The organism is Schaalia sp. Marseille-Q2122, assembly GCF_903645355.1.
In the GTDB taxonomy this organism is placed as follows: domain Bacteria; phylum Actinomycetota; class Actinomycetes; order Actinomycetales; family Actinomycetaceae; genus Pauljensenia.
Genome location: NZ_CAHJXR010000005.1, coordinates 230,687 through 288,357, shown reverse-complemented (window position 1 = coordinate 288,357; position 57,671 = coordinate 230,687). Strand labels below are relative to the sequence as shown.

The window sequence follows — 57,671 nt, the reverse complement described above, 5'->3', positions numbered from 1 at the left end:
CCCCCTCTTGCTCTTGATGTGGGCGTTAGCGTTGCTCATCTCTGCGCGCACGAACTATGTCATTGGTGGAGCAGTGGTGGGCATTGTCGTCATCCATCAGGGCATAACCACCTACGAGCTTGTTGGTACAGAACCCCAGTACTGGGGTGCGCGGATGGTCTCAACCGTTATCGCAACGACTTTTACCGTGGCGCTGAGCGTGTGGAGCTGTCAGTGGACACTCTCCGTCACCCGAGCGGTGGACACTCACGCCAAAGTTGACGCGGTGAAAGCAGATCTTGCTGCGGCGGAGGAACGCCTGCGTATTGCCCGCGATCTGCACGACGTCTTTGGGCGAACCTTAACGGCGGTAGCCGTAAAGTCTGAGTTAGCGGCAGTCCTGGCAGAAGCCGAGGGCGCTGAGCGTGCAGCTGAAGAATCCCGGCGTGTACGCGCCCTGGCTGACGATGCCCTGCGTGAAGTGCGTTCGGTATTGGCCGAGTATCGACGCCCTGAACTCTCCACCGAGCTGAGCGGCGCCCACTCGCTTCTGACAGCAGCAGGCGTGCAGGTACGCATCATTGGCGAGGATGAAGCCTTGCCTCCCCAAGTCGCTGAAGGCTTGGCGCTTGTGGTGCGAGAGACGGCAACAAATATTGTTCGCCATTCTGAGGCGACGCGCGCCACCTTCCGCCTGTCCTACGAGGAATCCGGCGTGACCCTCACAGTGACGAACAATAGAGCGCGCCCGATGACAAGCCAACACGAAGAAACGCCCGGATCAGGACTGGAAAGCCTGGCCGCGCGACTTTCCGTGATGGGGGGAGCCCTCACCTGGGAACGCAAGGATGATACCTTCACTGTGGTGGCACATATGGAGGGCGCGCAGGACATGCCTTCTGGGACGCGCAGTGGGACGCACGGTGGGATGCGCAGTGGGACGCAGGAAAGAAGGACACAGTCATGATTCGAGTCATTATTGCTGACGATGAGACCCTTCTTCGGGAAGCCCTCGAATCAATACTGGCGCTTCAAACTGATATTGAGGTGGTCACTGTGGCCGCTTCTGGCACCGAAGCGATCGCCCACATCAACCACCACCAGCCTGATGTGGCACTCCTTGACCTGCAAATGCCAGGGGCTGACGGCATTGAAGTGATTGAGAGTGTTCGTGCATCCAGCCCCGCGACGCGCAGTATTATCCTCACCTCTCACGCCCGCCCCGGCCACCTCAAACGCGCCCTGGAAGCCGGAGCGCGCGGCTTTGTCCCCAAGACCACCTCGGCAAAAGTGCTGACCGACGTGATCCGCAAGGTTCACGAAGGCGGCCGCTATGTCGACCCTGAGATCTCAGCCGAAGCAATCGCCGCGGGGGATTCACCCCTGACCCCACGCGAGGCTGACGTCCTCGAACTTGCTGCCGGAGGCGCGCCTGTGGAAGAGATTGCCGAACGGGCGCACCTGAGCGTGGGGACGGTACGCAACTACCTTTCCAGTGCTGCTCATAAGCTGGGCGCTCCTAATCGCCATGTGGCGGTGGAGGTGGCGCGCTCGCGGGGGTGGATCTAGGCGACACCCTGTGGCGGGTGCGTATTGTATATGTCCTGTTTGATATTGTCCGGAGTCTTTCCTCGAGCTGGGAAAATGTGCAAAAGCGGCTTAGGTTTACCTAAGAAATTGGGACTCTTGGGCCTTGGGGAGGGAAAAGAACCGCCATAGGCTGGCACTGTCAGCGCACACATCGTGCCCATCCCCCTCCCACAGAACTGAGGTATTCGAACAATGACGTATCGGATGATTTTCAACCAGACCGGCTACTTCGGACGCGGCGCCATCGCCAACATCCCCCAAGAAATCAGCAAGCGCGGCCTGCGCAAGGCCTTCATCGTGACCGACCCCGCACTGGTCGGCAATGGCACTGTCACCCGCATTACCGACCTGCTTGACGAGGCCGACATCGCCTGGGATGTCTTCTCTGACGTCGTGCCCAACCCGCCCGTCGAAAAGGTCCAGGCGGGCCTTGCCGCCTTCCGTGACTCCGGAGCTGAGATCCTCATCGGCCTGGGCGGCGGCAGCCCGCAAGACACCTGCAAGGCCATCTCCGTCATTGCCACCAACCCTGAGTTTGAAGACGTTCTCTCCCTTGAGGGCCTCTCGCCCACAACCAAGCCTGGTGTGCCCATTATTGGCGTGCCCACCACCGCGGGAACAGCCTCGGAAACCACCATCAACTACGTCATCACCGACACCGCCAACCACCGCAAGTTTGTCTGCGTCGACCCCCATGACATTCCCGTCGTCGCCGTCGTCGACCCAGACCTCATGGATGGCATGCCGCGCAGCCTCAAGGTCGCAACCGGCCTCGACGCCCTCACTCACGCCATCGAGGGCTACATCACGCCCGGTGCCTGGGCTCTGTCGGATGCCCTGTGCTTGAAGTCGATCCAGATGATCGCCAAGAACCTACGCGCCGCAGCTGAGGGTGACCTCGACGCCGTCGAACAGATGGGGCTCGCCGCCTACATCAACGGCATGGCCTACTCCAATGTGGGGCTTGGCCTCGTGCACGGCATGGCTCACCCCCTGGGTGGCCGCTACGACGCCCCACACGGCCTGGCTAACGGCATTTTGCTGGCCAAGGTCATGGCCTTCAACGCTGAATACACCGGCGAGAAATACCGCGACATTGCCGCCGCTTTCGGTGTTGAGGGCGCCCACACCATGCCCCTGGAGGAAGCGCGCCAAGCCGCCGTTGATGCCGTCGCTCAGCTGACCGTCGACCTGGGTAACCCCACGACCATCTCTGAAATTGGCGTGACAGAAGACGGCATCGCTGGCCTGACAGATGACGCTTTTGCTGACGTGTGTACGCCGGGCAACCCCCGCCCTGTGACCCGCGACGACATTGAGGCGATCTACCGCTCGCTCATGTGAGGCCTTCCCTCGTTCACGAGGAAAGTAAGACGCTAGAAAGGGTGTGGCCTGGCTGCAAGGGCAGGCCACACCCTTTCATGTGCGCAAGTCCTCTCTTTGCTCGTCCACCCCAGTGTGCTCGAAGTAGCGCTCCTAGCCGCGGGCCCGCTCCTCGTTTAAAAACTCGCTGCGATACTCAAGGGTGTGGCAGTCCACGGTCATCCGTTTGAAGGTCGTCGGCCCATTCGAGGGGCTGCGGTATTCGCTCAGCCCGACATACAGCGTGGCTGTTTCTCCCTTCCACGCAAGGTGCATTTCCTGCTCGAGACCTTCACTCGTGTCACTGATGATCCAATCATCGACGTGGTGAAGGCTGAGGCTCCACGGTTGTCGGACGTAGATGTCGCCGGTGTACCAGTCATCGAAGTAAGGATCAGCACTCGTCCATAATTCGCAGCCCTGTTCGGATACCGGCGTTAAGCGCGAGTAAGAGGACGAGAAAGCAAACACAAACAGGCTCATGACAGCAAGAAAAAAGATGAGCGCTCCGCCTGCCAGGAAGACGCCCGCCCGCCACAGGATCGACCACCATGAGTGCGCGGCGTTGCGTAGGGCGTGGGCAGCAGAAGCGGAGGAGTCTGGTGTACTCAGCGGGGGAGTAGCTGTGCCCGAGTCCATGATGAGATAGGTGCTCACGCAGATTGATACTGCGAGGGATCCTAGCCAAACAAGTATGAGGCTAAACCCGTCGACGACGAATATCCCCAGTATGAGAGGCTGTAGCTCGAAGCTGAGAGAATCCCACCAAGGGCCAAGCTTGGCTGTCAGGAGCCCAAGGCCAGGGATTATGCCTCTGAGCATAAACATCAGGAGGGGCGAGGCAAGCATCGCCGTCACGATCAGCCATCGCGCCAGGCGTGTCCGTTCTTTCCACGAGGTGTGCGCTTGCCTGGTTGACGCGCCTGTCTCGACGGACATCTAGCTCCTCCCCTTGAGGCTCTCAAGTACAGCATTATAAGAACCCTCCGCTTGAGCCAGCTTTCCGGCATCAACAATCAGGCCGTGGAAGACTGCGAGTTCTTCGACGCTAAAAGCTGCCGCCTCAACATGCTCGCTCAGTGCGCGTCGGGCTGCCTCGTAGGTGGAGGGCACCTCAAACCCCAGGTGGGTGAGCAGACGGCGGGCGTACAGGTCCCAGATGAACGCGGGGCGCCTATAGACGTAGAGAAGAATGTCATCAGCCGTTTCTGGCCCCACACCCTTGACCGCTAAGAGGCTGGCACGCAGGGCCTCGTCCCCTAATGACGAGGCTAACGCGTGGTTGGCCTGAAACCAGGAGGTGACATTGTGCAGATATCGGGCCTTGACATTCATGTAGCCCGCCGGACGAATAAGCTCCGCTAGATGCGCGTGCTCAAGAGCGAGGATGCCCTCGGGGTGAAGATGCCCGCCCTCGCGCAGGGCAGTGATGGCGTACTCAACATTGCGCCAGGCGACGTTTTGCGTGAGCACTGCGCCAATGACAATCTCAAACTCACTCTCGGCCGGCCACCACTTCGCCTGCGGAGAGGAAACGGCGAGAGCCTCGTAAATCGTGCGAAAGGAAGGCAAAGGGGAAGTCAGCGTCATAGGGACAGACTAAGCCCCCGGCGCCAGTGCGAATAGCCCAAACGCCATCGACAGCCCAGCAAGAAGATTCGCCCCAGCGTGAATCAGCCAGCTCGGCACAATGGAACCACCCGCCAGGCGCTCATTGACCATCCCCAGACTCCATCCAATCACACCCGTAAAGACAATGACCAGCAGGGTGGACACGAAAGGAAGGAGGGAAAAGAACATGATGCCGTGGAGTACACCAAAAAGCGCTCCCTGAGCAGTATTGGCCGCCTGGAAACTCATTGCCGAGTTGAAACGTTTGAGCAGGAACCCGCGGAAGAAAATCTCCTCCCCTAAAGCGGTGCCCACAAAGGCAAAGACGAGGATCGCCGGAAGTGCGCCAACACCCAGGCCTGCAAATTTAGACGCAGCCACCGGAGTGCCCGCCAGCAGCCACTGAATACCCACTCCCAGAACAAAAGTGGCGACAAGAATCAGAACACTCCACCCCACAAGCGCACCGCCAAAGCGCTCCGGGGCGCGCAGGCCAATCCAGGAGAAAAAGCCCGCCCGTGTGCGTGCTGTGACAAGCCACCAAATGAGGGGAACGACTGACAGAAGAAGTAATTGAACAAGGGCTCCAATGAGCTCACTGATGAACAATCCCACGACAGCCTCCTTGCTGGCAGCGGCATCTCATACGGAAAAGGCGAACAGCGATCCGCGTTGACCGCAGGCCCACACTCATCCTAAAACTGGCGGTGAGCTCCGTCTATACGAAGCACAAGAGTGGTAGAGGAAGAAAAATGCAGGAGAGGGAAAGCAAGGAGAAAGGCGCCAGTGCCCCCGAACAGATAGTGCCCCGAACAGGATTCGAACCTGCGACCTTTCGCTCCGGAGGCGAACGCTCTATCCACTGAGCTATCGGGGCCAACGGAGCAACACTTTAGCAGGATTTAGCCGCGCAAGGTATTACGCCGCACTGCAGTATCGGACACGTCGATGCGCATATTGCCTTAGCCTGGCTACTTGTGGCGACTCTGAGCGCACGGATGTCGGATATTCCCGAGCAAAGGTGCACCACACGCGGGGCTATAGTCCAGGGGCTTCGCACTCTCACCTTTGGCATACTTATCACCGTTACTGACAACACCTCGACCCGAAGGAGGGTCCCTATGCGCGTCCATATCGCCACCGACCACGCAGGCTTCGAACTCAAGACCTACCTGGTTGAACACCTCAACGCCGCAGGCCACGAAGTCATTGACCACGGTGCCCACGAATACGACGCCCTTGATGACTACCCCCCCATGTGCATCGAATGTGGCGAGGCAGTCGTCGCTGATCCCGGTTCGTTGGGCGTCGTCATTGGCGGTTCAGGCAATGGCGAACAGATCGCCGCCAACAAGGTCAAGGGCGTGCGCGCAGCACTGGCATGGAATGACGCCACCGCCCGCCTGGCTCGCGAGCACAATGACGCCAATGTCATCTCCGTGGGTGCCCGCCAGCACAGCCCTGAAGAGTGCGCCGCCCTCGTCGATGCCTTCCTTGAAACCCCCTTCTCTGGCGATGAGCGCCACCAGCGTCGCATCGACCTGCTCTCTGACTACGAGGCCGACCGCTGACCCCCCTCCCTTCAGCGGTCAAGCAGCCCCGTGCTCTCGAAATCTCATGCAACCCCCTATGATTTCGATGACACGGGGCTGTTTTTACGTCAAGGAATGGAAACTCACCACCTGAGGAGACTAACCTTTGGGTGTGACTCCTGAAGAACTTGCTGTACTCATCCGCTCCGCCCTCGAAAGCGCGGTCAACGCCGGCACTCTTGCCCTTGACCCCGCCGACATCCCCGACCCCGTCAAGGTCGAGCGCCCCCGCAACCGCGACCACGGCGACTGGGCCACCAACATCGCCATGCAACTGGCCAAGAAGGTCGGCATGAAACCGCGTGACTTCGCTACCGTTCTTGCTGACCTGCTTGGCGCGCACGAGGGGATCGACGCCGTTGAGATCGCTGGCCCGGGCTTCATCAACATCCGCCTGGCCGCCGCCTCCGCAGGCGAACTCGCCCGCACCATCGTCGACAGTGGCGCCACCTACGGCACCAACCCCTCCATGGCGGGCACCCACATCAACCTCGAATACGTGTCGGCCAACCCCACCGGCCCCGTCCACCTGGGCGGCGCACGCTGGGCAGCGGTCGGCGACTCCCTGGCACGCCTCATGCGTGCCTGCGGCGCCGAGGTCACCCGCGAGTACTACTTCAACGATCACGGTTCCCAGATTGACCGCTTCGCCCGCTCCCTCTACGCCCGCGCTCTGGGCCAGGAAGCCCCCGAAGACGGCTACGGCGGCCAGTACATCGCCGACATCGCCGACCGCGTGCGCACTGACGCTGCAGCGGCCGGAGAACCTGACCCCATCACCTTGCCCGAAGACGAGGCCATTGAAGCCTTCCGCGCTCGCGGCGTGGAGCTCATGTTCGGGGAGATCAAGGAACGCCTGAGCTCCTTCCGCTCCGAATTCGACGTCTTCTTCCACGAGGACTCCCTGCACGAGTCGGGCGCCGTTGAGCGCGCTATCGCGACCCTGCGCGAACGTGGTGAGGTCTTTGACGAGGACGGCGCCATCTGGCTGCGCACCACCACCTACGGTGACGACAAGGACCGCGTCCTCATCAAGTCCGACGGTCAGGCCGCCTACTTCGCTGGCGACGTCGCCTACTACCTGGACAAGCGCCAGCGCGGCGCCGACAGCGCCATCTACCTGCTGGGCGCCGACCACCACGGCTACATTGGCCGCATGATGGCCATGTGTGAAGCCTTCGGTGACACCCCCCAGGTCAATATGCAGATCCTCATCGGGCAGATGGTCAACCTCGTCAAGGACGGCGAGCCTGTGCGCATGTCCAAGCGTGCTGGCACCATCGTCACCCTCGATGACCTCGTGGATGCTGTAGGTGTGGACGCTGCGCGTTACGCCCTGGTACGCGTATCCATGGACTCCAACCTTGACATTGACCTGGACCTGCTGAGCTCACGCACGAATGACAACCCCGTCTACTACGTGCAATACGCTCACGCGCGCACCTGCAATGTTGCCCGCAACGCTGGCGAACACGGTGTCCACCGCGAGGCCGGCTTCAACCCTGCCGCCCTGGATGCACCAGCCGACGCCGACCTGCTGGGCAAGCTCGCTCAGTTCCCCGCGCAGGTCGCCCAGGCTGCCGGGCTGCGTGAGCCCCACCGCGTGGCCCGCTACCTCGAATCTCTCGCCGGCGCCTACCACGCATGGTATGGCCAGTGCCGCGTAACCCCGCGCGCCGACGAGGCTGTCAACGAGGCGCATGTGGCTCGCCTGTGGCTCAATGACGCCACCACTCAGGTTTTGCGGACAGGCCTTGACCTGCTGGGTGTGTCCGCTCCCGAAAGGATGTGACAGGTGAGCGCGCCCTCCGCCTCTGACGCAGCATCCAGCGCCGACGCCCTGCCCGTGGGCGCCCTCGTGTGCCCCGAGCCCGACCAGCGGCCCGACCTGTGGCCATGGACGGCAACGCGCGACGAGGATGGTGCGTTGGAGTTGGGAGGGTGCGCCCTTCCTGAACTTGCCGACACCTATGGCACGCCGCTGTTTGTCATGGACCGCGCGGACCTTCGCGGACGGGCCAATGTGTGGGCCACCGCCATGGCCGAAGAATTCTGGGATGGCTACGGCATGGCCGGAGGTGACGCCTTCTACGCGGGCAAAGCCTTCCTCTGCGCGGACGTGGTCCGAACCGTCACTGAATGTGGCATGGGCGTCGATACTGCGTCCTTAGGTGAACTGACCCTGGCCCTGAGGGCTGGCGCTGATCCACGCATGGTTGGTCTGCATGGCAATAACAAGACCGAGGCCGAGCTTGAGGTGGCGCTGCGCGCCGAGAACGCCGCAGGTGAGCGCGCCGGCATTGCCCGGATCTTCCTGGATTCCCCGTGGGAAGTAGGCCAGGTTGAGGCCATCGCCGCCCGCCTGGGCGTTGTTGTCCCCGTCATGGTGCGCGTCAAGACCGGCATCCATGCTGGCGGGAACGACTACATTGCCACCTCACATGAGGATCAGAAGTTTGGCGTGTCCGTCGCAGGTGGCGAGGCCATTGCCGTGGCTGAGGCGGTGCTGGCCAGTGAGCATTTGGAGTTGCGCGGTTTCCACAACCATATTGGGTCGCAGATTATCGGCACGGAGGCTTTTGAAGCTGCAGCCCGCATTGTCATGGCCCTGCGTGCCGAACTGGCTGAGCGCACGGGCGTGTGCGTGCCCGAGATTGATCTGGGTGGGGGAGTGGGCATCGCCTATACCGGGCGAGATCCCGAGCCGACCTCGCCGGTCGTGGTTGCTCGCGCACTGGCCAGCATCGTCCGCGAGGAATCGGCGGCTGCTGGCGTGCCCGTCCCGCATGTTTCTGTCGAGCCAGGCCGCTCCGTTGTCGGGCCGACCATGGTCACCCTCTACCGTGTGGGGGCCATTAAGGACGTCACGATTGACGAGGACGGCCGCCAGCGCCGATACGTGAGTATCGACGGCGGCATGTCGGATAATATTCGCCCTGCCCTCTATGGCGCGCACTACACGGCGCCCCGGGCTAACCGCCGCTGTGATGGTCCTGTGATGCGTTGTCGCGTGGTGGGTAAGCACTGCGAAAGTGGCGATATTGTCGTCCACGAGGTTGACTTGCCTGCGGATCTGCGTGCCGGCGACCTGCTGGTAGTGCCCGCAACGGGTGCCTATGGACGATCAATGGCGTCAAATTACAATCTGCTGACCCGACCGGGTGTGCTGGCTGTCGAAGGGGGCCGTGCGCAGTGGGCGCTGCGGCCAGAAACCCTGGAAGATCTCTACGCGACGGATCCTGCGCTTGCCTGATGGAGCGATGATCGCCGTGTGCGAGCATCACAGCAATGGGGGATGGGTGGCGGGTGCCTCGCTGCCCCGGTGATGGGAGAAGTGCGTCTTTTGCTGCCCAAGGTGTTCCCGCCCTGCTTGTTCCTGCCCGAGGTGTAACCTTGCCCACCATGTGGATGGTGATGCTGTTATTTCTGTCATTTTACTTACCGTGTGGTTAAGCGACATTTGCGCAGATCACAGAAAGGTTCAGAGTATGACACTTGTGAAACAGAATCGCAAAAAACATTCACGTGGTTGGATAACGCCCATGATTGTTGGAGCTTCTGCCGTCAGTCTCGGCCTTCTTCCCAACGTTGCCGCAGCGCAGCCTCTGGAAGAAAACCCCCTTCCCTCTCCCGCCACCACCGTGACGAATCAGGACAACCGACAGATCTGGCTCAGACACAACGACGCCTGCGCGACCTCGTCGGAGGTCCGGATCAACACCGACCGCACCCTGCACCCTGAGCACCCGCCACCCCGGCGAGCCGACCCAGCCTCCTACGCCCGGTGAACAGCCCGCACCGCCCCAGGGGCAGGACAACACCTCCGCACCCGCAGCGCCGACAACACCGAAAATACGGGGAACACGGCGACTCCGGCAAGCAACGCGATTATCTCTCCGGCACGTGCAGCCGATGGCGAGGTCATGAACTACGCCGTAAACCTCAGCCCCGAAGCCACCCCCGAACAGCTCACCCAGCTGGCGGAAGCGGCAAAGGCCCTCGGGGCAGTCCCACTTTCCCAGTACCCCGCCCTGGACGCCTTCTTCGTTCAGTCCGCGAAGGCCACCTTCGCCGCCGACCTGGGCAGCGCAGCACAAGCAGCCACTATTCCTGTGCACTCCATTGGCCCCACCCGCTTCGCGCAAGTCAGCGGAGACGAGGTCCTCGTCCAGGCGACCTCGGCAGGAAACTCCGCAGCAAATGGCGGCGGGGGTAACTCTCAGCTCGATGAGTTCACTCCCGACCCTGAAAGCAACCTCGCCTGGGGTCTGAGCGCCATCGGCGCCCTCGACGCCCAAAAGGTTGACGTTCCCCGCGCCAAAGTCACCGTCGCCATCCTCGACACCGGTGTAGACGGCACCCAGGTCGACCTTGACGATCAAATTGACGTCGAAAACTCCGTCGGCTGCCATGTCAATGGCATCCCCAATAACGCCCGCGAAGCATGGCAGGATGATCACCACCACGGCACCCACGTGGCGGGCACTGTCGCCGCAGAGCACAATGGCCTCGGCGTTGACGGTGTCGCACCCACTGCCCGCATCATGGCCGTCAAGACCTCGAATGCTGGAGGTTTCTTCTACCCTGAATACGTCACCTGTGGCCTCATGTGGGCACTCGACAAGGGCGCTGACGTGACGAACAACTCCTACTACGTCGACCCCTGGGCCTTCTGGATTCCCACCGAACCCTCCCAGGCAGCCGGCTACGAGGTCGTCCGCCGCGCCTTCACCTACACCGAAGACCAGGGTCTGCTTCACATTGCCGCAGCCGGTAACGACGAATATGACCTCGACAATCCGACAACCGACAGCGACAGCCCCAACGACGTTGACGGCGCTGCCATCCTCAACCGCGACGTGACAGCAGGCGTCGACATTCCAGCCATGCTTGACTCGGTCGTCACTGTCTCCTCCGTACAGCGCCCTCGCCGCAACGCCGACCCGACCAAGTTCACGCGCTCACGCTTCTCCAACTACGGCGCCAAGCACATTGAGATTGCAGCACCTGGCTCGGTCATCCGCTCAACCCTGCCCGCCTCAAAGGGCGGAGGCTGGGGCTACCTCAGTGGTACCTCCATGGCGTCCCCGCACGTCGCTGGCGTTGCCGCACTCCTCAAGAGCATCCACCCCACCGCCACCCCGGCTCAGCTGCGTGAACTGCTCTACAAGCAGGCCGGCGACAAGCTTGACGTCCTCACCGACGACCCGGCTAAGGCCTATCGTGGCCGCGGCATGGTCAATGCCCTAGATGCCGTCCTCAAGGATCAGCCCAAGCCTGTTGTGGGCGCCCTGGAATACTCCATTGATGGCAACACCTGGCAGCCTCTAGGGGCCGAGTACAACGTCAACGTTGCCCCCAAGGCTCGCCTGCGCGTGACCGTGACCGGCCCGGCCACCGCAGCATCTCTGCAGGTCTTTGACTTCCCTGCCGTGACAGCCACGAGCGAGAATCCCTTCGGTGAGGATCTAACGCTCACCACCGAGGAACTGCCCCTGGCAGATACCCTCCTGTCCTACGACGGAGAGTTCCTCTCGCTGCCCGTGACGATCAACGCCGAAGGCCGCAATAAGGACCCGCGCGCCGATGATGACGTTGTAGCAGAAAGCAAGCTGGCGCTGGTCAAGGCCGAGGTTGTTCCACACCCTGAAGACCTCAGCGTGGCCCCCTCATTGACGACCCCCAAGCAGGGACAGACAATGACCTTCATGGCTGCAGGTTTCGCCATTGGTGAGAAGGTGACCTTCACGGTGCACTCCGACCCTGTTGTCGTGGGCACAGTCCCCGCCGACAATGATGGCCGCGCCTCCATTGAATGGACTATTCCGGCGGACTTTGGCAAGGGAGAACACACGGTGAAGGCCGTGGGTGAATCCGGACGTGAAGCCTCACAGACTTTCACGGTTCAGGCTCCTTCCCAGCCTTCAACCAACCCAGGTACACCATCCCCCGGCGCCCCCCAACCCAATACGCCTGGCTCCACGGACTCCCCCAAGGACCAGGGGGCACATAAGGCTCAGGGGGCGGGCACAGCGAAGAAGTCCTCCTCGCTTGCCTCCACCGGCACTCAGGCAGGCATGCTTGCCGCGCTGGCTGCTCTCACAACCATGGCCGGCGTTGCAGGTCTGATTGCCCGTAAGCGCAGCTAAGAGCTCTCAGCGAGCTCACACTCAACGGGTGGCCCCACGCCAATGGCGTGGGGCCACCCGTTTTTGTGCGTATCCTCGGACGAGGTCCACGTTTCCAGGATCCCTCGTCGACACACGCTCCCGCACGCAACGATGGGTCACGGGGAACAAATTCGCCCACGAGGCGAAGCGTCGACGGGAAGGAGCGTGCGCCAGGACCTCTCAGGCGCTTGTGTACAAGGAGAGCAGGCGGGCAACCTCGTCAGTGACATGAGCGCGACCAGGGCCAACATACTTACGGGGATCAACCATCTTCTCGTCAGCGGCAAGGATCTCGCGCACAACGCCGGTGAATCCAACATTGAGGTGGGTGGAGACATTAATCTTCGTCATGCCTGCCTTAATGGCCGCCACCATGCCCTCGTCGGATACGCCCGACGAGCCGTGGAGGACCAGTGGTACGGGGACAGCATCACGAATGGCGCTGATGAGCTCCGTATCAAGCACCGCGCCGCGGGTTGTCATCGCGTGAGAGGATCCCACGGCCACTGCCAGCAGGTCCACGCCGGTGTCGGCGACGAAAGCGGCAGCATCCTGTGGGTTTGTGCGTGCGGAGGGATCATGCACACCGTTCTTTCCGCCAACCTCACCCAGCTCAGCCTCCACTGCCACGCCAGCGGCGTGGCAGAACTCCACGACAGTAGCCGTCGTGTCGCGGTTCGTCGCATCATCCAGGTGCGAGCCGTCATACATGACGGAGTTAAAGCCCAAATCAACGGCGGCCTTACACAGGTCAGCACTTTCTGCGTGATCGAGGTGGACGGCCACCGGCACGCTTGCCTCATGGGCCAAGGCGAGCAGGGCCGCGCCCAAGGGGGCGATCTTGCCACCGTGATACTTAATGGCATTCTCCGACAGCTGCAAGACAATCGGAACGCCAACGCGTTCAGCGGCCTCAACCTCGGCGTGGGCAAACTCAAGCAGCACCACGTTGAATGCGCCTAAACCAACCTTCGCGGCCGCCGCGTCAGCAGCCATCTGGCGAATATCGACAAGAGGCATCAGTAGGACTCAACTTTCACTAGGGGGAGCATTTCTTCATACAGATCACGATCGACCTCGCCAGCCACCGGGCAGGCCACGGCCGCACCTGAGAGAGCAACCGCTTGAGGAAGGGCGCCAGCCAAAGCCTGCGCGCTGAGCGGGCCGTCATAGGAGGCGAGGAAGGCACACCACGCCGCCACTGAGGCATCCCCCGCACCCGTCGGGTTGCCTTCAATGGAACGAGCAGGCAGGGCGCGGAAGGCTCCGTCAGGGCCGTGGACGCTCATACCGCGCGCCCCTTCAGAGACAATAACCACGCCCACTCCTTGAGTCAGGAGGGCGCGGGCACCTTCTGCGACGTCCTCCACGCCAGTTGTCTGGCGTAACTCAATGTCATTGGGCTTGACCACATCGGCTCCAGCCTCGCAGGCAGCCCTCAAGAGTGCGCCGCTGGCATCGACGAGGATGCGCGCCCCGGCCTCGTGGACGGTACGTACCACGGCGCTCATCCAGGTGGCGGAGGAGTCTCCGGGAAAGGACCCGCAGCAGGCGACGATGTCACCAGGGCGGACCTCGGTAGCTAGGAGCGTGCACAGGCGCCCCCAATCCTCCTCCTGGGGGGCGCTCCCGGCCTCGTTAAATACCGTCGCGTCAGAGTCGACAACGGCAATACTCATGCGCGTCTGGGCTGTCGTGTCAATAAAACAGGGCCGTACCAGGTCAGCGGGGGTGCACTGGGAGAGCAGCTCACGGAAGAAAGTACCGTTGCTGCCGCCGAGGAAGCCGGTGATGGAGGAGGTGTATCCAAGCTGAGCAAGAACCCGGGCCACATTAATGCCCTTACCGCCGGGGCGGATCTCCACATCGTCCACACGGTGGCTATGCCCGTAGTTCAGGGCAGGCACCTTGTAGGTGAAATCAAGGGCGGGGTTGGGGGTGATGGTCCAGATCGTCCTCATGCAGGTGTCTCCTGTGGTGCTCCGGCGGGGCTGTTGGTGTCGGGGAGCTATTGCCGTGAAAGGTCATGACGTTGGAAGGCGCTGAGGGCAGCCCCCAGGACCTGTGAGCGTGAGCCGAGCGTGGCGGTCATGACCGACGGGGGTGGGATGATGCCCAGTGCCAAGCTGAGTTCCATTTCGAGGTGATCGCACAGGGGCGCTCCCTCATTTGCCAGGCCGCCTCCGAGGACGACGGGGATGGGGCCGCAGGCAGCCAGAGCTGGGGCGATGCCGTGGGCGAGGGTGGAGATCGCATCGTCGATGATCTCTTGAGCGTCCTTATTGCCAGCGCCTGCGAGGAGGTAGACCTCGGCTGCTCCCGCGTCTTCACCGACGAGGTCGGCCTCGATGGCGCGTTTGGCGATGGCTGAGGCGCTGCTGACCTGCTCCAGGGGGAGTAGGCAGCCTTGGCGCTGTGGGTCGGGGACGGGAACCTGCCCGATTTCGCCAGCCCAGCCGTGGGGTGCGACGGGCGTGCCATTGAGGACGAGGACGGAGGCGATGCCTGTGCCGATGGCGATGTAGAGGAAGTCGGGCAGGGTGATGCCCCAGTGGGATTCGGCCTTGGCTCCATTCCGGACGTCGTGTCCGAAGGCGACCGGGCAGTTGAGGGCTGCTTCAAATTCGGCGTGGGCAGACCAATTCTCCCAGCCGAGATTGGCGGAGAATTCCGCGATTCCGCGGGCTTCGTCAACGATGCCGGGCACGTCAATGCCGATGGTGGTGATGATTTCGTCGCTGCGAATAGGGCCTTGTGGGCCGTCGATCTGGCCTGCATGGACGCATTCACGCAGGGTGGTTAACAGGGTGGCGCAGGCGGCGGTGATGGCTGAGGTGGACCGAGGGGTGTCCATGCTCTCCGAGGCGTAGATTCGAGCGTTCTCGCCGATGAGAGCGGCTTTGATGGTGGTGCCGCCGACGTCAATGCCAATCGCGTAACGCATGGTGAGACTCCTCAGGAGGGGGTGGGATGGGATGTGAGGAAGATGAACGCCTTCGCGGCATGCACAGTGAGTGTGTCACGCCGCGAAGGCTATGTAAATTAGGCGTCGAGAATCACCGAGCGGGTCAGGTGACGTGGGGTGTCGGGGTTGAGGCCGCGTGCTTCGGCGCGGGCGACAGCTAGACGCTGGGCGATGATGAGGTCTGCCATGGGGTCAAGGTCGGAGTGGACGAATTCAGCGCCGGTGGCTGCTACCTGCGCCTCCAGGCCCTCGGGGACCTCGCCAAATGCCCACACGAGGCGGCCGGGTTCAGCGATGGAGATGGGGCCGTGCCGGTATTCCATGGCGGAGTAGGCCTCGGTCCAGGACTGGCTGGCTTCACGCAGTTTCAGGCCGGCCTCGTTGGACAGGCCGATGGTCCAGTTGTAGCCGAGGAAGGAGATCTGCGTGGCATCAATCCACCGTTGGGGGATCTCTACCTCGAGGGCCGTGCGGGCATCGGCAATGGTGTGGGTGAGGTCCTGGCCGAGGCTCACGCGGAAGTAGGCCAGCGCGGAGGTGGCGAAGCGGGTTTGGACGACGGATTCTTCGTCGGCGAAGTCGAGGACGACCTCGGCATGAGCGTAGGGCGAGGCAGGGCCGGGGGAGACTGCGGTGATGAGGGTGGCGGGTCGACCGTCCTCGTGGAGCTGACGCATGACGTCAATGATTTCGGTGGTGGTGCCAGAGCGGGATAGGCAGATGACGTGGTCGTAGGCGCGTTCAACGGGGAACTCGGTGGCGGTGAAGGCATCGGAAACGCCCTTGCCCATGGTTTCACGCAGGCGCGTGTAGGCCTGCGCGATGAACCATGAGGTTCCGCAGCCGATGACGGCAACGGAGTCACCGTCTGCGACGAGGGGTGCGGCGTCGGTGGCGAGTTCGACGACACGGGTCCAGACCTCGGGCTGGGAGGCAATCTCGGCGCTGGTAATGCTCATGAGGGGCACCTTCCTTGTGTGCGATGTGGTCAATAATGAGAGCATCTATTGACTAAACATGATTACAGAGTGAGTATATCAATCAGTATTGATCGTTAGTGTAGTCTGTGCAGTGACACTTTCACCACCAATGACGCACCACTGTTTCCACATTCTCCCCTCACGTCCACTCCTGACGCACAATAGGGAAGAAAACGGGCAGAAAACATGGGAAAGGAGAGCTGCCGTGAACCGCCAAGACCGACTCTCGGCACTAGCCCATCTGGTGATGGAACGTGGCACCCTGCGCGTCGAAGACGCCGTCGAAGAACTCGGCGTATCGCCAGCAACTGTACGCCGTGACCTCGACACCTTGGCCAACCAACAGCTCATCATGCGCACCCGCGGCGGCGCCAGCGCTAACCCCTCCAGCGGAGAATTGCCGCTCAGATACCGCTCAGGTGCCCAATCGGAGGCCAAGCTCGCCATCGCCCGAAGTGCTGCAGCGCTCGTGAACCCAGGCGATGTGATCGGTTTTAATGGCGGCACCACCACCACACTTACTGCCCACGAAGTTGGCCTACGCGTCAGTGCAGAAGAAGACTTCGAAAATGACGGCATCACCCTGGTCACTAACGCCATCAACATCGCCAACGACCTTGCCATTCGCCCCGGAGTGCGCGTCGTCGTCACAGGTGGTGTCGTGCGGGCACGCAGCTATGAACTGACCGGACCGCTCTCTTCCCTCATCCTGCCGCACATCTCCGTTGACACTCTTTTTCTGGGAATCAATGCTCTTGATCTGACGCACGGCCTCTACACCGACCACGAGGGTGAAGCTCAGGTAAACGCCGCGCTCGCCAGTGCAGCCCGGCGCGTCGTCGTCGTTGCCGACTCAGGAAAAATCGGACAGAGCGCCTTTGCCAAGATTGCTCCACTGACAGCAGTATCCGCCGTCGTCACCGACACCGGCATCTGCGATGAACACGCCCACGCCCTACGAGAACACGGGATTGAGGTCGTCATCGCCCCCACCCCATAGCCCCTATCAGCCCGCTAGTATCCCCAACACCGAGGTCGACCTTGCCCTGTACTGGCAGGTGATCGACCGCTCTGCGGGGCGCACCCGCACGCGCGAGGAATAGGAACTCGTTGATGACACCCATGTGCGCATCCTCGCCCCCGCCATGGTGACGATCTTCCTGTTCATCTTCGTGGCAACCTGGAATAACTTCCTCCTGCCCCTGATCGTCCTCTTCCTGGGCCTGCAAAAGTACTGGCAGTCTGGCCTGGCTGCTGGCTCGGTGAAGGGTTAGGTCGCATAGCTCGACGCATTGCTCTGATGGGGCGTGTGAGTTCAGCAGATACTGCCGGATCCACACGCCCCATTGGCAAATGGGCAGTCTTATGTCTGACGAGGCTTTGCCCGCGAGGTCGGCGCCTCGCTGAAAGGATCCTCTGGCCAGGGGTGCTTCGGGTATCGGCCTCGTAGTTGGGCGCGTACCTGCTGGTAGGGGCCAACCCAGAAGGAAGCCAAATCCGAGGTGACAGCAACCGGGCGACCCGCAGGATCAAGCAGGTGAATAAGAATCTCTCCACGCCCGTCGGCCCATGTGGGTGTGGCTGTCCACCCGAAAGCCTGTTGGACCCGCAAAGAGAGAGTCGGCTGTCCGGTGCTCCACTCCACCTCACGGGTCCCACCGGCAGGAATCGGCAGACGCACAGGGGCAAGCTCCTCTAAACGTGCTGCCTCCGGCCAGGGCAGGAGGTTGCGCAAGGCGGCCTCACAATCGACGCTGGCCAGGGGAGCTCCTGCTGCCAGGCGATCACACTCTGCTCCCAACCACTCCTCGTAACTGTTGGCGAGGGCCTCGTCGCTGACATCCGGCCAAGGCTCTCCTAACACCTCGTGAAGGGCGGCCATGCGGGCACGCAGCTGGCGGGCGGCGGCGGACCACTCGAGGAAGCTGACGCCCTCTCGCGCAAAGGATTGAGCAATAGCGTCCCGTGCAGCCTCCGGTGGGCATTCGGGCAGAGGACGTTGGCGCAGTTCAATGGCGCCCAGGAGTTCGCGCTCGCGGGCACGAAGGCGGCCATTGTCCCACTGGGTGAGTACCTCGCGGCGCAGTAGGGCAGAGGCCGCCTGCCGGGCGAGGGCCTCGTCGGCGGGGATAGCTGCCCGAATCAGCGCATCACGCGACCCCGGCGCCCTTGCGAGGTCGGTGACGACCAGCCACTCGCAGCCCTCCAAGGGGCTGGCAGCCGACGAGGAGACAGTCGTGGCGGAGTGAGCGGGCGCGCTTGCGCCGCTGGCGCCGGGCAGGCCCGCCCCCAGCCCGCAGGCGAGCAGATAATGCTGGCTGCCGGGGCGCTTGCGGGCAATCCATCCCGGCCAGGCGTAGGCGCCCAGAAGGGCGAGGTCCGCGTCAAGGGCTTTACCTTGCCCGCCTTCAACGCGGCCCTGAGGAGCAGCGTCCGTCCCACTCTGTGCCGCCGGGGCGGGGGCTATCGAGCCCTGACGACGCATCATCGCCGCCAGGCGCCGCTCACTGTCAGCCACTGCCGAGGCACTACGCCCCTGCGCGCCACCGCGCCGCCCTGAAGAAGATGCGCCGCGCCCACGATCCGCCAGGAGGGCTCGTGCAGCCGAAGAAAGATCCGCGCCCTCGGGCCGCAACTCTTCGGAGAGGATCGCCACGGCCCGGGCTGTGCGCTCCACACCAATGAGAACCCTGCCATGCTCGCAAGCATTGGCCCAGGCGGGTTCCACAGGGTAGGCGACAAGGCGCCGCCCATGATCAGTAACACGCCCGTCCGCATCGCAAGCCCCCAGGGCTTGGAGGCGTTGCGTCGCAGCCGCCGTCGTACCGTCTGAAGGCCGATCAAGGAGGGCCAGATCCTCCCAGGAGGCAGCTCCCCAGGCCTTCGCCTGCAGCAGCGCATCCGTTATGTCGGCACACACAATCTCCGGTTGAGAGTGGGCTGGCCGTTTCGCCCACTCCACGGCGTCCGCGCAGCGCACTACGACACCTGGCCCCAGGCGCGCGGCACGGCCAGCCCGCTGAGCGCCCCGACCTCGTGAAACGGGTACTGTCACCAGCGATCCCACGCCCGTCACGGGCTCCACCCTCGGCTCACGAGACAGGCCAGCATCAACGACCGTCCGCACGCCGGGGATCGTCAGGGAGGACTCAGCAACGGCGGTGGCAATAATGATCCGGCGCCGCCCCTGCTCGCGTGGGGTGAGTGCGCGATCCTGCTCAGCGGGAGAGAGCCCACCGTGGACGCTGAGAATCTCCACCTCACCGGCAGCGATCGACGAGGCCAATGCGGTGGCGAGGGGTGCGCTGACCTCGTGAATCTCACGCACACCAGGGACAAATACCAGCACGTCACCGGCATCTGTGCGCCCGCGCCCATCGTCAAAGGCGCGGACGGTAGTTGAGGCAATATGCTGAAGAAAATCGCGGGCAACGACGAGCTCACCGCGAGCTGTCGTCGTCATCGTGGAGACTCCGCGTGGGGGCGGCGCCCAGCGTTCCTCCAGCGGATAGAGGGGGACGGGCACATCGACATGCCGGGTCTCACCCACCCACTCGGCCAGGAGGGCGAGCGTGCGCTCCACATCCAGGGTGGCCGAGGTGACGGCAAGGAAAAGGTCCTCACGCACGGTAGCGCGCACGTCCACACTGAACGCGCAGGCCAGATCCGAATCAAGATGGCGCTCGTGGAACTCATCAAAAAGAATCCCGGCCACCCCGGGCAACTCCGGATCGGCATGAAGGCGCCGCAGGAGCAAACCAGGAGTGAGGAACTCAATGCGGGTGGTGGCACTGAGCGCACTGTCGCCGCGCACCGAATAGCCCACGCTCTGGCCGACTTTTTCACCAATAAGGTGGGCGAGGCGTCGCGCAGCGGCGCGCGCAGCAATCCTGCGCGGCTGGGTGACGAGGATCCGGCACGGAGCGCCGGTCGTAGTGCCAGAAGCGGTGCCAGAAGCAGTGCCAGAGTGAGCGTTGCTACTGGTGGCGCTACCGGTTGCGTTCGCGGCAAGGAGGCAGGCAAAGAGGGGCGGCAGGAGCGTGGTCTTTCCCGACCCTGGCTCTGCCGTCACCACCAGGGCACCCCCTGGAATGCACAGGGGCGCGATCTCATGCAGCGCGGCTGCAACCGGCAAGGCAGCGACCTCGGGGCGCGCAGTATTGCCAGGAGGCTTGGCCACCGCCGTCGCCTCGGCGCCAAGAAAAGGCGCGCACAGGGCGGCAAAAGGGTCATTCACTACAGGAATCACAGGCGCGTACGGGAAAGAACTCAGCGAGGCATCACAGGCCGCTGGCGCTCAGCCGGTAGCTGAAACGATGCGTCGCACCAGGAGCCAAAGCAATGACATCCTGGCCGGTATTGAAGGCATCGGGCGGGCAGGTCATCGGCTCCACGGCAATACCCAGACGCCCGAAAGCATCCCCCGTGTAGGCCTGAACCCACGGGGCACCACTATGCAGGTGCGTGGTGAGGCCAGTGTCAGGATTACGCAGGTCAACACGCCACGCCCGGTGCGTCGGCAGATCCGTAAAGCAGTGGTCAACCGTTACGCCACGCAAGGAACGAGGCTCACGGAAGTCCCGATCCAAGGCGGTGACCGCGAGTTTCTCGGTGGGGATGAGCTGCTCGTCAGCATCCATCACTGAAGCGGCCGGGAGCGTCAGTTCCCAATCATCCACGGCGCCCTCGCCAGCCGTCAGATAGGGGTGGTGGGAGGCGCCATAGGGGGCAGCGGTGTCGCTGAGATTGCGTGTCGTGATCGCAACCTTCAAACCCTCATCTGCATTGAGGGCGTACTCCACGCGGGACTGCACGGTCCAGGGGTAGCCGTAGGTGGCCGGGCTGATGGCCTCGAAGATGCAGTGATCCTCGGCGTACTCGTGCAACTGCCAGTGCGTCCACGACAGCAGGCCATGCAGGGCGGTGCGAGTGGCAATATCCGTGCAGGGAAGCTCGTAGTCCTTACCCATCCACGAGTAACGGCCGTCGCGAATACGATTCGGCCAGGGCACCAGGGTCTTACCCATGTAGCCCGGCGGGCACTGGTCGGCAGTGTGGGCCAGGATCAGGTCATGGCCCTTGTAGGTGAGGGAGGCAAGGCCTGCCCCCGCGTTGACGAAGGTTGCCCGATAGGGGCCAGCGGCACATTCAAAGGCGTGCGTGCTCGGGCTGGAGGGGGAGTCAGTGGTGACGAGGGTCATGGCTCCAGCCTAATAGCTTGGACGCTCTTCGGGTGCTTGCACGGGCACATCAGATGCGGGTGTCGCACAATAGCGATCCGCCAGCGCTTCACTCCCGCGTGCCAGTAGCGCCACATCCGCACCCACGAGGATGAAATCCATCCCCTCCTCCAAGTAGCGCTGGGCTAAACGCGGATCGAAGGCGTTAATGCCCACAGGTTTGCCAGCGGCGCGGCCTGCCTCAATAGCGCGGTGGACAGCAGCAATGACCTCGGGGTGATCCTGCTGGCCGATGACCCCCATTGAAGCAGCCAAATCCGAAGGCCCGATAAAGATCGCATCCACACCATCCACGGCGGCAATCTCGGCGGCATTCTCCACAGCCTGAGCGGTCTCGATCTGCACAATGACCGACACAAACTCCTCATTGGCCCGCTTGAGGTAGTTCTCCACCCGATTCCATCGAGCCCCGCGCGCCAGGGCAGAGCCCACCCCGCGCACGCCCTCGGGCGGATAACGGGTGGCCTTCACCGCAGCGGCGGCATCCTCGGCGGTATTGACCATGGGGATGAGGAGGTTTTGTGCCCCCAGATCCAGGTACTGCTTAATGAGCACCCAGTCGTTGATCGGCACGCGCACCACCGGCGTCACCGGGTAGGCGGCGATGGCTTGGAGCTGACGCTGAATGCTCTCCAGGCTCAAGGGTGCGTGCTCGCCATCAATGAGCAGCCAATCCAGACCCGACCCGGCGCAGATCTCCGCAACCGTGGGGCTACCGGAACACACCCACATGCCCACGCGGCCACGCTCGGCCTCGCGGAGTTCCTGACCGAAGGTGGGGGGAAGATTTAGACGAATCGACATGAGATGGTTCCCATCTGCCCGTAGTCACACACCACAGAGTCCCCTCGGCTCACCCACATGGGGCGGGTGAAGGATCCTGCGAGGATAATCTCACCAGCCTCCAGGCGGGCGCCGTGCTGGGCGAACTTATTGGCCAGCCAAGCAACGCCAGTGGCCGGATGGTTAAGAACGCCAGCCGATACGCCGGTCTCCTCAATGCTCTCATTGCGATAGAGCAAGGCCGACACCCAGCGCAGGTCAAGATCGTGGGGGCGCATGGGACGTCCGCCAATCACCATCGCCCCGTAGGCGGCATTGTCAGAGATCGTGTCGACAATGGTGCGGCCCTCCAACTCAATGTGGGAGTTGAGGATTTCGAGGGCGGGGGTGACGTATTCGGTGGCGCGCAGCACGTCAAAGATCGTGCAATGGGGGCCCTCCAGGGCGTCCTTGAGGACGAAGGCGAGTTCGACCTCAATACGGACATTGAGGAAACGATCAAACTCAATGACGGCGCCATTCTCATAGACCGTGTCATCGAACATGACGCCATAGTCAGGTTCAGTAATGCCGGTCGCCGCCTGCATCGCCTTCGAGGTCAGGCCGATCTTGCGACCCACCAGGCGACGCCCGGCGGCGATCTGCTGGTCGCGCCAGACGCCTTGGATTGCGTAGGAGTCCTCGACGGTGGCCTCGGGGTAGCGGGCTGTAATACGAGGGATGGGGACGCGGGTCTGGTCGGCATGGGCTAGCTCAGCCGCGATAGCGTCAATCTGTGAGGGTTCCAGCATGATCCAATTCTCCTGTGGTGAATCCATCAAAGTGTAGTGCGTGGCGCGTGTTGCCCGCGAAAAGTGCCAGTGTTCGCGAGGCAGTGCGGGGGTGGGCTGACGTAACGCCGAGATCTCAGCCGTAGTATCCCCGCACCGCCTCGCGAGCCTATGGGTGGCCCAGCGGGCCCATCTCTTAGCTCAGGTCAAAGACCCCAGCGAAGAAGCGCGCTAGAGAATCGTGATCCTCCAGGCCAGCAATGTGGGCGACGTACATGTCGGGGCGAACCACGACCACCGCGCCCGAGCGAGCAATTCCGCGCTCCTCGAAAATGTCCTCTCCCTCAAGGGTGGCGTAGACCTGGTTCCAGTCCTCCACCTGGAAGGGGCCATTCTTCGGGCGGAATGCAGCCGGAGCATCCGTGATCTCAAAGTCGTGGACGCCCTGCTGGTAGATCACCTTCATCTCAAAGAGAGTGTTCGGATCGGCACCGGCAGGCGTGTGGCGCAGCAGCGGCGACTTATGGTCGCTCGTCCACCACTGCGCGAAGTCGTCGACTGCGGACTGGGTTGCGGGGTGCGCCTCGTCGGCGAAGACGTAGATGCGCCAACGGCCGTCCGCCTGATGCTCGTGGCCAATATGCTTGACGGTCGCGTCGCAGCGGCGCATTGCGCGGGCGGACTTGAAGCGCTTGCCCAGCGGGTAGCCGGTGGCGAGATCCTGGCGGGCTTCAGCGGAAATGACCTGCGAGGGCGGGTACTGGGTCATGAAGCCAGCGGGGAATTCGGCGGTGCGCACGTAGAAGTCCTCAATGCTCTCGCCATCTCCGCTGCCAGCCATACGCCCCGACCACTCCAGGTCGAAGTCGATGAGGTCCTGAGCGATCTGCTGGCGCTCAGCATTGTAGGTACGCAGCAGCTTCTCAGACGACAGGCCCCGCAGCACCTGGGCCAGCTTCCAGCCCAGGTTGAAGGTGTCCTGCATGGACACGTTCATGCCCTGGCCGGCCTTGGCCGAGTGGGTGTGGCAGGCGTCGCCAGCAATGAACACGCGAGGCATCCGCTCGGGCGCGGCATCGGAGGGCACGTCGTCGAAACGTTGGGTGACGCGGTGGCCGACCTCGTACACCGACCACCAGGCCACGTTCTTCACATCGAAAGAGTAGGGCGCCATGATCTCATTCGCGCGGCGGATAATCTCTTCCAGCGGGGTCTGGCGGACCTTGTGGTTGTCGTCCTCAGCGAGGTCACCCAGGTCCACGTAGGTGCGGAAGAGGTAGCCGCCCTCGCGAGGAATGTGCAGGATCGAGCCCTTGGAGGAGTTAATAATGCACTTGGTGCGAATGTCAGGGAAGTTCGTGTCGACAATGACGTCGGCAACACCCCAGGCGTGCATGGAGATCACCTTGGAGTAGGTTGCTCCAATACAGTCGCGGACCTTCGAACGCGCGCCGTCGCCACCGATCACATACTTGGCGTGGACGACGATCTCCTCACCGGCACGCTCGCCCTCGACGTAACGCAGCGTCACCTTGACGGGGTAGTCGCCCTCGTCCAGGACCTCCAGGCCCACGAACTCGTAGCCGTAGTGGGGGCGCATGCGTGAAGGCGAGTTCGCCATGAAGTCGCAGAAGTAGTCGATGACACGCGCCTGATTGACGATGAGGTGGGGGAATTCAGAGATTCCATGCGGGTCATCGGGGGTGATCTTCGTGCGGACAATATTCTCTGGCGCTTCCGGGTCGGCCTTCCAGAATGCTGTCTCAGTGATCTGGTAGGCCTCGTCAATGATTTCATTGGCGAATCCGAAAGCCTGGAAGGTTTCAACGGAGCGGGCTTGAATGCCGTCGGCGTGGCCGAGCTCCAGTCGGTGGGGACGCTGCTCCACGAGGACAGCGTGAATGTCGGGGAAGGCTGCGAGCTGAGCAGCGGCGACGATACCGGCAGGGCCGGAGCCGACGATCATCACGTCAACGGTGTCGGGCATCTCCGGGCTGCGGTCGATGCCAACGCCTGCTGCGCTCTTCACACGAGGGTTCGTGGAGACGTAGCCATGATGGTGGAATTGCATGATTGAGTCCCTTCACATCATTGTGGGGAGGCCTTCAACAGCCCGGCAGCTCCAAGTGGGGCGAGCGGGGGAGTGAGGCAAATGGATATGCGGATAGGTGCGCGGTGGACGCGCTCAGGGGAAGGAAATATTCAGTATGAAAATACTGCCCTGGGGAGGTGTGTGTCTGGCAAACGCGGGCTGAAAACCGGGGCGAACCTCGGTTCAGAGGGCACGCGCCGGTGCCGAGACCTTGGAGTGCAGCGAAGCCAGCTTGTGCTGACGGGCAAAGTGTTCAATCTCTGCCGGGTCAGCGCCCCTGCGAATCATCTCCAGGAGGCGATCGTGCTGGGCAATCGAGTCAGCAGACTGGGCGCTCTCGAACTTCAAAGAAGAGCGTCGAATGATGGTGACTCTTTCGGCTTCGCTGTTCACGAGTGACACGATGCGAGAGTTCGGGCAGGGGGCGCAGAGCACCGAGTGGAAACGTCCATTGAGCCTGCGGTACGCGTCGGAGTCGAAGTAGGAGGAACGAGTGAGGGCTTCCATATCACGGTTGAGAGAATGAGCGATCTGCAGATCCTCTTCCGTGAGGTGCGGGGCCGCCAGGGCCGTCGCCATGCCCTCTAAGAGAGCCAGGGAAACCATCGCCTCGTAGTAGTCCTCAAGATTGACCTCGGAGACCCGAGCACCAATATTGAGGGTGTATTCCACCAGTCCTTCAGCTTCGAGGGAACGAATCGCTTCGCGTACCGGAACAGTGGAGACCCCGAACTCGTCTGCCAGTGCAGAGAAGGTCAGCCGGAAACCGGGGGTGTACTGGCCATCAACGATGCGCGAACGCACCTGCTGATAGACAGCGTCCGATTTCGAGGTGGGGGCTGACATTCGGTGGTGTCCTTTCTGTTCCTTCTCCTCTGGTGAGGGATGAAAATGCAGGTGAGGAATGCTTGGGGGTGCTCGAAGGAGTCACCAACACCCCCAAGCATAGGGGACGGATCACGCGAGGTGGAGCAGCGCTCACTAGGTGGTGGTCAGTAGCCCGCGCCTCGTTCGAAGTTCACCGGCGTGGCGTGGACTTCGGCGGCGACCTCGTCAATGCGCCTATTCGCTTCAGCGTCCGCCGAGGCCGTCAGCGGTGCGCCCGTACGGTCCTTCGTCGAGAGCATGGCGATGGTGCCGATGAGGGTCACTACGAAGATGTAGCCGGCAACCGCCAGGGAGGTCTGGAACTGAGCCTGCAGGTAGGTGGCGATCAGCGGGGCGAAGGCGCCACCGACGATTGCACCGAACGCGTTGGCTAGGCCAGCACCCGAGTAGCGGATGCGTGCGGGGAACATTTCCGAGAAGAGCGCTGCCTGGGGTCCGTAGGTGAAGCCCAAGGGAATGGTCAACACCAGCATGCCCAGGGCGATCATGCCCAGGCTTTGCGTATCGATGAGTGTGAAGAGGACAAAGATCCACACCAGCTGAATAGCAAAACCAATAAGGTAGACCGCCTTGCGTCCGATCTTGTCCGACAGCCACGCTGCCGTCAGCGTCGTGACAATCCACGAGGCCGCCGCCAGGGTGATGAGGTGGAGGATCGGCTCACGTTCCATCCCCAGGTCCTTCGTGGTGTAGGACAGGATGTAGCCGCCGGTAATCATGTACCCGGCCACACCGTTACCCGCGAAGATGAGGGTGCCCTGAAGGAGGGGCTTCCAGGAGGTGCGGAACATGTCGAGCAGCGGCAGACGGACCTGCTCCTCGCTGGCCGAGATTTCCTTCATCACCGGGGATTCGGACACGCCCATGCGGATGGCCATGCCGATGACGATGAGGAGGAAGGACAGGAGGAAGGGCACACGCCAGCCCCAGCTCATGAATTGCTCTTCAGTGGTAAGAGCGTCGGTGACAGCTAGCGCGAGGGTTGCCATGAGCATACCCAGGGGCACGCCGATCTGCGGGAAGCCACCGAAGAGGCCTCGCTTGTTCGCCGGAGCGTGCTCCACAGCCATCAGTGCTGCACCGCCCCATTCGCCACCTGCGGCAAAACCTTGGGTGACGCGCAGGACGATCAGCAGGATGGGGGCCCAGACGCCGATGGTGTCAAAGGTGGGCAGCAGACCAATGAGGAAGGTTGCCACGCCCATGAGAACCAGGGTCAGGACCAGCATGCCCTTACGGCCGATCTTGTCACCGTAGTGGCCTGCCACCGCCGCACCCAGGGGGCGGAAGAAGAAGGAGATACCGACGGTGGCGAAGGAGATGAGTCGGCCAGCGAGTTCGCCGCCACTTTGAACGAAGGGGTCAAAGTAGAGGGGGGCCAGGACGATGGCTGCCGCGTTGGCGTAGATGAAGAAGTCGTACCATTCGACGGCGGTGCCGATCAGGGTGCCGAGTGCGACCCTGCGGTCCTCGGGTTTCTTGGCGTCAAGGACGATATTTGCTGCGCTCATACTTGGCCTCCCAGCTTGAAGCCCGCTTCGGTATCGCCCTTGCGGGTGTAGGAGAAGCCGTCAGCGCCGATGGTGACGTCGATTTCCTTTGCCTCGGTGCGCTCAACGACGGGCTGGACATTACCGTCAAGGTCGAGGACGAGGGAGGCCTCGCGGTACCAGGAGGGGACAACCTGGTGGCCCCAGAAGTCGCGGCGTTGGTTGTCGTGGACGTCCCAGACGACCTCGGGGTTGTCGGGGTCACCGGTGTAGTAGTCCTGGGTGTAGATCTCGACGCGGTGGCCGTCGGGGTCACGCAGGTAGAGGTAGAAGGCGTTGGAGACGCCGTGGCGTCCGGGGCCGCGTTCGATCATGTCGGAGCGGCGCAGGCCGCCGAGCTTGTCGCAGATGTAGAGGATGTTGTGCTTTTCGTGGGTGGCGAAGGCAACGTGGTGCATGCGGGGGCCGTCGCCGCCGGTCATGGCGGTGTCGTGCACGGTGTGCTTGCGGGTCATCCACGCGGCGTAGGTGACGCCAGCGTCATCCTTGATGGATTCGGTGGTCTTGAAGCCCAGGTCGTTGAGGTAGGCGGTGCCCTTGACGACGTCTGGGTAGACCTGGTTGAAGTGGTCGAGGCGCACCAGTGCGCCAGCGCCTTGGAGCTGGTAGGCCCAGGCGAGGCGCTCGACGTGCTCGACCTCGTAGAAGAATTCGTAGGGGAAGCCCAGGGGGTCGACGACGCGCACGGCGTCGGGGATGCCCTTGGTGAAGGAGCCGCGGCGGGTGTCGCAGCCCAGTTCCTTGTAGTATGCCTCGGCCTTGTCGACGTCTTCGGGGGTGCGCACGCGGAAGGAGAAGGCGGCAACGGCGGCGACGTCGCCCTTACGCAGGACGAGGTTGTGGTGGATGAATTCTTCGAAGGAACGAAGGTAGATGGTGTTTTCGTCCTCTTCGGTGACAACCAGGCCGAGGATGTCGACGTAGAATTCACGCGACTTGGCCAGGTCAGTGACCACCAGCTCCATGTAGGCGCAGCGCAGGATATCGGGTGCGGGTGCGGTGGGGGTGGGAACAAAATCCGACATGTCAGTCTCCTTTGGCTGAATTTACGGGGGTGTGGAGTGCCGCCGGTGCGGCGTGTGGGCTGCCTGATCGTGGGGATCAGGCAGAGGGGCCGCCCAGGCCGAGGTCGTTCTCGGCGTATCCGGTGGCTCCAAAGCGGGTGGTGTGCACGTCACCGAGGGTGACGTGGATGGATTGTTGGACGGAGTAGAAGTCCAGGGAGCGGTATCCGCCTTCGTGGCCCAGGCCCGAGCCTTTCACGCCGCCGAAGGGGGTGCGAAGGTCGCGGACATTGTGGGAGTTGATCCACACCATGCCCGATTCGATGGCGTGGGCGACGTTGTGGGCACGGGCGACATTGCTTGTCCACACGTAGGCGGCCAGGCCGTATTCGACGTTGTTGGCCAGTTCGATGGCTTCTTCGTCAGTGTCGAAGGGGGTGATGGCCACGACGGGGCCGAAGATTTCTTCTTGGAAGATGCGTGCGTCGGGGGCGACGTCGGCGAAGACGGTGGCTTCGACGTAGTTGCCTTCGGGCAGGTCTGCGGGGCGTCGGCCGCCAGCGACGAGGCGGGCCTCGCTCTTGCCGATTTCAATGTATTCGCACACCTTGGCGTAGTGCTCGGGGTGGACGAGGGCGCCGATTTCGGTGTCGGGGTGGGAGGGGTCGCCGACGACGACGCGCTTGGCACGTTCGGCGTAGGCCTCGACGAAGCGGTCGTAGATGGGGCGCTCAACGAGGATGCGCGATGAGGCCGTGCAGCGTTCGCCGTTGAGGGAGAACACGCCAAAGAGGGTCGAGTCCAGGGCTGCTTCGAAGTCAGCGTCGGCGAAGATGACGGCGGGGGACTTCCCGCCGAGTTCCATCGACATGTGCTTCATATTGCGGGCGCAGTTGCCGTAGATGATCTTGCCGGTGCCGAGTTCGCCGGTGAAGGAGATGAGCTGCACGTCGGGGTGCTTGACGAGGGCGTCGCCGGCGCTTTCACCAAAGCCGTGAACGACGTTGAAGACGCCTTCGGGCACACCGGCGCGTTCCATGATTCCTGCCCAGAGTTGGGCGGAGACGGGGGTGAACTCGGCGGGCTTGAGGACGATGGTGCAGCCCGAGGCGAGCGCGGGGGCGAGCTTCCAGGATTCCTGCATGAAGGGGGTGTTCCAGGGGGTGATGAGGCCGGCCACGCCCTTGGGCTTTCGGTTGACGTAGTTGATCTGGCGGCCGGGCATCTTGAAGGCGTCGTCGACCTGGGCGACGATGAGGTCGGCGAAGAAGCGGAAGTTTTCTGCCGCGCGGTTGGCCTGGCCCTTGGCCTGGCGGATGGGCAGGCCCGAGTCGTAGGACTCGATGGCGGCGAGTTCGTCGTTGATGGCGGCGACCTCGTCGGCGATGCGGTAGAGGATCTGGGCGCGCTGTCGGGGCAGCATGCGGGGCCAGGGGCCTTCGTCGAAGGCTTTCTTGGCGGCGGCGACGGCTGCGTCGACGTCGGCCTGCTGGCCGGAGGCGCAGGTGATGTAGGGGGCGTTGGTGGTGGGTTCAATCACCTCGAAGGTTTCTCCGCCGAGGGAGTCGGCGAAGGAGCCTCCGATGTAGTGCTGAATCCGGTCGGGCAGGCCCGAGGGCTTCGTTGCCATCGTGTTTCTCCTGAAGGGTAGGGGATGGGGAGGGGAGGAGGGGTGCCACATGCCGAGCTGCGGCTGAGCGGTTTAGCGATTCGCGCACCACTCGTTGTAGCGTTCGCGCCAGGCGGCGTTCATGGGGTAGAGGCCATCAACGCTGTGGCCTTCTTCGACCATCTGTGCGATGAAGGTTTCTTCCTTTTCCTGGGTTTCGGAGGCTTCGAGGACCTCGACGACCAAGTGCGGGGGGATGACGACGGCGCCGTCATCGTCGCCGACGATAATGTCGCCGACCTGCACGGTGGCGCCGCCGCAGGTGATGGTGATGTCGGTGTCCCAGGGGACGTGGACGCGTCCGAGCACTGAGGGGTGGGGGCCTTGGGCCATGACGGGCAGGCCGACTTCGGCCACGGCAGCCCAGTCGCGTACGGCGCCGTCGGTGATGATCCCGGCGGCTCCGCGCACGCGGGCGCGTAGGGCGAGGATGTCGCCGAGGGTGCCGGCAAACTCGAAGGAGCGGGCTTCCATGACGAGGACTTCGCCTTCGTTGACGGTGTCAATGGCGCGTTTTTGTGCGTTGAAGCCGCCGCCTTTGGCTTTGAAAAGGTCGGGGCGGTGGGCGACATAGCGTAGGGTGCGGGCCGGGCCGATGATCTTCGTGCCGGGGATCATGGGGCGCACCCCGTCGATGGAGGCGTTGGCGTAGCCGCGCGAGCGCAGCTGGGAGGACAGGGTGGCAACGGCGACTGCGCTCAGGCGTTCGCGCAGGTCGTCGGTGAGGACAAATTCGGGTTCGAGTCCTGCTGCTTCACGCGAGCCCCAGGCGTCGATGCGCTGCTGCTCGCTGGCGACGGGTGCTGATCCGATGGGGGCGAGGGCGGGGGCCTCGACAACCTTGGTGGTGAGCGGGCCGGAGGTGAGTGTGGGGTCGTCCTCGGAGTAGACCTCAACGGTGACGCTCTGGCCGGGCTGGAGGACGGAGGAGCCGGCGGGGGTGCCGGTGAGGATGATATCGCCCGCTTCGAGGGTCATGACGCGGGAGAGGTCGGCGATGAAGTGGGCGAAGGAGAAGAGCAGGGTGGAGGAGGAGTCGTCTTGGACGACTTCTCCGTCGACGGTGGCGCGCACGTGGAGGGCCTCAGGGCGGATGGTGCGAGCATTGATGAGGGTGGGGCCCAGGGGGGTCATGCCGTCACCGGACTTGGAGCGGACGTTGGAGCCCTTGTCTGCGGCGCGCAGGTCAAGGATGCCCATGTCGTTGGCGGCGGTGACCCAGCCGACGTGGTTCCATGCGTCCTCGGGGGTGACATTGCGGGCGGCGGTGCCGATGACAAGGGCGATCTCGGCTTCAAAGACGAGGAGTTCGGCGTTGGAGGGGCGTTCGACGGTGCCGCCTGCGCTGAGTGAGGAGGGTGCCTTGAAGAAGTACGAGGCTTCTGTGGGGATACGTCCGCGTTGTGCGGCGCGTGAGGGGTAGGACAGGTGGACGGCGATGATCTTGCCGACCGGGAGTCCGAGGGTGTCGGTGATGATGTTGGTGTGCAATGCCTGCTCCTTAGCGGGGGCCTTGCTCCGTTGCTTGGCCCGGGTCCTTATGCGGGAACGAGTGAGGTAATGCTGCGGATCGTGAACAACATATCTGAGATCGTATCTGATCTGTGATACGATCATGCTGCATTGATGGAGTATTGTCAACAGGTAGCCTGAAATTAGTTGGCAACCCCCTCTCAAAGCCTTTTCACAATGCTGAGCTTCAAAGGAGAACTCACATGACCGACCCGCGAATCACCGACCTCCTCACCCGAATCCCCACCGACCTCTTCATCAACGGAGAATTCCGCCCGGCATCCTCTGGAGAACGCTTCGAGGTCCTCAACCCCGCCACCGGCGAACTCCTCACCACCGTCGCCTCCGCAACCCCAGAGGATGCCGCCCAGGCCCTCGAGGCAGCCGTCGCCGCGCAAGACGCCTGGCAATTCACGCCACCCCGCCAACGCGGAGAAATCCTGCGCCGCGCCTTCGAACTCATGACCACCACCTACCGCGAAGACCTCGCCCTCGTCATGACCCTCGAAATGGGCAAGCCCCTCGACCAAGCCGACGGCGAAGTCACCTACGGCGCAGAATTTCTCCGCTGGTTCGCTGAAGAAGCCGTCCGCATCCGCGGCGACTACTTCCGCGTCCCCGAAGGGCACCTCCAGGCCATCGTCGTGCGTCGCCCCGTCGGCCCCTGCCTCTTCATCACCCCCTGGAACTTCCCCCTGGCCATGGCTACCCGCAAGGCAGGCCCCGCCTTTGCCGCAGGCAATGTCGCCATCCTCAAGCCATCAAAGGAAACCCCCCTGACGGCACTGTTCTTTGCCAAGATTATGGCCGAGGCAGGTCTGCCCGCAGGCGTTCTCTCAGTCATTCCCTCCGAACAAACCCGCGCCATCACCGGCCCCCTCATCCAAGACCGCCGCCTACGCAAACTCTCCTTCACCGGATCGACAGCCGTCGGCCGCGCCCTCCTCAAAGAAGCCGCAGATCAAGTCCTGCGCACCTCCATGGAACTTGGCGGCAACGCGCCCTTCATCGTCTTCGAGGATGCCGACGTCGACTACGCCGTCGAATGCGCACTCATGACCAAGCTGCGCAATATGGGAGAAGCCTGCAACGCCGCCGACCACTTCTTCGTTCACGACTCCGTCTACGAGGCCTTCACCAAGCGTTTCGCCGAGCGCCTCAGTGAACAACGCGTGGGGGATGGCACCGAGCATGGCACCACTGTCGGCCCCCTCGTCTCCGAGCAGCAACTGTCGACCATTGCCCGACTGGTGGATAATGCCGTCGCAGGAGGCGGCAAAGTCCTCACCGGTGGGACCCGCCTGGACCGCCCCGGCTTCTTCTTCCCACCCACCCTCATCACCGACATTGGCGTTGACGCCGAAATCATGACCGAAGAAATCTTCGGCCCCATCGCCCCCGTCGTGCGCTTCAACGACGAAGAAGAACTCATCCGCGTCATCAACGCTGACTCCGTGGGCCTAGCCGGATACTTCCACACCGCCGATATCGGCCGCGTCATCCGCCTGGCAGAACGCCTTGAAATCGGCATGCTCGGCGTCAACTCGGCCACCATCTCTAACGCTGGTGCACCTTTTGGCGGCATGAAGCAATCCGGCATGGGACGCGAAGGCGGCAAGGAAGGCATCGAGGACTACCTTGAAACCGTGTACGTCGGTATTCCGGTGCCGGACTTCCTCAACGGGCGCTGAGCTCGATTGCAGGCGCTGAGCCTGTCGGCGGGCGGGCGGGTGGGGCGCGTGTCATGAGCCTGCGCTGCGCTACGGCTCATATGCCCATCCGCGCCGAACGCACCCCACCCTGCCCGCCTGCGCCCTCTCCGATGCTTCGCCCGTCTAACCTGATGAGGGATGACCCGCCCGCCTAGCTGCGCTACGGCTCATATGCCCATCCGCGCCGAACGCACCCCACCCTGCCCGCTTTGTTGTGCCTTGGGGTGAAAGCGCTACGTCTGTGTGACAGTTGTTGCACAGTGTGCGCATTGTTGTGCTGGGTGATGGTTGCGACTTTATGTGACAGGTAGAGGTGTCACACAATGCAACAAGTGTCCCGTAAACCGTCTAGGCGCTGCCCTGCATGCTCAGGAGTACCCTGCGGTCAACGGGCCGAGTATCGCCATCAGGCGTCGCGTCAAGGGCCCAGTAGTGTTTTCAACGCCCTGTCATCCTCATTAGCGCCCTGCTTCAGGAAGAACAACGACTGAGGGGGAATCCCATAATGGGATTCCCCCTCAGTCGCCGTCATAGCAGGGGCCTTCACCCGGTAGGCCTATGCGCGAATACACATGGCCTGCGCGGATCAGGAATGGCTCCTTACATGCCCAGCTTCTCGCGGATCACGATGTCCATAATGCGCAGGTTCGTGACGGCGAACTTCACCAGTTGGATGGGAACGCAACGACGAGCACGCAAAGTACCCTTCGTCGGTAGGGGAGCGCGCGCAATGCGTTCGGCCTGTTCAGGATCGAGTTCTTCGATGGTAGGTGCCTTGTCAGACATGAGAATCTCCTTTTCGCCCGTCACTCAGGAATGAAGGTCCAGCCCGGGCGAGCCTTGGCCTTGTGGATAAACATGTAGTGCAACAGGACCTTGATCCAGTGGCCGAAGAGCCCGATCTCACCGCGCGTATGATGCGTGTGGCGGCCGGTCTCGGGGTACTTCTTCCAGTCCGGAACCACCGGGTACATCACCATCGCAGCCGCAGAACCACGCAGGAAGCTCGAACCGGTCGAGGCCACGCACGCAGCACCCATATGGGTCATCGGAGCTTCACGAGCAGCCTTATCGCGACCCTTAATGCGGTCAATGATGGTGTCAGCAACCGTGCGGCCAATGGTGCCCGAAGGCTGGCCGGTACGAGGCGGAGCCGGAGCAATCAGGGTGCCGTTGACGCTCTTACGCGGGCGGGAGATTGCGTGCGGAGGCGCGAAGGCAATGCCCGCAGCAAACATATTGGGATAGGTGGGGTTCTGGTAGGTGCGTGGCCAGTCCTCAGCGCTCCAGTCCTCATAGTTGGTCTTGGAGTAGTCGGCATCAACCTTCATGAAACCGCTCGGAGCAAAGACAACATCGCTAATGTCCTCGCCAGCCTTGTTGAAGGCCTTAATGGGATGGCCAGAGAAAGGCGGAAGCAGCATAGCGAAGTCAAAGCTCAAGTCATGCTCGACACCGTCAAGAGTCTCGTAGGTCAAGCCCCCCTCGACGACCTTCTTCACGGCTGCGCCACTGATGGCCTTCACGCCGCGCTCGCGGAAGATGGATTCGGTCCACAGCTGCGAGGTGGTCATGAAGCCGTTTTGACGGAAGCGCATGCCGCCCACGCCGAAGTCTCCAAGCTCAGTCTCATTGGTCAGGTACACCAGCTCGCAGTTGTCACGAACGCCCGCTTCACGCAGCTCGAACTCGACATTGAAGGTGTATTCGAAGGCCGCGCCCTGGCAGGTGCAGGTGCCATTTCCCATGCCGACGATTAGGCGCTGCTTCTTGCCAGAGCGGGCGGCCTCGATAATCTTGGCCAGTTCCTTGGAGGCATGCTCAGCGTGTGCGGCGGTGCAGACCGACACGGAGTAGCCATTGTCAGGGCCAAGGCCGGGGGTGGCCTCGAACTTCAGCTTCGGGCCGGTGGCGTTGATGAGGTAGTCGTAGGGAATACGCTCAACCTCGCCGGCGCGCTCAGGCGACGTGTATTCGATTTCCACCATGGGGCTCTCGCTCTCGGCGGTGCCTTCAGGGTGAATGGCGATGGCGCGAGCCTGGTGGTAGATGACGCCCTTCTTGGCGTAGAGGGGAGCGAGGGGGAAGAGGACCTGTTCCTTCTTCATCTTGCCGGTGCCGACCCAGATGTTTGACGGGATCCAGTTCCACTGGGAGTTAGGGGTGACAACGACGACTTCATGGGCCTTAGAAAGTTTGCGGCGCAAATGCATGACAGCAGTGTGCCCCGCCACGCCAGCCCCGAGTACGACAACTCGTGCCATAGGAAAACCACCTCTTGTGAGTCACGGATAACAGCGCATCCTTGCGGTCTGTTCGCACACCACTATAGGCCAAAAGGGCCAAATCCAAGAATCTTTAATACGACACTTTGTAATAATGGCACGGAGTCTTGCGACAGATCAGGTGGCCTTCAAGGCCTGTCATCGTTGCACTCGCAGGTAGCGGGAAACAGGACGAAAGGCCTATTTCCAGCTAGAACACTGTCAGTCCGTGGGCACGGAAGCGTTCACGAACAGCTTCCGTATCCTCCACAGAGGGCGGGCGCGTCTCCTTGAGCTGGTAGTCCAAACCCAAGGATTCCCACTTGTCCATGCCCATCTGGTGGAATGGCAGCACCTCCACGCGGGACACGGACGACCAAGGCTTCACGATCTGGGCGACGGCCTCGAGATTCTCCACCGAATCCGTCCACCCGGGCACGAGGACGAAGCGTACCCAGATCTCTTTGCCCAATGCAGACAGGCGATCACCAAAGTCGATAGTGGGTTGCAGCTGGCGGCCAGTGAGTTCCTCATAGATGTGCGGGATACCCGCTTTCACGTCCAAAAGGACAAGGTCGATATCCTCAAGCATCTCATCGGAGCAGGCCGCGCCCAAGTATCCCGAGGTATCAATGGCCGTATGAATCCCCATCTCCTTCGCTCCACGCAAAACCTTCGCAGCGAAGGCCGGCTGCATGAGGATCTCCCCGCCCGAGAGGGTAATCCCACCGCCAGTGGCCTTAAAGACCCTACGGTAGCGTTTAATGCGTTTGAGTAGCTCAGCAGTCTCGATCGGCTGGCCGTCTTTCATTGCCATCGTGTCAGGGTTATGGCAGTACAGGCAGCGCAGGGGGCAGCCAGAGACGAACACTGTCATGCGGGTGCCTGGGCCGTCAACGGCGGTGACGAGCTCCCAGGAGTGAATGGAGCCAAGGTCCCCCTCCCGCATTTGGGTGAGACGATCACTGCGTTCAACGTCAGTCAACTCCTCGAGGCCCGCCGTGCCGGCGCCAGAGACGCGTGCAGTGGGGGCTTGGAAATCTTGGACGCCCATCACGGTGGGGGCATCCAGATGCACGAGGGACATGACCGCTCCTAAAAGGTTGGGGAGTAGAGGTGCAAATGCGGGTGGCAGGCCCTATCAGAGCCCGTCACCCGCAGCTGCACAGTGTGGTCTGATAAGGCTCAGGCCGAGTGGTGGAAGGTGCGCGAGAGAACGTCAAGCTGCTGCTCGCGGGTGAGCTTGACGAAGTTCACGGCGTAGCCCGACACGCGGACGGTGAGGTTGGGGTACTTCTCAGGGTGATCGATCGCGTCCTCAAGGGTGGCGCGGTCGAGGACGTTGATGTTGGCGTGGTAGAGGCCTGCGTTGCCGCCATTGGCCTCGCGTGCTGCCTTCATATCTGCCAGACGCTCTGCGTAGGTCTTGGTTGCCATTGTGCTCATCTCCTTGTTCGATGGGGCTGGGTGAGGAATATCAGGTGAGTGGGGCAGAAGTGGGGCAGGCCGCAGGGCATACCCCATCTCGCCCTCAGTCTTCTTCGGGAATGAAGCCAGCGTCGAGGATGCCGACCAGGTTGGACACCTGCTCTTCCTTGGTGCGGCCCAGGCCCTGGGGGGTGATGGTATTGGTCAGCGAGATGCCGTCCAATGCGTCGTTGTAGTCGAGCTTAGCGACCGAGAGCATGGATGCAACCATGCCGTGCGTATCCACGCCATTTTCAGGGTTGGCGCCGGGCGCGAAGGGGGTGCCTGCGCGGTGACCGGAGGGGAAGTTACCCGTTGCCTTGCCGTAGACGACATTGGAGGTGATGGTCAGCACCGACTGGGTCGGGATGGCATCACGGTAGAGGGGGATCGACTTGATCTTGCTCATCACCGTGTGAACGACGGTGGCGGCGATATCGTCGGCACGGTCATCGTCATTGCCGTAGGTGGGGAAGTCCCCTTCGGTGATGTAGTCGACGATCAGGCCAGTCTCGTCGCGGACCGGGGTGACCTTGGCGTACTTGATAGCGGCCAAGGAGTCGGCCACGATCGACAGGCCCGCGATACCGCAGCCCATGGTGCGGATGATGTCGGAGTCGTGCAGTGCCATTTCCATGGACTCGTAGGCGTAACGGTCGTGGCAGTAGTGGATGATATTGAGGGCTTCAACGTAGGTGCCGACCACCCAGTCGAGCATTTCTTCGTACTTGACCCACACTTCATCGAAGTCGAGGGGGCCATCGCCGGTGATCGGCTCGTAGCCTTCGACGATCTTCTTGCCCGACATTTCGTCGCGGCCACCGTTGATGGCGTAGAGCAGGGTCTTGGCGGCGTTGACTCGAGCGCCGAAGAACTGCATCTGCTTGCCGATCTTCATCGGGGACACGCAGCAGGCGATGGCTGCGTCATCGCCCCAGTGGCAGCGGATCTGATCGTCAGATTCGTACTGGATGGAGGAGGTCTCAATGGAGATAGCGGCGCAGAAGTCCTTGTAGCCTGCGGGCAGTTCCTCGTCCCAGAAGATGGTGATGTTGGGCTCAGGAGCCGGACCCAGGTTACGCAGCGTCTGGAGCAGGCGGAATGAGGTCTTAGTGACAAGGGTACGACCGTCATCACCGAAACCGGCGTCAGACCAGGTTGCCCAGTAGGGGTCGCCGGAGAAGATTTGATCGTAGTCAATGGTGCGTAGGAAACGCACGATACGCAGCTTAATGACTAGGGCGTCAATGATTTCCTGAGCGTCGCGCTCGGTGATGGTGCCATTGGCCAGGTCGCGCTCGAAGTAGATGTCGAAGAAGCCCGACAGGCGGCCAATCGACATGGCGGCGCCATCTTGGGACTTCACCGATGCGAGGTAGGCGAAGTAGGTCCACTGGACGGCTTCCTTGGCAGTCTTTGCGGGACCAGAGATGTCGTAGCCGTAGTCGGCGGCCATCTTCTTGAGCTTCTTGAGGGCCTTGATCTGTTCGGAGTGTTCTTCGCGGTAGCGGGCCCAGTGCTCGGAGAAGGGCTGGTCAGCAACGGCGTCCTTGTCGGCTTCCTTCTGGGCGATGAGGATGTCAACGCCGTAGAGGGCGACGCGGCGGTAGTCGCCAATGATGCGGCCGCGTCCGTAGGCGTCGGGCAGGCCGGTGATGATGTGCGAGGAGCGGGCGGCGCGGATGCGGGGGGTGTAGATGTCGAAGACCGCGTCATTGTGGGTCTTGCGGTACTGGGTGAAGATCTTCTTGACCTCGGGGTCGATCTCCTTGCCCGCTTCCTTGATGGCGGTTTCGACCATACGCCAGCCGCCGTTGGGCATCATGGCGCGCTTGAGGGGGGAGTCGGTCTGTAGGCCCACGCAGACGTCATCGTCTTCGGAGATGAAGCCGGGTGCGAAGGCGTCAATGTCGGCGGGGGTGTGGGTGTCGACGTCAAGGATGCGGACCTTGCGTTCTTCACGCAGGTAGTTCTCCTCGAGGGTTTGCCAGACACGCAGGGTCTTGTCGGTGGGGCCCTCTAGGAAGGCGGCGTCGCCCTCGTAGGGGGTGTAGTTGAGCTGGATGAAGTCACGGACGTCGATGGTTTCCGACCAATTTCCGGGCGTGAAACCAGCCCATGCTTCGGTAGTGTCGATCGTTGCGCTCATCTGTGTCGTCATGATCCCTCGTTTCAGCTGTTCCGGGTCCCGTGGGTGGGGCCGCCGGGGTGAGAGGCGGGTGGCCTCCGAGTGTCGCCGGTTGGGCGTATCTCTATTGTCCGCTTTTCGAGATGGCGGGCATATCTCAACAGTGGAAATGGACCTATGGCCTACCTCTCAAAGCATGGGAATTGCTAGGCCGGTCACATCCATTTTGGGTCAAAAGTCCCTACTTCTGTGGCGGTGTTCATCGATCGCTGAGAGGGGAGTTTTTTCTCCTACGATAGGCCCTTATGGAATTGCTCTCCCTGCCTCTTTTTATCCTGCTCTGCGCGGGTCTTGACGCTGCACACGATCCTCGGAAACTCCGCATCGGAGTGGCCCTGCTGAGCGTGCTTCTCATGCTCGGCGCGGGGGTTTTTGGCGGGCTGATGGGTTCCATCGCCTCCATCCCTGGCTGGGAGGATTCGGAGCTGGCTGCGTGGGTGCTCCTTTTCTTCCTCGCAATGACTCTCCTGGGCATCATTGTCCTGTCGATCATGCTCATTGCCAATGGCATCACCATGATCCGCAATGAAGGTCGAGCACTCGCCCACATGCTCTCCCTTTTCTTGGGTGTGGGCATTTTGGGTTACATCATCACCGGTTTTGGCGCGGCTGTGTTAAATCTTTTTGATGTCGTGGCTGTGCTGCTCTTCCTCACCTTCCCATTGGGGTGGGTGGGCTATGGGCTGCTGGCCTACCTGCTGTACTCCGTTGTGTACGGTGCGTGCGTGCGCTATTTCGGAGGGCCGGTGTACGCCGTCATCGTGCTGGGTGCTGGCGTACCCGAGGGCAAGGTTCGCCCGCTGCTAGCCTCGCGTATTCAGCGCGGTATGGAGTGGGTCGAGCGGGAGGATTTACGAGGCCGACGCCCCCTCTTGCTCATGTCGGGAGGGCAGGGTCCTGACGAACCTCTTTCCGAGGCCGAAGCCATGGCGAAGTGGGCGCAGGAGCGAGGAGCTGACTCGGGGCGTCTTTTCCAAGAACGCATGTCGACAACGACGGAAGAAAACCTGGCGTACTCGGCGAAGCTTTTATCCGCTTACGGACCGTTGGGTCGATGCGCGGTGGTCACCAGTTCCTATCACGCCTTCCGGGCAGCACTGCTCATGCGCACAGTGGGCGTGCGCGGCTACGCCCTGGGAGCACCAACCGCCCGCTACTACATGCCCAGCGCGCTATTGCGCGAATATGTCGCGATTTTACGCGATCATAAGTGGCTGAACATCAGCGTTTTGGGGCTGATGCTGATGCCGCTGATTATGCTGCTCCTGAATGCACTGTCACTGTGAACGTGCCGAGTCTATGCGCGCGATCTTGACTGTCCTTCAGAGGGGTGAAGCGTGCTGTGCCTCGGCGCTGGGGTGTAGGGGAGTGGGCATGAAGATCGCTGCCACGTTGTGGACGCAAAGGGCGTGCTCGGGCGAAGGTTGCATAGACTCCCTGCTATTGGCCGGGATACTCCCAGATCGAGTCCGCGTTCCGTTATGGTCAAGGCTGCAGCGACCTGGGAGACGTTTTCATCATGGACAGGAGAATCTATGTCCGAGCATTTGCCGCTCGTTTCAGTTGGCGTCCTTGGCGCTGGCACCGTGGGCTCGCAGGTCATTCGGCTCATTGGTGAGCATGCCAGTGACCTCAGCGCCCGCTCAGGAGCCCGCATTCAGGTCACCTCCGTCCTCGTGCGTTCCCTTGACGCTCAGCGTGACGTGGAGATTGACCCGTCGCTGCTGACAACCGATCCCAATGAGGCGATTAACGGCAAAGACCTGGTCATTGAACTCATTGGCGGCATTGAACCCGCCCGCACCTTCGTCATGCAGGCCTTGACCCAGGGTGTGACCGTCGTCACCGGCAATAAGGCCCTCCTCGCCGCCCACGGTCCCGAGTTGTACGAGGCTGCCGCTGCCAATGGTGCAGACCTCTACTACGAGGCCGCCGTCGCCGGCGCAGTCCCGGTAGTCTATGGCCTGCGTGAATCCCTCATTGGTGACAAGATGATGCGCGTTCAGGGCATTGTCAACGGCACGACGAACTTCATTCTTGACTCTATGGCCTCAAAGGGGATGTCCTATGCGGATGCCCTCGCCCAGGCGCAGGCGCTGGGATTTGCTGAAGCCGATCCGACTGCCGATGTTGAGGGTCTGGATGCCGCCGCAAAGTGTGCCATCCTGGCTTCCCTGGCCTTCCACACCCGTGTAAGCATTGATGACGTCAAGGTTGAAGGCATTACCTCCCTCTCTGCCGAGGACATGGCTGAGGCCGCCGAGTCAGGCCACACCATTAAGCTCCTGGCTATTGCTGAGCGCCGCGTGGATGATGAGGGCGCCGAGGGTGTCTCCGTGCGTGTCCACCCCGCCCTCGTCCCCAATTCTCACCCCCTGGCCGCTGTTGATGGTGCCTTCAATGCCATCGTCATTGAAGGCCAGTCCGCCGGCCGGCTGATGTTCTACGGGCAGGGTGCAGGCGGTGCCCCGACGGCCTCAGCGGTCCTGTCCGACGTTGTCGCTGCCGCTCATCACCGTGCCTACGGCGGGCATGCACCTCGTGAATCGGTCTACGCCGACTTGCCGATCCTCGATCATGGCACGGTCTGCACCCGTTACCGCGTACGCTTGCATGTGGCTGATACTCTGGGCGTCCTTGCTGAGGTTGCTGGAATCTTCGCAGCCCACGGCGTGTCTTTGGATTCGGTGAATCAGCGTCCAAGCGCTGGGGAGGGCGAAGCCGTCCTCACCGTCACCACCCACGAAGCCTCCGAGGCAGATATGGCTGCCGTCATTGAGGCTTTGACCCAGGCTTCGGCCGTCCGTGAAATCGCTTCAACCATCCGCATGGAAGGGGAATGAAATGGCCCATCAATGGCGTGGCCTCCTCAACGAATACGCTGACCGTCTTCCCCTTGTCGAGGGAGACCCCGTTGTCACCCTGCGTGAAGGTGGTACCCCGCTGGTGTACGCTCGCGCCGTCTCCGAGCGTGTCGGCGCAGAGGTGTGGATCAAGGTCGAGGGCGCAAACCCCACCGGCTCCTTTAAGGATCGCGGCATGACGATGGCCGTATCCAAGATTGCGGCCACCGACACCGAAATGATCGCCTGCGCCTCCACCGGTAACACTTCAGCCTCAGCCGCCGCCTACGCTGTTGCTGCTGGCCTGCGTTCGGTGGTGGTCTTGCCTGCGGGCAAGATCGCCGCTGGCAAGATCGCTCAGGCGGTCATGCATGGCGCTCAGCTTATCCAGGTGGATGGCAACTTTGATGATTCTTTGCGTATTGTGCGCGCCCTGACCGAGGCCTACCCCGTGGCCCTGGTGAACTCCGTGAACCCCTACCGCCTGCAGGGCCAGAAGACTGCTGCCTTCGAGATCGTGGATGCCCTGGGTGACGCCCCCGATATTCACGTCCTGCCCGTGGGGAACGCGGGCAATATCTCGGCCTACTGGATGGGCTTTAACGAGTACGCCGGGCGTGCTGTTGCCTCGACAATGGAGGACTCCTTCCAGCGCCTTGAGCCTGTCGCGACGAAGGTGCCAAAGATGTGGGGCGTGCAGGCTGCAGGCGCTGCGCCTTTCGTGGCCGGTGCTCCCATTACCAACCCCGAGACGCTGGCCACCGCTATCCGCATTGGCGCGCCTGCCTCGTGGGACTACGCTGTGGCGGCCCGCGATGACTCTGCAGGTCAGATCACTTCGGTCACCGACGAACAGATTCTCCAGGCCCAGCAGATTCTCGCTGCGGAGGTGGGGATCTTTGTCGAGCCCGCTTCGGCTGCCTCCGTTGCTGGGCTGCTTCAGGCTGCTGACGCCCATCAGGTGCCTGAGGGTGCGCGCATCGTGTGCACGGTGACGGGCAATGGCCTTAAGGACACGAAGACCGCTTTGGCTGGCCTTGGTGCCGGCGACGATGTGGAAACTGAGGTCGTTCGCGCCGACGTTGACGCTGTCGCCGCCGTGTTGGGCTTCTGAGGGTATGCGCCATGCGCCTGCGTGATGATTTCGTTGCGGTGAAGGTACCTGCTACCTCGGCCAATCTTGGACCGGGATTCGACAGCCTGGGCCTTGCCCTCAATCTTTTTGATGAGATTGCCGTTCATGCTGTGACCGGCGCGACCTCGGTGGTCATTGAGGGCGAGGGGGCAGGCAGTGTCGATACGGGGGAGAATAACCTCGTTGTGAGGGCCTTGCGTATTGGACTCGATCACGTTGGCGCACCCCAGGTGGGGATCCGCATGCATTGCACGAATCGGATCCCCCATGGGCGCGGTCTTGGTTCCTCAGCGGCGGCGATTGTTGCGGGTTTGACGCTGGCTCGCGCCCTCGTGGGCGATCCTGAGGTGCTTGCCGCCGGTGACTTGCTGCAGCTGAGCACGGATATGGAGGGGCACCCCGATAACGTGGCTCCCGCGATCTTGGGTGGGGCCACCGTCGCGTGGATGGATCATGGCGTGGCTGGCGCATTGTCGGTGACGCCGCCGGAGGGGATCGCCCCCGTTGCCTTTATCCCGGCCTTTGAGTTGTCGACCTCGAAGGCACGCGCGGCTTTGCCCGCGCAGGTGCCCCACTCGGATGCGGCGGCAAATGCGGGTAGGGCGGCGCTTTTGGCGGCGGTGTTGGCCGGGGGGCAGTCACGCTACGTGCGTGGCGAGGCCGACGCTGGCAGTGGGGGAGTCCATGAGCTGCTGATGGCCGGTACGGAGGATCGTCTGCATCAGGAGTATCGTCGCGGTGCTATGGAGCCTTCTCTCGCGCTGGTGGATTGGTTGCGTGAGGCTGGTTTTGCTGCGGTCATTTCGGGGGCCGGGCCGACGGTATTGAGCCTGGAGCCGGTACCCTCGGATGTGCGCGAGCAGGCTCGCGCTGCCGGTTGGACGGTGATGAATGTGCCCGTGTCGCAGGCGGGGGTGTCGGTGACACGGGGGCGTTTGTCGAAGGAGCCGATCTGAGGGACGAGGGCGAGAGCGCCTCGTGTGTGCGATAAACGGCACATTCTGGGGGGGACGAAGTGTGCCCAGAGGCGAAAAATCTTGCTATGCTTGGGGTGTTGGACATGTTTCCAGCCTCAGGTGTGCCCTGAGTTTTCGTCATCAAACGACGTTGCTCTTCTCGCAGATTGTTTGCCACGTGTCGCTAGGTTTCCTAGCCGCCTCCGTCGGACCATCTGATCGGTGGGGCTGCGTCCTTTAACTTCCCTGCGGATTTCCAAAGGGATGTCACCATGCCTTTAACGGCCCTCATAGTGAGGATCACTTCGTGAGTAACGAACTCCCCGCAGGCGTTTCCGCCGCTTCTCTGCCCAGCATGAAGCTGGCTGAACTCCAATCTCTTGCTTCCCAGATGGGACTGAAGGGCATCTCGAAGATGCGTAAGTCTCAGCTGGTTGAGGCTATTGCTGCAGCGGCTGGTTCCGCTGCGCCCGCCGAAGCTGCGCCCAAGGCGCGCGCCGAGGCTCCCGCACGCGGCCGCGCTGCCAGGTCTGCCAAGGTTGAGAAGCCAGCCCCGGCTGAGCGCGCCTCCGAGCAGGAGCCTGCAGCTGAGAAGGCCGCCCCCGTCCTCGACCTTCCTGCCGCTCAGGCGGCGCCCGAAGGGGTAACGCCGGACGCTACCGAGCGTCGCGGCCGTGGACGTCGCCGCCGCGTCTCCACCGACGGTGCCGTCGACACCTCCACTATCCAGCTTGACCTGCCTGCCCCCGTCGCAAAGAAGGACGAGGCCGAGCCCGAAGCCCCCGCTGCTGCCGTTGAGCCCGCCATTGAGCTGGCTGAGATTGAATTGCCTGAAGGTGATGGCACGGAGGGCCGCCGAGGCCGCCGTGATCGCAACGCTCGCCGACGTGGACGCGACCGTGACCGCCGTGACAATGGTGAGCGACAGAACGGCCAGAACGGGGAGCGCCAGCAGGAAGGCTTCAAGAGCCGCCGCGACCGTCAGGGCGAGCCCCAGGTTCGTGAAGAGGAACCTTTGGCTCCCATTGCCGGCATCCTCGATATTCAAGACAACCATGCCTTTGTGCGCACCTCGGGTTACCTGCCCGGCCCTAATGACGTCTATGTCACCCTGGGTAATGTGCGCCGTTGGGGCCTGCGTGCTGGCGACGCTGTTGCCGGTGCTGTGAAGCCTCCTCGTGAGGGTGAGCGTCAGCGTCAGAAGTACAACGCTCTCGTGCGTGTCGATTCGGTGAACGGCATGAGCGTTGAGGATGCCCAGCGTCGCCGCGAATTCGGTAAGCTCACCCCCATTTACCCCACCGAGCAACTGCGTCTGGAGACGACGCCCAAGGCTTACACGCCGCGCGTCATCGACCTGGTTGCTCCCATCGGTAAGGGACAGCGTGGTCTGATTGTCTCCCCGCCTAAGGCGGGTAAGACCATGGTGATCCAGCAGATCGCCAAGGCTATTGAGATCAACAACCCTGAGGTTCACCTCATGGTTGTCCTCGTTGATGAGCGTCCAGAGGAAGTGACCGACATGCGTTCGATCGTGAAGGGCGAGGTCATTGCCTCCACCTTCGATCGGCCCGCGTCGGATCACACCATCGTTGCTGAGCTCGCCATTGAGCGTGCTAAGCGCCTGGTGGAACTCGGCCAGGATGTTGTGGTGTTGCTTGACTCCATCACCCGCCTGTCGCGCGCCTACAACCTGGCTGCCCCGGCTTCGGGTCGTATCCTCTCTGGTGGTGTGGACGCTTCGGCACTTTACCCGCCCAAGAAGTTCTTCGGTGCTGCCCGTAACCTCAAGGAGGGCGGCTCCCTCACCATCGTTGCTTCTGCCCTGGTGGAGACTGGTTCGAAGATGGATGAGGTCATCTTCGAAGAGTTCAAGGGCACGGGCAATATGGAATTGCGCCTGTCGCGCCAGCTTGCTGACCGCCGTATCTTCCCCGCGATCGACGTCAATGCGTCGGGCACTCGCCGTGAAGAGACCCTTTTCGCTCCCGAAGAGCTGCGCATCATGTGGAAGCTGCGTCGCGTCCTTGGCACCCTTGAGCAGCAAAGCGCCCTGGAAATCGTCCTCGACAAGCTCAAGGAAACGCAGTCCAACGCTGAGTTCCTCATGCTCGTTCAAAAGACGACGCCAAGCGCTGACTAAGACTTGTTCACCTGAGGTGTCAGGCACCTGAGTGTCACGGCCGGGGGCGGAAGGGAAACCTTCCGCCCCCGGCCATTACTGTGCCCAAGTGGCTGGACCGGTGATCGTGCGTCAGTCAAAGAGATGCTTGCGAAGGGCTGTCTCTTCCGTCGGCGCGAAAGTGCAGACGCATGAGACTTTTCTCGCCATAATGAATAAAAGTAAAACCGCTCCTCCATGAGACACAAGGACGCATGTGTGAACACCACGATCCCGCAACTACACTCACCTCCACGGGAGAGAGCTCGGGTCGCTGTCATCCTTGTGCTGAGTTTTCTCCTGTTCATTGCCTCGTTTCTGGCACTTGTGGCTCTGTTCATCAACACTAAACATCCCCTTGAGACAGTGCGGGTCTATGACAGGGCGCAGATCCTTGACGGCGACAGCCTGTATCGCAGCCTGAAAGCTCACGTCTTGGACGAAGACCTTGCTGTCATTGTCGTCAGCGTTGACAGTGGCCACGGGGTGCGGCCCGACGCAGAGCTGTGGAGTTTCTTGCAGAGTAACCCGCATGTGGACAGATGGCTTGTCCCAGGGGCGAAGGAGGGGCCAGCCTCACCGTTCTTGCCAGATCCACGCCTGAGGGGGCGCGTCATCGTGATGGCCATGAGCGCGGATAATGAGATGTGGGCTGCGGTGTCGCCAGATTTATGCAGCGATGAAGCAACCTGTGATGCCCTATTTGCAGCGGTGTATTGGAACTCGCAGGCCCAGACTCCAAGTGATGCACTGGAGGCGGTGGTGAGCCGTCAGATCGATCGCCTTGACTCTGGGCTCTACCCGCACCTGCTTGGGTTTTTCTTTGCTATGTTCGTTGCTGTGGTCGCCGCCTTTGTCATTGTGGAGATTGACAGTGTGGGGGTGCGAAACCGGAAGAGTCTTGCGTGGATTCTCACGCAGTATCGTGAGCTTGAGAGCCAGGCATTGGAGCGCTTCAGAGAGGTAGAGAGGATCCTGGCTGCCGATATGCACGCCCTTGATGCCCTCACGCATTACCAGCGGTATGTGGATAGTATCGAAGCGTGGGAGACATCAATGGCCTCCTACCTGCCACTAGGGTTCCTTGAGTCCTGCACGCCAACGGCCGAAAAGAGCATAGGACGCTTTGAATCGGCCCTTGAGGGACTCAGGACCTTGAGTGCTGAGCGCGAGGGAATCGCCGATCTGATTACCGGCAATGCGGCCGGAGCTCAGCGCTGGAAGACGCATGTCGAACGCGTCCACGAAAGTATCCGTCACTACGGATTGCTGTGGATGAGAGCCTATGAAGCGCCATCGGGAAGCGCCCTGAGCGCGGGAGATGTTACGTCGGAGACCTTCAAGTCTCAGTTGAGTGCGATCACCTGGGATTACAGGGAGGGGCGTATTGACATCGTCGAAGCCTTTCGTCGATTGGCGGCGCTGCGGCGTGATCTGAAGCGTCAGGCCTGGAAGATTGCGGTGCGTCATTGCGCGCAGGAGATCCTTCTGATCGAAGAAGGCACGCTTAATGTGGAGGCACAGCTTTACGAGAAGGTGCGTGCACAGCTTGAGGAGGAGTTTCACCGCGATCTGCTTGACGTCGACTGGCGAAGTCTTCCTGATGTGTCCGGGCGTGAGGAGGAATACTTCCTCGCCGTGGCCCGCAAGAGGAAAGCCGACGCGGGGGAGGAGGACGAGGACGACACGGAGGCATTCCTCGGCTCTATGGGGGCTTTGCGCTGTGTCTACGAGCAACGGCTGAAGATGCTCAACATCGAGAATGTGAGGCAGGAATGACATCCAACTTTCGGCCGTCAGGAGCGTTATTCACCTACGCATTGGTCAGTGTCTTCGCTTTATTTGCAGTGTTTGCCCTTCCCACTCTCTATGTTTTCGGTGGCGAGGAGGAGCACCCGATTGACTCCGTGTACATTTACGATGCGACGAAACAACTCAACGAAACGGAGTTGAGTAATCGCCTCGCCAGACAGCGGACACACCGCGTCCTGCACCTCGTCGTCTTCGTCTCCGATGGGTTTGTGCCCAGCGATCCAGAGATACTGCTTCGAGGGCATGCGGCTAAGCACCCGGAGCTGGAGTGGGTCGATGAAGGCACTCCCAGCCGATGGCAGGAAGGACTGGCTGCACTCGTGCTGTCCCATGACTTTGGGCAGGTGAGCATCGTTGAGGCCGATGACCTTCGCAACACCCCGGGCGAGCGACTGTTAGTCGTCAGGGCCATTGAGAATGCGCATGAAACGAGCCATTTCGATGAAGGTGTTGAACGTGCGCTGAAGGCCTATGTGAGTGAAGTGGATGAAACTCTTTGGGGTAGCTACACCCTCCGATTCTTCACCTTCGTCCTTTCTGCAGCGGGGGTGAGCTGGTTTGTCGTGCTTTTCTATCGGCGCCGCTTCGCTACCGTGGCTTTCAGGCAGGCTCAGGAGTGTTTTAGCCGCTCCCATGCTCTCGTTGATGAATGGAAAGCTCAGTATGCCTATGCCGAAGCCACGGGCGATGAAACGGAGCGAATGAAGCAAGAATTGCACGAGTATATGGCGAGCTATGACGCTTTCCGGGCAGCCTTGAACGACTTTGGGCAACTAGGGTTTTGGGAGTCCTTCACGGCTTTGGCCGGTGACCAGGCCGAGGCTCTGTGGTGGCAAGGCATTGTCCTTATAGATGTTGAGCGCGATGCACAGCGTGAGCTTCGATTGCCACCAGGCTTTGGTCTGCGTATGAGACGCCGAAGGGCACGCTTGGGGCAAATGGCAGCGCGAAAATACCAGCATTGAAGCGCTCCTGAGCCGATGAGCGCGTGAACTCACCGTTGGCGTGGCAAACTTGGAGGCAGTGACAGTGCTCTACCGCCAAAGGATGACTGATGTCGACCATGTCTCCAGCTCCGATCCCGTCTCGGCCTGTGGCAGCCTTTCGCTTTGTCCTTGCCTGGGTTCTGGGGATTGCGACCATTGCTGCACTGATCTTTGGGGCATTGTGGGTGTGGCGCCTCCATCAGTTGCCTACCGCAGAGGTGCACGACATGGCGGGGATCCTCAACGCCCAGGAGCTTGAAGCGGAGCTTGAGGCTCTTCCCCTCTCACGCTTTGTCCACATTGCCGTTCTGACAATGGACATGGAAGCCACGAGCGAAGAGGAAGCCAAGGAAGAGGTAAAGAATTACGCACTGAGTCACTCCACAGAAAAACCGTGGGTCTATGAGGACACGACAGGCTCGCAGTGGGAGTGGGCAGACGGTCTCATCATGCTTGTCCTTGTTCCGAATCAGAATGCGGCATTGATGTCTCATGGTGCTTTCATTGACCTTCATCTCTCCCCGGAGAGCCTGCAGGAGAGCCGTCTTTCCCCTGATCTTCCTGCCGACGTTTTGGGTTCGCGCATTGTTGCTAAGGTGTCGCAGGCTCAGCCTTCCTCCTTGCTGCCCGATCGGCCGTGGTGGCAGAAACTGCTTCCGCTCTTCCTGGGGGGCGCCGCGATCGTGGGCTTGATTGCTGCGCTGGGGGCAATCTTGAATCTGCGTGACAATCTCAGGGGACGCACCGCCCTTGTCCGGCGTTTGCGTGCCCTTGAACAGGCTAATGCTGAGGATCGACAAAGTGCTCTCCTGCATGCATCCTCCTCTTCGGAAGTCTCGGCCATGCTGCGCCGGGTTGAGCGTGATGAGCATGAGATTGAGGCGTGCCTGCGTGAGGTGCTTGCTCTTCAGTCCTTGAGTGTGGCGCAGATGTCGTCAGAGGCTGCTACGGAGAGGCTCGAGGAGGTCCAGCGTCGAGTGGTGGCCTTGGAGAGTTCGGATTGGACGAGGACGGCGAGTGTTTCCTCCTTCTCTCGTGTTGAGGGCTGGGAAAGGCTCTGGGCTGAGGAAGTTGCGAGCATTTACGAGGATTGTCAGGCCGCGCAGGCGTTCCTTGATAACGCCTGGGGTGATCCCCTCGTGGAGAGCCCGGTTGGATCCCGCGTGGCTGCGATACCTGACGAGGTCGTCGCTGAGTGTGAGAGAGTTGGCGCCGCATTCGCAGTGGGGGAGATTGAGGGCGCTGAGGCTTTGGAAGCGCTGCGCCGTTGCGATGAGCGTTTGCGCCGTTTAGTGCTGGTGGAGATCCCTGACGAGATGGCACTGCAGGGGTATACGGTTCCTCCCTTTAATGACAGATTCGATGACAAGGTCATAGAGATGGAGGAGAGGGAGCCTGATCCGCAGGATGAGGATTTGCGTGAGAATCTCATGCGCTACCGGCTGGCTGAAGAGCCCCCTCGTGCGGTAGCGGGGTGCAGCGTTGCCCACTACGTGTCTGTGAGGGCCTTGGTTCGGGCACTCCAGGAGTGGGTTCGCCGCCCTGATCCGTGGGAACAGTATTCTAGGCCTTGAGGCTGAAAAGGGAGGTTCCGATGACCCGGACAAATGAAGGGATCCGCCATGCTGGGGCATTGGGGGGACTCCGCCTGCTGATCGGCCTTCTGGTTGCGCTGGCCGCACTGGCGGCTTTCCCCGCTCTCCAATTGTTTGGCAAACCCGCTACCCAGCCGCCTGTGAGCGTGCACGTCTACGACGAGGCCGGGATCCTGTCTGATCGGCAGGTGATTGACGCCATTTCGGGGATTGAGTTTGTCCGACCGGTGAAGATTTCCATCTTGACCTTGCCGTCATTGGATGGAGAGAGCCTGAATTATCGAACCCTGGAATATGGGCGCACCGCCGAATTGAAGGAACCGTGGATTTCTGCGGAGGATCCTCGTTTTTGGGCCGACCAGACCGTGATTTTGTCCTTGGCCCCCCATGAACGCAATATCGGCACCTTCTTTGGTGAGGATTTCGGTCTGGATATCAACGCTCAGCTTGCTATTCAAGAGAGCATGAAGGACAACCTTCGTGCCATGGAGTTCAATGAAGCCTTCTACACGGGGGCTCAGTCAGTGGCGGACGCTATTGATACCTCGTGGGCAAATAGCATCCTTGGGTGGGTGGCCTCCTCTGTTGCCAGCATTATTGGAGTGTCGTGGTTCGTCAGCCGCTATACCCATCGGGCGCGCAGTAAGCGTCTTTTTGAGGAGGCGCGGACAAACTATGCGCAGGTCACTCAGGATTTTGAGGCGACGAGCATTGATGCGGGAGTCCTTGATCAGACAGATATTCACGGCAGACGAGTCTACGAACGGTATGAGCAGTACCTCAGTGACTATCACGAGCTCACGCGCATGTTCCAAGACTTCGGCTCGCTGGGTTTCATCGAATCACTCTATCCTCGGGGCGTGAAGAATACGCGGATCCTACGCGATAAGGCCTTGGCTCTGAATGCTGTCGATGATGGTATTTCGAATACGGCCGCTTTCTTGTCAATGGCCCCGCGCTGGCCCGAGGTCTGGAGGAATGAAACCGGTCCCCTCTATGAGGACATTGATTCTTTAGAGGAGCTCATTAGTGATGCGCGTGGCATCTCTGAGGGGCTTCGTACGAGTGTGCGCGCTGAAGCTCTGAAGGCTCGCCATCGACTGTGGGCGATGGCGGGGGAGCTTGAGGCAAGGACACTGAGCCCCTCGGATGCGCTCAGTGAGCTGGACCGGATGAGCAGCATGCTCTGGAATCTGTCACGTGAGATCTTGGAAGCGGCCATGCGTGCTGCCCGTCAACGGGGTGAAAACGTGGGCACCTCTGACGTTGATGACCTCTTCACCGGCAATGGCACCCCCTACCGGGGGAGCTGGAGAGAGCAAGGGCAGGTCCAGACCTACCGGCCAGGGAGTACCATTCGCGCGAATCGTGGTCGCCGTGCAGGCACCGCGATTGGCGGTTCGAGTAGTTCTTCCTCGGTGTCCAATTCTGCTTTGGCTGGAGTGGTCGTTGGATATGCGTCATCACGGATTAATCCTGACTACACCGCATCACTGTCGAGCTCTTCAAGCTCTGGAGGTTCTGGCTCGACGAGTTCGTCAAGTTCATCAAGTTCGTCGAGTTACGGCGGTGGGGGGGGGGGGTTTTCCGGCTCGGGGTCGTCCTCGTCCTACTAAAAGAGGATCACGGGGACCGCCCAAAGTGCTCTACTGAGAGCGATGGGGGAGTATTCTCGAGGTGTTGACTGCCCCGGAGCCGTATCAGGACAAGGGGTCGACGGAAGAAAGATGCATATGACTGAGACCGAGGAAGTCACAGAGGCCCTCCGCATCTCTGCTGGGATTCTTAGCCCACAAGTCTGCTCACGCTTGGCTTGCTGCGGTTATCGTACTCAGCCTTATTGCTGTGGGAGCAGGTGGCAGCATCCTTCTCACACGTCACGTTCTAGGCTTTTCTGCGCGCAGCGTTGCGATCCATGACACGACGGCCAGTGTGGACGCACATGCTTTGCGTGATGCTCTTGAGAATGTCGGCTTTAAGACCAACGGGGTGGAGCTTCATGTCGTCCTCCTTCATGAGGACACCTCCAGATCACTGACCGAAGCAACCTTGGATTTTGGCAGGCAGCTGCCACCAGAAGAATCCTTCCTTGGTGGGTCCTACGTGGGTGTCCCTCGTGACCGTTCGCTTGTGTTGAGTGCGCGCCCCAGCACGGGTGAGTACGCCTATCTTGTGGGTGACAGGCTGAGATTGGGCTTCTTCGCCGGGGAGTCACAGGAAGAGTTCTTCATGGATTCTTCGAGTGATTCCGTGAGCGAGAACCTGGTGAAAGTAGCTCGCAAGCTCTCCTCGACTGTTGACTATAGTGGCGGACGGCGCGGTGGCTACAGCTGGGATGTGCTGGGCTTTGCTCTGCTCGTGCTGACAGGCACGTTATGGATGGTGATCCTGCGGCGCAAGTCGTCCAACCAGGCTGCATTGCAACGCATTCAGAACAATATTGGTGATGCTCAGCGCAGCTACAACGCACTCGTTGCGGCGCTTGATTCCTACAGGGAAGATCCGGCTGAGTATGCGCGATTGGTCGCGCACGTGAACGCCCATCGGCACAATACTGATGCTCTGGCCACTGAAGCGTCAGCAGTGTCCTTGGAAGGGATTAGGGCCTATTCTCCCGTGACGGGGCAGACAGTGCGAGATCTGCTGCGACGTTCATTGGAGGTTGCTGAACAGGGGCGCTCTCTGGCTGCTCAACTGTGAGGGGGCCGGACGTAGCGATGTCGGGGATGTCACGGTGTGGGGAGGGGTGCCGCATAGACGCCACGGCCCTTTAGTGGCAAAATTACTTCTCGGTTCTGGTTCACCTCTGAGGATCATGCTCAGTGGACCCAGCGCCCTCGAATTCCTAAGGAGAAAACCATGAAGCAGGGTATCCACCCCGAGTACGTTGACACCAACGTCACCTGCACCTGCGGTAACGCTTTCCAGACCCGCTCCACCATTACCTCCGGTGAGATGCGCGTTGACGTGTGCTCCGCTTGCCATCCCTTCTACACCGGCAAGCAGAAGATCCTCGACACCGGCGGCCGCGTCGCCCGCTTCGAGGCTCGCTACGGCAAGCGCGTTAAGTAACGCTTTCCTTCGGCGCCGGTGGTCCCTGCGACCACCGGCGCCGTTGTGTCACGCGCAGAGCCACGCTGCCTGCTGTCCGCCCCGCCTTCATGACCAAGGAGCCTGCGTTGTCCACCGTCGGATCTGAATTCTCTGCCCTTGAGCCCCTGCTTGAGGAGTACGCCCAGGTTGAAGCCCAGATGGCTGACCCTGCCCTGCATGCTGATCCAAGCCAAGCCCGTTCGGTTGGGCGACGTTTTGCTGAGCTGGGGCGCATTAATGCCGCCTACCAACGCTATACCGCCGCCGCTGAAGACCTCGAAGCTGCACGCGAACTCGCCCAGGAGGATCCGTCCTTCGCTGAGGAGATCCCCTCCTTGGAAGATGAGCTTGCTGAAGCTCACTCGGCTCTGCGCACCATCCTCATTCCCCGCGACCCGGATGATGCTTGCGACGCCATTGTGGAAGTCAAGGCCGGTGAAGGTGGAGACGAATCAGCGCTCTTTGCCTCTGATCTGGCCCGCATGTACACCCGCTACGCCGAATCCAAGGGGTGGAGCGTTACGGAGTTGTCGGCAACCCACACGGAACTGGGTGGCTATAAGGACATCACCTTGGCTATCCGGGCGAAGGGCACGCCCTCGCCAGAAGAAGGCGTGTGGGCGCATCTGAAGTACGAGGGCGGCGTCCACCGCGTCCAGCGTATTCCCGTCACCGAATCCTCTGGGCGTATTCACACCTCCGCAGCGGGTGTCTTTGTCATGCCTGAGATCGAAGCTGATGACACGATCGTCATTGACCCCAACGATCTGCGTATTGATGTCTACCGTTCCTCTGGTCCGGGTGGCCAGTCGGTGAACACCACCGACTCTGCCGTGCGCATTACCCACATGCCCACCGGCATTGTTGTGTCCATGCAGAATGAGAAGTCGCAGTTGCAGAACAAGGAAGCTGCTCTGCGTGTCCTCGCCTCCCGCCTAGCCGCTGAAGCGAAGGCTAAGCGCGAGGCTGAGGCCAGCGCCCAGCGTCTCTCCCAGGTGCGTACCGTGGATCGTTCTGAGCGTATCCGCACCTATAACTTCCCAGAGAATCGCATTGCGGATCATCGCACGGGCTTTAAGGCGCATAACCTCGATCAGGTGCTTGATGGTGCGCTGGGGCCGGTGATTGCGTCGGCGATTGAGGCTGACGAGGCTGCCCGCCTCGCTCAGGCAGGTGGGGCGTGACGGTGACGCTCGTGGGAGCATCACTGCCCGCTAGTCATGAGTTCACTGTCGCTGAGCTGGTGGCCTGGGGCAGTGAGCGCCTGCGCGGCTGCGAAGGTGCCAATCCTGTGACGGATGCGCGCACCCTTATGGAGTGGGTGTGTGGTGTTGACTCCTTCGTGCAGGTTCCTGCGGTCATTGGCGCTCATGCTGCGGAACGCTACCGCAGTGCGGTTGCGCGTCGGCGCCACCACGAGCCCCTTCAGCATATTGTGGGGCGCATGTGGTTCCGCTTCCTGACCTTGGAGTCGCGGCCGGGCGTGTTCATTACCCGCCCGGAGACAGAGATGGTCGCCCAGTACGCCATCGACGAGGCCGCAGCCATCGCCACGGCCATCGCAAGCGGCGAGGCTCCCGCCCGCACCTTCGCGCCCTCGGCGCCCCCTGGCCTTGAAGTGGGCTTGTGTCCGCAGGGGCCCATCGTCGTTGACCTGTGCACCGGGTCAGGGGCCATCGCCCTCGCCCTTGCAACGGAAGTGCCCACGAGCTGCGTCTACGCCGTCGAATTGATGGACGAGGCTCACGCCCTCGCCCAAGCCAATATTGAGCGCATCGCTCCTGGCCGCGTCCACCTCGTCAAAGGGGACGCCACGACCGCGCTGCCCGAGTGCGACGGGCAGGTTGACGTGGTGGTCTCCAACCCGCCCTACGTGCCCCTGGCTGACGTCACTCAACCTGAGGCTCTTGCTGACCCCCCTGAAGCCCTCTACGGTGGGGGAGAGGACGGCATGGTCATCCCCCGTGGGATTATCCACCGGGCCGCTCATCTTCTGCGCCCCTCCACCGTCGATACTCCCGGCGGCCTGCTTGTTATGGAGCATGCGGAGAAACAATCCGCTCAACTTCGCGAGGTCGCCCTCGCCGCCGGATTCCATGACATTCGTACAGCTGAGGATCTTGCGGGTGCTGAGCGGATGCTCCTCGCCCGAGCTCCTTTCGCTGCCCCAAGCAACCCTCCTTTGGCCGTCACTACCATGGCCAGCGCTACCCATGCCCTTGAGGAGAACACATGACCCGCAGCTTCTCTGCGCTGAGCTCCCTCGCTTCCGAGGACTGCCAGGCCCTCGCCGCCCTCGTGCGGGGCGGGGGAGTAATCGTTGTGCCCACCGACACGGTCTACGGCATCGGCACGATTGCCACCAAACCGGAGTCCATCACTCGCCTGCTGGCCGCCAAGGGCCGCGACCGTCAGATGCCCCCGCCGGTGCTGGTGCCCTCCACGGCAAGTATCGACGAGCTTTGCGTGAACGTCCCTGAAGCCGCCTACCGTCTCGCCCAGGCGTACTGGCCGGGTGGACTCACCCTCATTCTCGAAGCCCGCCCTGACCTGGGCTGGGATCTGGGAGATACGAAGGGGACGCTCGCGGTGCGTATGCCCGACCACGAGGCGACCCTCGCCCTCCTCGAAGCTACCGGACCCATGGCCGTCACCTCGGCAAATACCACGGGCAACCCGCCTGCCCTGAGCATTGAGGAGGCCCGTGATTACTTCGCAGACAGGGTGGACGCCTACGTCGACGGCGGCCCTTCTGCCGTGGGGAGGGCCTCGTCAATCATTGACCTCGCCCATGGGCAGGCGCGTGCTGTGCGCGTGGGGGCTCTATCCTTAGAAGAACTCAGTGAAGCGGCAGGCACCACCATCGCGCCGCCGCCCTCACCCAGCGGGCCACCAGCACGCGCTTGAGCCCCGCCCCGAAGACCACGGTCGAGAGGATCCACAGGACGTGAAGGTCTACCTGCTGCTCATGCTGCTGGCAATGGGAATCACCGTACTGGTGACGCCCATTGTCCGTTTCGCATGCCTGCACTGGAGAATCGTCCCGAAGCTCCGCTCACGCGATATTCAAAGCATCCCCATCCCGCGTCTGGGCGGCATCGCCATGACCACCGGCTTCGTCATTGCCATGCTCATCGCCTCCACCATCCCCTACATGGCTCCCGTGTTTTCCACCTCCGTTCCCTGGGCGGTAATGGGCGGTGCCGCGGCGATGTCCCTGCTTGGCGTCATTGATGACGTCATCGAATTGGACTGGATGACGAAACTCTCCGGCCAGATCCTCATTACTGGCCTGATGGCCCTGTCGGGTGTGCAATTGGTCAGCTTCCCCATTTTTGGCATTACCATCGGCTCCTCTCGCCTGTCGCTCATCCTGACCCTGCTGGTGGTCGTCGCCATTATTAACGCGGTGAACTTCATTGACGGCTTGGATGGTTTGGCCGCCGGTACCGTCGGCATTGGGGCCATGTCCTTCTTCATATACTCGTATTCGGTGTCGGTCATTTCCGATGCCGCCACCTACGCCACCACGGCCTCCCTTGTCGTTATCGCGCTGGTGGGGGTGTGCGCTGGATTCTTGTGGTTTAACTTCCACCCCTCGTCGATCATGATGGGTGGCGGAGCGGAAACCCTGGGTCTGATCCTTGCTTCAGCAGCGATCATTGTCACCGGACAGATTGACCCCTCCGTCTTGGGGGAGCA

48 protein-coding genes, 1 tRNA gene and 1 pseudogene (2 of these 50 running past the window's edge) are annotated in these 57,671 nt (G+C 61.8%); 27 read left to right on the top strand and 23 right to left on the bottom strand.

Translation table 11 applies throughout. From position 1 onward, the window contains the following. The 3 genes from HWX48_RS07425 to fucO form a co-directional block, all read left to right on the top strand. A protein-coding gene (locus HWX48_RS07425) for a sensor histidine kinase (protein ID WP_175956142.1) crosses the window boundary here: on the top strand, positions 1–946 show its 3' portion. It extends 365 nt beyond the left edge of the window; only the last 946 of its 1,311 coding nucleotides appear in the window; its start codon lies off the left edge, out of view; it ends in the stop codon at positions 944–946. Continuing rightward, positions 943–1,548, top strand: coding sequence for a DNA-binding response regulator (locus HWX48_RS07420; RefSeq protein WP_175956140.1), 606 nt, complete (start codon positions 943–945; stop codon positions 1,546–1,548). Before HWX48_RS07425 ends, HWX48_RS07420 begins: the two co-directional genes overlap by 4 nt. A gap of 213 nt (positions 1,549–1,761) precedes the next feature. Then, positions 1,762–2,913, top strand: coding sequence for a lactaldehyde reductase (gene fucO, locus HWX48_RS07415; RefSeq protein ID WP_175956138.1), 1,152 nt, complete (start codon positions 1,762–1,764; stop codon positions 2,911–2,913). 132 nt (positions 2,914–3,045) lie between these two features. Here fucO and HWX48_RS07410 read toward each other — a convergent pair whose 3' ends face one another. The 4 genes from HWX48_RS07410 to HWX48_RS07395 form a co-directional block, all read right to left on the bottom strand. Next, positions 3,046–3,588: a hypothetical protein gene (locus tag HWX48_RS07410; protein ID WP_175956136.1), complete on the bottom strand. Its 543-nt coding sequence runs from the start codon at positions 3,586–3,588 to the stop codon at positions 3,046–3,048. A 282-nt stretch (positions 3,589–3,870) separates the two neighbouring features. Beyond that, positions 3,871–4,521: an endonuclease III domain-containing protein gene (locus HWX48_RS07405; protein ID WP_175956134.1), complete on the bottom strand. Its 651-nt coding sequence runs from the start codon at positions 4,519–4,521 to the stop codon at positions 3,871–3,873. Positions 4,522–4,530: 9 nt separating this feature from the next. Continuing rightward, positions 4,531–5,157 carry a CPBP family intramembrane glutamic endopeptidase gene (locus HWX48_RS07400; RefSeq protein WP_175956132.1) on the bottom strand — a complete coding sequence of 209 codons (627 nt, stop codon included), beginning with the start codon at positions 5,155–5,157 and terminating at the stop codon, positions 4,531–4,533. Between the two features lie 189 nt (positions 5,158–5,346). Beyond that, a tRNA-Arg gene (locus HWX48_RS07395) sits at positions 5,347–5,419 on the bottom strand. Between the two features lie 244 nt (positions 5,420–5,663). Between HWX48_RS07395 and HWX48_RS07390 the strand changes: the two genes are divergently transcribed. The 5 genes from HWX48_RS07390 to HWX48_RS07370 all read left to right on the top strand — a co-directional run bounded on the left by HWX48_RS07390 (position 5,664) and on the right by HWX48_RS07370 (position 12,283). Then, positions 5,664–6,113: a ribose-5-phosphate isomerase gene (locus HWX48_RS07390; protein WP_175956130.1), complete on the top strand. Its 450-nt coding sequence runs from the start codon at positions 5,664–5,666 to the stop codon at positions 6,111–6,113. Between the two features lie 133 nt (positions 6,114–6,246). Next, on the top strand, positions 6,247–7,926 hold the full coding sequence (gene argS / locus HWX48_RS07385; RefSeq protein WP_175956129.1) for an arginine--tRNA ligase: 1,680 nt from the start codon (positions 6,247–6,249) through the stop codon (positions 7,924–7,926). Positions 7,927–7,929: 3 nt separating this feature from the next. Then, complete coding sequence (lysA, locus tag HWX48_RS07380) at positions 7,930–9,387, top strand: diaminopimelate decarboxylase (RefSeq protein ID WP_254873011.1); 1,458 nt, start codon at positions 7,930–7,932, stop codon at positions 9,385–9,387. 289 nt (positions 9,388–9,676) lie between these two features. Beyond that, positions 9,677–9,922 (top strand): hypothetical protein, encoded by a 246-nt coding sequence (locus tag HWX48_RS07375; RefSeq protein ID WP_175956127.1) that lies wholly within the window; start codon positions 9,677–9,679, stop codon positions 9,920–9,922. A 135-nt stretch (positions 9,923–10,057) separates the two neighbouring features. Next, positions 10,058–12,283, top strand: coding sequence for a S8 family serine peptidase (locus tag HWX48_RS07370; RefSeq protein ID WP_175956125.1), 2,226 nt, complete (start codon positions 10,058–10,060; stop codon positions 12,281–12,283). 201 nt (positions 12,284–12,484) lie between these two features. Here the strand turns inward: HWX48_RS07370 and HWX48_RS07365 are convergent, their stop codons facing one another. The 4 genes from HWX48_RS07365 to HWX48_RS07350 all read right to left on the bottom strand — a co-directional run bounded on the left by HWX48_RS07365 (position 12,485) and on the right by HWX48_RS07350 (position 16,228). Continuing rightward, positions 12,485–13,324 (bottom strand): class II fructose-bisphosphate aldolase, encoded by an 840-nt coding sequence (locus HWX48_RS07365; protein ID WP_175956123.1) that lies wholly within the window; start codon positions 13,322–13,324, stop codon positions 12,485–12,487. Beyond that, positions 13,324–14,265 carry a 1-phosphofructokinase family hexose kinase gene (locus tag HWX48_RS07360; protein ID WP_175956120.1) on the bottom strand — a complete coding sequence of 314 codons (942 nt, stop codon included), beginning with the start codon at positions 14,263–14,265 and terminating at the stop codon, positions 13,324–13,326. The genes HWX48_RS07365 and HWX48_RS07360 overlap by 1 nt, the downstream gene beginning before the upstream one ends. A 47-nt stretch (positions 14,266–14,312) precedes the next feature. Then, a complete protein-coding gene (locus HWX48_RS07355) occupies positions 14,313–15,248 on the bottom strand; it encodes an ROK family protein (protein ID WP_175956118.1) in 936 nt (311 codons plus the stop codon). Positions 15,249–15,346: 98 nt separating this feature from the next. Next, positions 15,347–16,228, bottom strand: coding sequence for an SIS domain-containing protein (locus HWX48_RS07350; RefSeq protein WP_175956116.1), 882 nt, complete (start codon positions 16,226–16,228; stop codon positions 15,347–15,349). A gap of 226 nt (positions 16,229–16,454) precedes the next feature. Here HWX48_RS07350 and HWX48_RS07345 point away from each other — a divergent pair, with 226 nt between their 5' ends. Both HWX48_RS07345 and HWX48_RS07340 read left to right on the top strand, forming a co-directional pair. After that, complete coding sequence (locus tag HWX48_RS07345) at positions 16,455–17,249, top strand: DeoR/GlpR family DNA-binding transcription regulator (protein WP_175956114.1); 795 nt, start codon at positions 16,455–16,457, stop codon at positions 17,247–17,249. Positions 17,250–17,373: 124 nt separating this feature from the next. After that, positions 17,374–17,523, top strand: a pseudogene (locus HWX48_RS07340) (carbohydrate ABC transporter permease); the annotation flags it as partial. 89 nt (positions 17,524–17,612) lie between these two features. Here the strand turns inward: HWX48_RS07340 and hrpB are convergent. The 10 genes from hrpB to HWX48_RS07290 all read right to left on the bottom strand — a co-directional run bounded on the left by hrpB (position 17,613) and on the right by HWX48_RS07290 (position 31,736). Beyond that, a complete protein-coding gene (gene hrpB, locus HWX48_RS07335; RefSeq protein WP_254873010.1) occupies positions 17,613–20,486 on the bottom strand; it encodes an ATP-dependent helicase HrpB in 2,874 nt (957 codons plus the stop codon). 43 nt (positions 20,487–20,529) lie between these two features. Then, entirely contained in the window at positions 20,530–21,450 is a 921-nt protein-coding gene (locus HWX48_RS07330) for an aldose-1-epimerase (RefSeq protein ID WP_175956112.1), read from the bottom strand. Positions 21,451–21,459: 9 nt separating this feature from the next. Beyond that, entirely contained in the window at positions 21,460–22,293 is an 834-nt protein-coding gene (locus HWX48_RS07325) for an HpcH/HpaI aldolase/citrate lyase family protein (protein ID WP_175956110.1), read from the bottom strand. Beyond that, a complete protein-coding gene (gene hpaH / locus HWX48_RS07320; RefSeq protein WP_175956108.1) occupies positions 22,278–23,063 on the bottom strand; it encodes a 2-oxo-hept-4-ene-1,7-dioate hydratase in 786 nt (261 codons plus the stop codon). Before hpaH ends, HWX48_RS07325 begins: the two co-directional genes overlap by 16 nt. Before the next feature lie 175 nt (positions 23,064–23,238). Then, complete coding sequence (locus HWX48_RS07315) at positions 23,239–25,113, bottom strand: FAD-dependent monooxygenase (RefSeq protein WP_175956106.1); 1,875 nt, start codon at positions 25,111–25,113, stop codon at positions 23,239–23,241. Positions 25,114–25,317: 204 nt separating this feature from the next. Continuing rightward, positions 25,318–25,980 carry a GntR family transcriptional regulator gene (locus HWX48_RS07310; RefSeq protein ID WP_175956104.1) on the bottom strand — a complete coding sequence of 221 codons (663 nt, stop codon included), beginning with the start codon at positions 25,978–25,980 and terminating at the stop codon, positions 25,318–25,320. Between the two features lie 146 nt (positions 25,981–26,126). Continuing rightward, a complete protein-coding gene (locus tag HWX48_RS07305) occupies positions 26,127–27,533 on the bottom strand; it encodes an MFS transporter (protein WP_175956102.1) in 1,407 nt (468 codons plus the stop codon). Next, a complete protein-coding gene (hpaD, locus tag HWX48_RS07300; RefSeq protein WP_175956100.1) occupies positions 27,530–28,597 on the bottom strand; it encodes a 3,4-dihydroxyphenylacetate 2,3-dioxygenase in 1,068 nt (355 codons plus the stop codon). Before hpaD ends, HWX48_RS07305 begins: the two co-directional genes overlap by 4 nt. 76 nt (positions 28,598–28,673) lie before the next feature. Further along, positions 28,674–30,206, bottom strand: coding sequence for a 5-carboxymethyl-2-hydroxymuconate semialdehyde dehydrogenase (hpaE, locus tag HWX48_RS07295; protein ID WP_175956098.1), 1,533 nt, complete (start codon positions 30,204–30,206; stop codon positions 28,674–28,676). A 72-nt stretch (positions 30,207–30,278) separates the two neighbouring features. Further along, complete coding sequence (locus HWX48_RS07290; RefSeq protein WP_254873009.1) at positions 30,279–31,736, bottom strand: fumarylacetoacetate hydrolase family protein; 1,458 nt, start codon at positions 31,734–31,736, stop codon at positions 30,279–30,281. 224 nt (positions 31,737–31,960) lie between these two features. Between HWX48_RS07290 and HWX48_RS07285 the strand changes: the two genes are divergently transcribed. Then, positions 31,961–33,448, top strand: coding sequence for an NAD-dependent succinate-semialdehyde dehydrogenase (locus HWX48_RS07285; RefSeq protein ID WP_175956094.1), 1,488 nt, complete (start codon positions 31,961–31,963; stop codon positions 33,446–33,448). Positions 33,449–34,069: 621 nt separating this feature from the next. Here HWX48_RS07285 and HWX48_RS07280 read toward each other — a convergent pair. The 5 genes from HWX48_RS07280 to pflB form a co-directional block, all read right to left on the bottom strand. Beyond that, positions 34,070–34,255 (bottom strand): hypothetical protein, encoded by a 186-nt coding sequence (locus tag HWX48_RS07280; protein WP_175956092.1) that lies wholly within the window; start codon positions 34,253–34,255, stop codon positions 34,070–34,072. 20 nt (positions 34,256–34,275) lie between these two features. Then, entirely contained in the window at positions 34,276–35,733 is a 1,458-nt protein-coding gene (locus HWX48_RS07275; RefSeq protein WP_175956090.1) for an NAD(P)/FAD-dependent oxidoreductase, read from the bottom strand. A 211-nt stretch (positions 35,734–35,944) separates the two neighbouring features. After that, on the bottom strand, positions 35,945–36,820 hold the full coding sequence (gene pflA, locus HWX48_RS07270; RefSeq protein ID WP_175956088.1) for a pyruvate formate-lyase-activating protein: 876 nt from the start codon (positions 36,818–36,820) through the stop codon (positions 35,945–35,947). A 98-nt stretch (positions 36,821–36,918) separates the two neighbouring features. After that, the gene (gene grcA2 / locus HWX48_RS07265; RefSeq protein ID WP_175956086.1) at positions 36,919–37,170 is read right to left on the bottom strand and encodes an autonomous glycyl radical cofactor GrcA2; all 252 of its coding nucleotides are present in this window, start codon (positions 37,168–37,170) and stop codon (positions 36,919–36,921) included. A gap of 94 nt (positions 37,171–37,264) precedes the next feature. Next, entirely contained in the window at positions 37,265–39,361 is a 2,097-nt protein-coding gene (gene pflB / locus HWX48_RS07260) for a formate C-acetyltransferase (RefSeq protein ID WP_175956084.1), read from the bottom strand. A gap of 272 nt (positions 39,362–39,633) precedes the next feature. On the opposite strand from pflB, the gene HWX48_RS07255 reads away from it, so the two are divergent. The 16 genes from HWX48_RS07255 to HWX48_RS07180 form a co-directional block, all read left to right on the top strand. After that, positions 39,634–40,674: a YdcF family protein gene (locus tag HWX48_RS07255; RefSeq protein ID WP_175956082.1), complete on the top strand. Its 1,041-nt coding sequence runs from the start codon at positions 39,634–39,636 to the stop codon at positions 40,672–40,674. Positions 40,675–40,923: 249 nt separating this feature from the next. Continuing rightward, a complete protein-coding gene (locus HWX48_RS07250) occupies positions 40,924–42,231 on the top strand; it encodes a homoserine dehydrogenase (protein WP_175956080.1) in 1,308 nt (435 codons plus the stop codon). A 1-nt stretch (position 42,232) separates the two neighbouring features. Next, on the top strand, positions 42,233–43,345 hold the full coding sequence (thrC, locus tag HWX48_RS07245) for a threonine synthase (protein ID WP_175956078.1): 1,113 nt from the start codon (positions 42,233–42,235) through the stop codon (positions 43,343–43,345). An 11-nt stretch (positions 43,346–43,356) separates the two neighbouring features. Then, positions 43,357–44,322, top strand: a complete 966-nt coding sequence (gene thrB / locus HWX48_RS07240; RefSeq protein WP_175956077.1) for a homoserine kinase — start codon at positions 43,357–43,359, stop codon at positions 44,320–44,322. A 307-nt stretch (positions 44,323–44,629) separates the two neighbouring features. After that, entirely contained in the window at positions 44,630–46,465 is a 1,836-nt protein-coding gene (gene rho, locus HWX48_RS07235; RefSeq protein ID WP_175956075.1) for a transcription termination factor Rho, read from the top strand. 11 nt (positions 46,466–46,476) lie between these two features. Continuing rightward, complete coding sequence (locus HWX48_RS11420; RefSeq protein WP_175956286.1) at positions 46,477–46,569, top strand: CxxxxCH/CxxCH domain-containing protein; 93 nt, start codon at positions 46,477–46,479, stop codon at positions 46,567–46,569. A 133-nt stretch (positions 46,570–46,702) separates the two neighbouring features. Next, positions 46,703–48,262, top strand: coding sequence for a hypothetical protein (locus HWX48_RS07225; RefSeq protein ID WP_175956073.1), 1,560 nt, complete (start codon positions 46,703–46,705; stop codon positions 48,260–48,262). Further along, entirely contained in the window at positions 48,259–49,260 is a 1,002-nt protein-coding gene (locus HWX48_RS07220) for a hypothetical protein (protein ID WP_175956072.1), read from the top strand. Before HWX48_RS07225 ends, HWX48_RS07220 begins: the two co-directional genes overlap by 4 nt. Before the next feature lie 89 nt (positions 49,261–49,349). Then, a complete protein-coding gene (locus HWX48_RS07215; protein WP_175956070.1) occupies positions 49,350–50,855 on the top strand; it encodes a DUF5129 domain-containing protein in 1,506 nt (501 codons plus the stop codon). 20 nt (positions 50,856–50,875) lie between these two features. Beyond that, a complete protein-coding gene (locus tag HWX48_RS07210) occupies positions 50,876–52,492 on the top strand; it encodes a DUF5129 domain-containing protein (protein WP_175956068.1) in 1,617 nt (538 codons plus the stop codon). 316 nt (positions 52,493–52,808) lie between these two features. Continuing rightward, complete coding sequence (locus HWX48_RS07205; RefSeq protein WP_175956067.1) at positions 52,809–53,576, top strand: hypothetical protein; 768 nt, start codon at positions 52,809–52,811, stop codon at positions 53,574–53,576. 159 nt (positions 53,577–53,735) lie between these two features. After that, positions 53,736–53,948: a 50S ribosomal protein L31 gene (rpmE, locus tag HWX48_RS07200; protein ID WP_124871473.1), complete on the top strand. Its 213-nt coding sequence runs from the start codon at positions 53,736–53,738 to the stop codon at positions 53,946–53,948. A 107-nt stretch (positions 53,949–54,055) separates the two neighbouring features. Next, positions 54,056–55,153 (top strand): peptide chain release factor 1, encoded by a 1,098-nt coding sequence (prfA, locus tag HWX48_RS07195; protein ID WP_254873008.1) that lies wholly within the window; start codon positions 54,056–54,058, stop codon positions 55,151–55,153. Beyond that, on the top strand, positions 55,150–56,205 hold the full coding sequence (locus tag HWX48_RS07190; protein ID WP_175956064.1) for a HemK/PrmC family methyltransferase: 1,056 nt from the start codon (positions 55,150–55,152) through the stop codon (positions 56,203–56,205). Before prfA ends, HWX48_RS07190 begins: the two co-directional genes overlap by 4 nt. Further along, a complete protein-coding gene (locus HWX48_RS07185) occupies positions 56,202–56,876 on the top strand; it encodes an L-threonylcarbamoyladenylate synthase (RefSeq protein WP_175956063.1) in 675 nt (224 codons plus the stop codon). The genes HWX48_RS07190 and HWX48_RS07185 overlap by 4 nt, the downstream gene beginning before the upstream one ends. Positions 56,877–56,916: 40 nt before the next feature. Continuing rightward, a protein-coding gene (locus tag HWX48_RS07180) for an MraY family glycosyltransferase (protein ID WP_175956055.1) crosses the window boundary here: on the top strand, positions 56,917–57,671 show its 5' portion. 388 nt of this gene lie beyond the right edge of the window; only the first 755 of its 1,143 coding nucleotides appear in the window; the start codon lies at positions 56,917–56,919; its stop codon lies off the right edge, out of view.

Bases quoted from the DNA above. Each gene is read 5' to 3' on its own strand.
- HWX48_RS07350 (WP_175956116.1), bottom strand. From the start codon at position 16,228: ATGAGCATTACCAGCGCCGAGATTGCCTCCCAGCCCGAGGTCTGGACC.
- HWX48_RS07365 (WP_175956123.1), bottom strand. From the start codon at position 13,324: ATGCCTCTTGTCGATATTCGCCAGATGGCTGCTGACGCGGCGGCCGCG.
- thrB (WP_175956077.1), top strand. From the start codon at position 43,357: ATGCGCCTGCGTGATGATTTCGTTGCGGTGAAGGTACCTGCTACCTCG.
- thrC (WP_175956078.1), top strand. From the start codon at position 42,233: ATGGCCCATCAATGGCGTGGCCTCCTCAACGAATACGCTGACCGTCTT.
- HWX48_RS07330 (WP_175956112.1), bottom strand. From the start codon at position 21,450: ATGACCCTCGTCACCACTGACTCCCCCTCCAGCCCGAGCACGCACGCC.
- HWX48_RS07280 (WP_175956092.1), bottom strand. From the start codon at position 34,255: ATGTCTGACAAGGCACCTACCATCGAAGAACTCGATCCTGAACAGGCC.
- grcA2 (WP_175956086.1), bottom strand. From the start codon at position 37,170: ATGGCAACCAAGACCTACGCAGAGCGTCTGGCAGATATGAAGGCAGCA.
- HWX48_RS07405 (WP_175956134.1), bottom strand. From the start codon at position 4,521: ATGACGCTGACTTCCCCTTTGCCTTCCTTTCGCACGATTTACGAGGCT.
- HWX48_RS07185 (WP_175956063.1), top strand. From the start codon at position 56,202: ATGACCCGCAGCTTCTCTGCGCTGAGCTCCCTCGCTTCCGAGGACTGC.
- hpaE (WP_175956098.1), bottom strand. From the start codon at position 30,206: ATGGCAACGAAGCCCTCGGGCCTGCCCGACCGGATTCAGCACTACATC.
- HWX48_RS07310 (WP_175956104.1), bottom strand. From the start codon at position 25,980: ATGTCAGCCCCCACCTCGAAATCGGACGCTGTCTATCAGCAGGTGCGT.
- HWX48_RS07275 (WP_175956090.1), bottom strand. From the start codon at position 35,733: ATGGCACGAGTTGTCGTACTCGGGGCTGGCGTGGCGGGGCACACTGCT.
- HWX48_RS07250 (WP_175956080.1), top strand. From the start codon at position 40,924: ATGTCCGAGCATTTGCCGCTCGTTTCAGTTGGCGTCCTTGGCGCTGGC.
- hpaD (WP_175956100.1), bottom strand. From the start codon at position 28,597: ATGTCGGATTTTGTTCCCACCCCCACCGCACCCGCACCCGATATCCTG.
- HWX48_RS07255 (WP_175956082.1), top strand. From the start codon at position 39,634: ATGGAATTGCTCTCCCTGCCTCTTTTTATCCTGCTCTGCGCGGGTCTT.
- HWX48_RS07215 (WP_175956070.1), top strand. From the start codon at position 49,350: ATGTCGACCATGTCTCCAGCTCCGATCCCGTCTCGGCCTGTGGCAGCC.
- HWX48_RS07390 (WP_175956130.1), top strand. From the start codon at position 5,664: ATGCGCGTCCATATCGCCACCGACCACGCAGGCTTCGAACTCAAGACC.
- HWX48_RS07355 (WP_175956118.1), bottom strand. From the start codon at position 15,248: ATGCGTTACGCGATTGGCATTGACGTCGGCGGCACCACCATCAAAGCC.
- HWX48_RS07210 (WP_175956068.1), top strand. From the start codon at position 50,876: ATGACCCGGACAAATGAAGGGATCCGCCATGCTGGGGCATTGGGGGGA.
- HWX48_RS07420 (WP_175956140.1), top strand. From the start codon at position 943: ATGATTCGAGTCATTATTGCTGACGATGAGACCCTTCTTCGGGAAGCC.
- pflA (WP_175956088.1), bottom strand. From the start codon at position 36,820: ATGTCCCTCGTGCATCTGGATGCCCCCACCGTGATGGGCGTCCAAGAT.
- pflB (WP_175956084.1), bottom strand. From the start codon at position 39,361: ATGACGACACAGATGAGCGCAACGATCGACACTACCGAAGCATGGGCT.
- HWX48_RS07370 (WP_175956125.1), top strand. From the start codon at position 10,058: ATGAACTACGCCGTAAACCTCAGCCCCGAAGCCACCCCCGAACAGCTC.
- HWX48_RS07375 (WP_175956127.1), top strand. From the start codon at position 9,677: ATGATTGTTGGAGCTTCTGCCGTCAGTCTCGGCCTTCTTCCCAACGTT.
- hpaH (WP_175956108.1), bottom strand. From the start codon at position 23,063: ATGCTGGAACCCTCACAGATTGACGCTATCGCGGCTGAGCTAGCCCAT.
- HWX48_RS07285 (WP_175956094.1), top strand. From the start codon at position 31,961: ATGACCGACCCGCGAATCACCGACCTCCTCACCCGAATCCCCACCGAC.
- rpmE (WP_124871473.1), top strand. From the start codon at position 53,736: ATGAAGCAGGGTATCCACCCCGAGTACGTTGACACCAACGTCACCTGC.
- HWX48_RS07220 (WP_175956072.1), top strand. From the start codon at position 48,259: ATGACATCCAACTTTCGGCCGTCAGGAGCGTTATTCACCTACGCATTG.
- HWX48_RS07305 (WP_175956102.1), bottom strand. From the start codon at position 27,533: ATGAGCGCAGCAAATATCGTCCTTGACGCCAAGAAACCCGAGGACCGC.
- HWX48_RS07325 (WP_175956110.1), bottom strand. From the start codon at position 22,293: ATGTCGATTCGTCTAAATCTTCCCCCCACCTTCGGTCAGGAACTCCGC.
- HWX48_RS07360 (WP_175956120.1), bottom strand. From the start codon at position 14,265: ATGAGGACGATCTGGACCATCACCCCCAACCCCGCCCTTGATTTCACC.
- fucO (WP_175956138.1), top strand. From the start codon at position 1,762: ATGACGTATCGGATGATTTTCAACCAGACCGGCTACTTCGGACGCGGC.
- HWX48_RS07315 (WP_175956106.1), bottom strand. From the start codon at position 25,113: ATGCAATTCCACCATCATGGCTACGTCTCCACGAACCCTCGTGTGAAG.